Origin of the sequence: Paraburkholderia sp. BR10872, from assembly GCF_040965835.1 — a bacterium.
Classification (GTDB): domain Bacteria; phylum Pseudomonadota; class Gammaproteobacteria; order Burkholderiales; family Burkholderiaceae; genus Paraburkholderia; species Paraburkholderia nodosa_A.
The window spans coordinates 56,460-99,045 of record NZ_JBFRCN010000032.1 but is presented as its reverse complement, the minus strand read 5'-3'; the positions used below and the strand labels follow the sequence as shown (position 1 = coordinate 99,045).

At 66.8% G+C, this 42,586-nt stretch carries 36 protein-coding genes and 2 pseudogenes (1 of these 38 running past the window's edge); 20 read left to right on the top strand and 18 right to left on the bottom strand.

All coding sequences use genetic code 11. The features are described from left to right. Window positions 1-3,782 (bottom strand): DEAD/DEAH box helicase (locus AB4Y43_RS23870; RefSeq protein ID WP_368728935.1); only part of this gene is annotated, 3,782 nt, incomplete at its 3' end. Window positions 3,783-4,024: 242 nt separating this feature from the next. Between AB4Y43_RS23870 and AB4Y43_RS23865 the strand changes: the two genes are divergently transcribed. Further along, window positions 4,025-5,077: an aldo/keto reductase gene (locus AB4Y43_RS23865; RefSeq protein WP_368728934.1), complete on the top strand. Its 1,053-nt coding sequence runs from the start codon at window positions 4,025-4,027 to the stop codon at window positions 5,075-5,077. 106 nt (window positions 5,078-5,183) lie between these two features. Here AB4Y43_RS23865 and AB4Y43_RS23860 read toward each other — a convergent pair whose 3' ends face one another. Further along, on the bottom strand, window positions 5,184-5,531 hold the full coding sequence (locus AB4Y43_RS23860) for a BON domain-containing protein (protein WP_069261966.1): 348 nt from the start codon (window positions 5,529-5,531) through the stop codon (window positions 5,184-5,186). A 336-nt stretch (window positions 5,532-5,867) separates the two neighbouring features. Between AB4Y43_RS23860 and AB4Y43_RS23855 the strand changes: the two genes are divergently transcribed. After that, window positions 5,868-7,400 carry an RNA polymerase factor sigma-54 gene (locus tag AB4Y43_RS23855; protein WP_368728933.1) on the top strand — a complete coding sequence of 511 codons (1,533 nt, stop codon included), beginning with the start codon at window positions 5,868-5,870 and terminating at the stop codon, window positions 7,398-7,400. Window positions 7,401-7,557: 157 nt separating this feature from the next. On the opposite strand, the gene AB4Y43_RS23850 is transcribed toward AB4Y43_RS23855, so the two are convergent. Continuing rightward, window positions 7,558-8,844, bottom strand: coding sequence for a cation:proton antiporter (locus AB4Y43_RS23850; RefSeq protein WP_368728932.1), 1,287 nt, complete (start codon window positions 8,842-8,844; stop codon window positions 7,558-7,560). Window positions 8,845-9,021: 177 nt separating this feature from the next. Next, on the bottom strand, window positions 9,022-9,849 hold the full coding sequence (locus AB4Y43_RS23845; RefSeq protein ID WP_368728931.1) for a DUF72 domain-containing protein: 828 nt from the start codon (window positions 9,847-9,849) through the stop codon (window positions 9,022-9,024). 183 nt (window positions 9,850-10,032) lie between these two features. Here AB4Y43_RS23845 and AB4Y43_RS23840 point away from each other — a divergent pair, with 183 nt between their 5' ends. Beyond that, window positions 10,033-10,437, top strand: a complete 405-nt coding sequence (locus AB4Y43_RS23840) for a transposase (RefSeq protein WP_083245038.1) — start codon at window positions 10,033-10,035, stop codon at window positions 10,435-10,437. A gap of 49 nt (window positions 10,438-10,486) precedes the next feature. Here AB4Y43_RS23840 and AB4Y43_RS23835 read toward each other — a convergent pair whose 3' ends face one another. Next, window positions 10,487-12,160 (bottom strand): AAA family ATPase, encoded by a 1,674-nt coding sequence (locus AB4Y43_RS23835; RefSeq protein WP_368728930.1) that lies wholly within the window; start codon window positions 12,158-12,160, stop codon window positions 10,487-10,489. A 205-nt stretch (window positions 12,161-12,365) separates the two neighbouring features. Between AB4Y43_RS23835 and AB4Y43_RS23830 the strand changes: the two genes are divergently transcribed. Beyond that, a complete protein-coding gene (locus AB4Y43_RS23830; RefSeq protein WP_368728929.1) occupies window positions 12,366-13,343 on the top strand; it encodes an acetyltransferase in 978 nt (325 codons plus the stop codon). A 16-nt stretch (window positions 13,344-13,359) separates the two neighbouring features. Here AB4Y43_RS23830 and AB4Y43_RS23825 read toward each other — a convergent pair whose 3' ends face one another. After that, the gene (locus AB4Y43_RS23825) at window positions 13,360-15,795 is read right to left on the bottom strand and encodes a phosphoketolase (RefSeq protein WP_069261960.1); all 2,436 of its coding nucleotides are present in this window, start codon (window positions 15,793-15,795) and stop codon (window positions 13,360-13,362) included. A 327-nt stretch (window positions 15,796-16,122) separates the two neighbouring features. Here AB4Y43_RS23825 and AB4Y43_RS23820 point away from each other — a divergent pair, with 327 nt between their 5' ends. The 8 genes from AB4Y43_RS23820 (at window position 16,123) to AB4Y43_RS23785 (ending at window position 22,089) form a co-directional block, all read left to right on the top strand. Then, a complete protein-coding gene (locus AB4Y43_RS23820) occupies window positions 16,123-17,109 on the top strand; it encodes a zinc-dependent alcohol dehydrogenase family protein (RefSeq protein WP_368728928.1) in 987 nt (328 codons plus the stop codon). 155 nt (window positions 17,110-17,264) lie between these two features. Continuing rightward, on the top strand, window positions 17,265-17,726 hold the full coding sequence (locus AB4Y43_RS23815; RefSeq protein WP_368728927.1) for a universal stress protein: 462 nt from the start codon (window positions 17,265-17,267) through the stop codon (window positions 17,724-17,726). A gap of 389 nt (window positions 17,727-18,115) precedes the next feature. Then, window positions 18,116-18,667: a hypothetical protein gene (locus AB4Y43_RS23810; protein ID WP_368728926.1), complete on the top strand. Its 552-nt coding sequence runs from the start codon at window positions 18,116-18,118 to the stop codon at window positions 18,665-18,667. Next, window positions 18,657-19,403 carry an acetoacetyl-CoA reductase gene (gene phbB, locus AB4Y43_RS23805; protein ID WP_368617932.1) on the top strand — a complete coding sequence of 249 codons (747 nt, stop codon included), beginning with the start codon at window positions 18,657-18,659 and terminating at the stop codon, window positions 19,401-19,403. Before AB4Y43_RS23810 ends, phbB begins: the two co-directional genes overlap by 11 nt. 252 nt (window positions 19,404-19,655) lie before the next feature. Further along, on the top strand, window positions 19,656-20,087 hold the full coding sequence (locus tag AB4Y43_RS23800) for an Hsp20/alpha crystallin family protein (protein WP_368684187.1): 432 nt from the start codon (window positions 19,656-19,658) through the stop codon (window positions 20,085-20,087). 236 nt (window positions 20,088-20,323) lie between these two features. After that, window positions 20,324-20,536, top strand: coding sequence for a hypothetical protein (locus AB4Y43_RS23795; RefSeq protein WP_069261954.1), 213 nt, complete (start codon window positions 20,324-20,326; stop codon window positions 20,534-20,536). 158 nt (window positions 20,537-20,694) lie between these two features. After that, on the top strand, window positions 20,695-20,856 hold the full coding sequence (locus tag AB4Y43_RS23790; protein ID WP_176732820.1) for a hypothetical protein: 162 nt from the start codon (window positions 20,695-20,697) through the stop codon (window positions 20,854-20,856). 243 nt (window positions 20,857-21,099) lie between these two features. Then, window positions 21,100-22,089, top strand: coding sequence for a hypothetical protein (locus tag AB4Y43_RS23785; RefSeq protein WP_368728925.1), 990 nt, complete (start codon window positions 21,100-21,102; stop codon window positions 22,087-22,089). A gap of 68 nt (window positions 22,090-22,157) precedes the next feature. On the opposite strand, the gene AB4Y43_RS23780 is transcribed toward AB4Y43_RS23785, so the two are convergent. Continuing rightward, on the bottom strand, window positions 22,158-22,988 hold the full coding sequence (locus AB4Y43_RS23780) for an SH3 domain-containing protein (protein ID WP_368728924.1): 831 nt from the start codon (window positions 22,986-22,988) through the stop codon (window positions 22,158-22,160). A gap of 272 nt (window positions 22,989-23,260) precedes the next feature. On the opposite strand from AB4Y43_RS23780, the gene AB4Y43_RS23775 reads away from it, so the two are divergent. Continuing rightward, the gene (locus AB4Y43_RS23775; protein ID WP_368728923.1) at window positions 23,261-24,583 is read left to right on the top strand and encodes a TIGR00366 family protein; all 1,323 of its coding nucleotides are present in this window, start codon (window positions 23,261-23,263) and stop codon (window positions 24,581-24,583) included. A 33-nt stretch (window positions 24,584-24,616) separates the two neighbouring features. Here the strand turns inward: AB4Y43_RS23775 and AB4Y43_RS23770 are convergent, their stop codons facing one another. Together AB4Y43_RS23770 and AB4Y43_RS23765 are read right to left on the bottom strand one after the other, a co-directional pair. After that, complete coding sequence (locus AB4Y43_RS23770; protein WP_368728938.1) at window positions 24,617-24,985, bottom strand: DUF488 domain-containing protein; 369 nt, start codon at window positions 24,983-24,985, stop codon at window positions 24,617-24,619. Window positions 24,986-25,027: 42 nt separating this feature from the next. Continuing rightward, a pseudogene (locus tag AB4Y43_RS23765) lies at window positions 25,028-25,645 on the bottom strand (uracil-DNA glycosylase family protein); the annotation flags it as partial. 193 nt (window positions 25,646-25,838) lie between these two features. On the opposite strand from AB4Y43_RS23765, the gene AB4Y43_RS23760 reads away from it, so the two are divergent. The 4 genes and pseudogenes from AB4Y43_RS23760 to AB4Y43_RS23745 all read left to right on the top strand — a co-directional run. Next, a complete protein-coding gene (locus AB4Y43_RS23760) occupies window positions 25,839-26,897 on the top strand; it encodes a patatin-like phospholipase family protein (protein WP_368684192.1) in 1,059 nt (352 codons plus the stop codon). Then, on the top strand, window positions 26,894-28,381 hold the full coding sequence (locus AB4Y43_RS23755) for a GntP family permease (RefSeq protein ID WP_368728922.1): 1,488 nt from the start codon (window positions 26,894-26,896) through the stop codon (window positions 28,379-28,381). The genes AB4Y43_RS23760 and AB4Y43_RS23755 overlap by 4 nt, the downstream gene beginning before the upstream one ends. A gap of 91 nt (window positions 28,382-28,472) precedes the next feature. Beyond that, complete coding sequence (gene hpnR / locus AB4Y43_RS23750; protein WP_368728921.1) at window positions 28,473-30,017, top strand: hopanoid C-3 methylase HpnR; 1,545 nt, start codon at window positions 28,473-28,475, stop codon at window positions 30,015-30,017. Window positions 30,018-30,078: 61 nt separating this feature from the next. Continuing rightward, window positions 30,079-30,264, top strand: a pseudogene (locus tag AB4Y43_RS23745) (hypothetical protein); the annotation flags it as partial. A 78-nt stretch (window positions 30,265-30,342) separates the two neighbouring features. Here the strand turns inward: AB4Y43_RS23745 and AB4Y43_RS23740 are convergent. The 5 genes from AB4Y43_RS23740 to AB4Y43_RS23720 form a co-directional block, all read right to left on the bottom strand. Next, window positions 30,343-31,110, bottom strand: a complete 768-nt coding sequence (locus tag AB4Y43_RS23740) for a DUF4410 domain-containing protein (protein WP_368728920.1) — start codon at window positions 31,108-31,110, stop codon at window positions 30,343-30,345. Window positions 31,111-31,299: 189 nt separating this feature from the next. Continuing rightward, window positions 31,300-32,697: an ATP-binding protein gene (locus tag AB4Y43_RS23735; protein WP_368728919.1), complete on the bottom strand. Its 1,398-nt coding sequence runs from the start codon at window positions 32,695-32,697 to the stop codon at window positions 31,300-31,302. Next, a complete protein-coding gene (locus AB4Y43_RS23730) occupies window positions 32,697-33,410 on the bottom strand; it encodes a response regulator (RefSeq protein ID WP_342946085.1) in 714 nt (237 codons plus the stop codon). Before AB4Y43_RS23730 ends, AB4Y43_RS23735 begins: the two co-directional genes overlap by 1 nt. Before the next feature lie 16 nt (window positions 33,411-33,426). Next, window positions 33,427-33,732: a hypothetical protein gene (locus AB4Y43_RS23725; protein WP_069262388.1), complete on the bottom strand. Its 306-nt coding sequence runs from the start codon at window positions 33,730-33,732 to the stop codon at window positions 33,427-33,429. Between the two features lie 102 nt (window positions 33,733-33,834). Further along, a complete protein-coding gene (locus AB4Y43_RS23720; protein ID WP_368728918.1) occupies window positions 33,835-34,818 on the bottom strand; it encodes a hypothetical protein in 984 nt (327 codons plus the stop codon). Window positions 34,819-35,150: 332 nt separating this feature from the next. Here AB4Y43_RS23720 and AB4Y43_RS23715 point away from each other — a divergent pair, with 332 nt between their 5' ends. Together AB4Y43_RS23715 and AB4Y43_RS23710 are read left to right on the top strand one after the other, a co-directional pair. Further along, the gene (locus AB4Y43_RS23715) at window positions 35,151-36,092 is read left to right on the top strand and encodes a sterol desaturase family protein (protein ID WP_342946087.1); all 942 of its coding nucleotides are present in this window, start codon (window positions 35,151-35,153) and stop codon (window positions 36,090-36,092) included. Window positions 36,093-36,182: 90 nt separating this feature from the next. Then, window positions 36,183-36,893, top strand: coding sequence for an SDR family NAD(P)-dependent oxidoreductase (locus AB4Y43_RS23710; protein ID WP_368728917.1), 711 nt, complete (start codon window positions 36,183-36,185; stop codon window positions 36,891-36,893). 77 nt (window positions 36,894-36,970) lie between these two features. On the opposite strand, the gene AB4Y43_RS23705 is transcribed toward AB4Y43_RS23710, so the two are convergent. The 4 genes from AB4Y43_RS23705 to AB4Y43_RS23690 all read right to left on the bottom strand — a co-directional run bounded on the left by AB4Y43_RS23705 (window position 36,971) and on the right by AB4Y43_RS23690 (window position 41,884). Further along, window positions 36,971-37,327 carry a hypothetical protein gene (locus tag AB4Y43_RS23705; protein ID WP_368606860.1) on the bottom strand — a complete coding sequence of 119 codons (357 nt, stop codon included), beginning with the start codon at window positions 37,325-37,327 and terminating at the stop codon, window positions 36,971-36,973. Window positions 37,328-37,444: 117 nt separating this feature from the next. Further along, window positions 37,445-38,950, bottom strand: a complete 1,506-nt coding sequence (locus AB4Y43_RS23700) for a PepSY-associated TM helix domain-containing protein (protein WP_368728916.1) — start codon at window positions 38,948-38,950, stop codon at window positions 37,445-37,447. 64 nt (window positions 38,951-39,014) lie between these two features. Then, a complete protein-coding gene (locus tag AB4Y43_RS23695) occupies window positions 39,015-41,411 on the bottom strand; it encodes a TonB-dependent receptor (RefSeq protein ID WP_368728915.1) in 2,397 nt (798 codons plus the stop codon). A gap of 101 nt (window positions 41,412-41,512) precedes the next feature. Then, window positions 41,513-41,884, bottom strand: a complete 372-nt coding sequence (locus AB4Y43_RS23690; RefSeq protein WP_368728914.1) for a DUF2946 domain-containing protein — start codon at window positions 41,882-41,884, stop codon at window positions 41,513-41,515. 373 nt (window positions 41,885-42,257) lie between these two features. On the opposite strand from AB4Y43_RS23690, the gene AB4Y43_RS23685 reads away from it, so the two are divergent. Then, on the top strand, window positions 42,258-42,586 hold the 5' portion of the coding sequence (locus AB4Y43_RS23685) for a YSC84-related protein (RefSeq protein ID WP_069261939.1). Its footprint extends 262 nt past the window's final position; the window shows 329 of its 591 coding nt (coding positions 1-329); its start codon is at window positions 42,258-42,260; its stop codon lies beyond the right edge, outside the window.

Sequence of the window (42,586 nt, the reverse complement as noted above, 5' to 3'; positions counted from 1 at the left end):
AGTTCGCCGAGCGCGTTCTCCAGTTCGACGCCGAGCAGGTGCGCATCGGCGGCCAGTTCGTCGAAGAACATCGCGCCGTGCCGTATCAGCGCCTCGTAGACGCGCTGCGCGCGCGCCGATAGTCCCGCGGTGTCGGTCGTTTCGACGAGCGCCATCCAGCGCGCCAGCTCACGGCGCGTAAGCAGCACCACCGGCGTGCTGCGTACCGTCGAAGCGGCCGCCGCACGCGCGGGCAGCCGCGCCCAGGCAAGCCGACCTGAGCGGCACAGCTCGTCGAGCAGCATGGGCGTGTAATCGTCGATACGCGCCGGCAGGATATCGTCCTCCCACGCGAGCGCCGAGGCTTCCCAGCCTTCGAGCTGGTCGAGTACGGCGGCCAGCGCGTCGCGGCCAGAGCCGCGCGAGCCGGGGGCCACGCGTTGCCATTCGAACAGGAAGCGCATGAAGTCGTGACGCTCGACCGGCTCGATTTCGCGCCGCAGCTTGCGCACCGTGTAGCGGTGGATACGCGCGAGCAGATGGCGTTCGCACCATTCCTCCTGGCCGCCGCCCATCGCTTGCGGCGTGAAGCGTCCGCGCATCACGGTGCCTTCGGTTTCGAGGCGCGTGAGCGCGAGCGCCGCCACGCTCGCCTCCAGCGCGAGCGGCCGCGCCACGTGCGCGATCGTGAGCGGTCCGAAGCCCGACAGTCGGGCGCGAATGATCTCGACCAGCGCCGCGTCCTCGGTCCACGTATCCGCGTATTCAGGCGGCGGCGTGAGCGGCGGCTCGCACTGCGCCTGGGGATAGATGGCCTGCACACACGCAAGCCGCTCGATGCCCACCCACAGCGCGTCGTGATCCGAGACCGGTAGCCGCGTTGCGCGGCCCGCCGCCGCCAGATCGGCGAGCCATGCGAGCCACTGCGGCGCCTGCTGCGCCTCGCTTTCGGCGAGAACGCCGAGGCTCGTGAGAGCGTCGTGCATTTCGTCGGCGTCTCGCACTTGCGGCCAGGCTTCTTCGCGCACGCTCGCAATCGCTTCGGGGTCGAGCGCGCCGAGATCGTCGGTGGATTCTGGGTCGCTCCACCGGCGCGACAGCACGGCCTGAGTACGCCGCTCTTCGATCGGGGCGTCGTCGAGGAACGCATAGGGGCGCGCGGTGAGGATTTCGGCCGCGAGCGCAGAGGGCGCGGGCAGTTCGCGCACCACGAGCTTCAGGTCGCCCGCCTCGATGCGCCGCAGCAGCGCGATCCATGCTTCAGTATCCATAGCGTCATGGAGGCAGTCGTCGAGCGTCTGGTCGACGAGCGGATGGCGCGGCACTTCACGCTCGCCTGCGATGTTTTCGACGCACGCCACCTGGTCGGGAAACACGGCCGCGAGCAAGTCTTCGCTGCGCATGCGCTGGATCTGCGGCGGCGTCTTGCGTCCGCTGGTCTGACGCGGCAGCGCGAGCGACGTGGTCGCATTCCAGCGCCAGCGCACGCCGAACAGCGGCGCCTCGAGCAGCGCCTGCACGAGCAGATGTTCTGCGGAATTCGAATGGAGATAGCGCCATACCTCGTCCAGCGCGAAGCTGTGCGCACCGGTGAGCGAGAGGATGATGGCGTCCTCGGTCGCGGCGGCCTGCAGCTCGAAGTTGAACTGGCGGCAAAAACGCTTGCGCAGCGCGAGACCCCACGCGCGGTTCAGGCGGCTGCCGAACGGGGTATGAATCACGAGCTGCGTGCCGCCCGCCTCGTCGAAGAAGCGCTCCATGACGAGCGTGTCCTGGGTGGGCAACACCGTGAGCGCGGCGCGGGCGCGCGCGAGATATTCGACGATCTGGCGCGCGGCGGCATCGTCGATCTCGAGCGATGTGGCGAGCGCCGCCGTGGCGCGATCGACCACGGCGGGCGACGCGGCGTCGTCCGTCGCGCCAGCGCTCGCGCTCGCATCGATCAGCGCGACTTCCACCTGCTTGCGCAGCCGCGAAATCGCGAACGAAAGCTCGTCGCTGCGTCCTGGCGCCTCGCCTAGCCAGAACGGAATGCTGGGCGGCTGCCCCTGGGCGTCTTCCACGCGCACGCGGCCCGCCTCGATGCGCAGGATCCGGTACGACGCGTTGCCGAGCTGGAACACGTCGCCCGCGAGGCTTTCGACGGCGAAGTCCTCGTTGACGGTGCCGATCTGCACGCCCTGCGGTTCGAGCAGCACCGAGTAGTCGGCGTTGTCGGGAATCGTGCCGCCCGACGTGAGCGCGACGAGCCGCGCACCGCGCCGCGCACGCAGTGTGTGGCTCACCACGTCGCGATGCAGGTAGGCGGCGCGCGGCCCGTGGCGGCTCGTGTAACCTTCGGCGAGCATGCGCAGCACGGCGTCGAACTGCGCGCGCTCGAGCGCCGCCCATGGCGTGGCGCGCCGCACGAGCGCATAGAGCGCGTCTTCTTCCCAGGCCTCGCAGGCCACTTCGGCGACGATCTGCTGCGCGAGCACATCGAGCGGCGCTTGCGGCAGCGCGAGGCGGTCGAGTTCGCCGCGCCTCACGCTATCCAGCAGCGCCGCACATTCGATCAGGTCGTCGCGCGACGTGGGGAAGATCCGTCCCTTCGGCACGCCGCCGACCTGGTGGCCCGAGCGCCCGACGCGCTGCAGGAAGCCCGCGATCGAGCGCGGCGAGCCGATCTGGCACACGAGATCGACGTCGCCGATATCGATGCCCAGTTCGAGCGACGCCGTCGCCACAAGCACGCGCAGATCGCCGCTCTTGAGCCGCTGCTCGGCGAGAAACCGATGCTCGCGCGCGAGGCTGCCGTGGTGCGCGGCCACGGCTTCGGCGCCCAGACGGTCGGTGAGATGGCGCGCCACGCGCTCGGCCATGCGGCGCGTGTTGACGAACACGAGCGTCGTGCGGTGCATGGCGACGAGTTCGGCCATGCGGTCGTACACGCGCTCCCACACGTCGTTTGCCATCACGGCTTCGAGCGGCACGGGTGGCATTTCTATCGCAAGATCGCGTTTGCGCGTATGGCCCACATCGACGATCTCGCACGCGGGCGGGTTTGCATTCGGATCTTGCGCCGCGTCGCCCATGCCCACCAGAAAGCGCGCGACGGTTTCGATCGGCTTTTGCGTGGCCGACAGCCCGATGCGCAGCAGACGCGCGCCGCACAACGCATCGAGCCGCTCGAGGCTCAGCGCGAGATGGCAGCCGCGCTTGTTGCCCGCGAGCGCGTGAATCTCGTCGACGATCACGCTGCGCGTGCTCGCCAGCATGCGGCGGCCCGATTCGGAGCCGAGCAGCACGTAGAGCGATTCGGGCGTCGTGACGAGGATGTGCGGCGCGCGTTTGCGCAGCGCCGCACGCTCGGGCTGCGGCGTATCGCCGGTGCGTACCGCGGTACGGATGTCGACCGGGGGCAAGCCAAGCCGCGCGAGTTCCTCGCCGATACCTTCGAGCGGCCGTTCCAGATTGAGCCGGATGTCGTTGGAGAGCGCCTTGAGCGGCGAGACGTAGACGACAAGCGTCGTGTCGGGCAGTGCGCCACCGTTCGCGAGGCCATCGCGCACGAGTTCGTCGAGCGCGGCGAGAAAGGCGGTGAGCGTCTTGCCCGAGCCGGTCGGGGCGGCCACCAGCGTCGCGCGCTGGCTCGCAATTAACGGCCATGCGGCGCGTTGCGCGGCAGTGGGCGCGTCGAAGCTGCGCCGGAACCAGCCGGCCACAGCCGGATGAAAGCGCGCGAGCACGTCGCTTTGCTCGCCGTCTTGACTGGCGGCGGCTGCCGGGGCGTGCGGATCGGATACGGGCGAAGGCGTAGTCATGCGGGCGGTGTGCGGCAAGAAAAGCGGCAGAGGTGGCGGCATTGCACGTCTGCCAGTCTCGCAGCTTTCGTGCGCGTCTGCCTGGCGCGGGGCGATGCGGCTGCTGGCGTTGCAGGGTGCAGGCAGGAATGTACGGCCGCCTTGCTGCGTTTCAAGCCGTGACGGCCATCCGGCAGGCGCGGCCCGAACGCAGTATCCTCGCCGCGTTGGACTTTCCCTCGAACCCACGACGGAGTCACACCATGCGTTACAACCCCCTGGGCCGCACCGGCCTGTTCGTTTCGGAACTCTGCCTCGGCACGATGACCTTCGGCGGTGGCACCGGCATCTGGAACCAGATCGGCGATCTCCAGCAGTCCGACGCCGAACGGCTCGTTGGCCGCGCGCTGGACGCGGGCGTCAATTTCATCGATACCGCCGACGTCTACTCGCAAGGCGTTTCCGAGCAGATCACCGGCCAGGCGCTCAAGAACCTCAAGATCCCGCGCGAGCAGGTGGTGATCGCGACCAAGGTGTTCGGCGAAATGGGCTCGTCGCCGAACGAGCGCGGCGCCACGCGCTATCACATCATGGACGGCGTGAAGGCGAGCCTGAAGCGACTGCAGCTCGACCACATCGACCTGTATCAGATTCACGCCTTCGACCCCGTCACCCCGATCGAGGAAACGGTGCGCGCGCTCGATACGCTCGTGCAGCAGGGGCACGTGCGCTACGCCGGCGTTTCGAACTGGGCCGCCTGGCAGATCGTGAAGGCGCTCGGCATTGCGCAGCGCGAAGGGCTCGCGCGCTTCGAGTCGCTGCAGGCTTACTACACGATCGCAGGGCGCGATCTCGAACGCGAACTCGTGCCGATGCTGGAAAGCGAGGGGCTCGGACTGATGGTCTGGAGTCCGCTCGCGGGCGGGCTCCTGAGCGGCAAGTACGGGCGCGACCAGCAAGGCGAGGCGGGCAGCCGCCGCACGACCTTCGATTTTCCGCCGGTGAACCGCGAGCGCGCATGGGACTGCGTGGACGCGATGCGGCCTATCGCGCAGGCCAAAGGCGTGTCGGTCGCGCAGATCGCGCTTGCGTGGCTGCTGCATCAGAAGGTGGTGACATCGGTGATCATCGGCGCGAAACGCGTGGACCAGCTCGACGACAACATCGCGGCCACGAAAGTGAAGCTCAGTGTCGAGGAGCTAGGCGTGCTGGGCGAGGCGAGCGGACTGCCCGCCGAGTATCCGGGCTGGATGCTCGCGCGTCAGGGCGAGCAGCGGCGCGCGCAGCTGCGGCAATCGCGGCAGGAAGAGGAATGACGCGGGAATGACGCGGGAACGAAGCTGGAATGAAAAGCGCCGGCGGTGGAAGCCGCCGGCGCGGTCTGGCCTGAAACTGGGTCGATCCGGTTGCCCGGCCGATCCGTCAGCTCGCCGCCGAGACCTTCAGATGGTTCTTCACCGAGGTCACGCCCGAGACGCCTTCCACGACCTGCCTGGCGTTATCGCGGTCCTCGGCGCTCGGCACGGTGCCGGTGAGCGACACCACACCCTTACGCGTCTTCACATGGATGTGCTCGGACTTCACGTTCTTCGCGCCGAGCAGTTCGGCCTTGACCTTGGTCGTGATGGTTGCATCGTCGACGTGCTGGCCCATGGACTCCGAACTGGCCGCGGGCGCGGAGCTGTTCGTCGTGGTCTGCGCACCGGCGAGAAGTGCGAACGTCATGCAAGCGGCGCCAGCCGCGGTCTTGAGGATCAGGATGCGCTTCATGGCTACTCCCTTTCTGGTTGTGGTCGCAGCTTCCCTCCGCAAGGTGCGTGCCTCGCCGCGCCGGTGCTCGCTGCGCACGCCGTTGAAAGCCTGCTGGAAGCCGTCTGCGCAGCCCACTATGCGGGATTGCGGCCGATTCACGCTGCCCGGTTTCCCCGACCGGCGCGCGCACAAATTTTTCCGCACCGTTGTAAAAATCTCCACGGTGGGGTCGGAAAAAGGCTCGCGTCGTAGGCGTTGCAAGTGCCGATCCCGTTTCAAAACAGTGCGTTGTAAAAACTGGCATGGCTGTTGCATGAGCGGTGTTACCACTCAATTCAACAAAACGGGATTGCCATGCCTTCCATCGCGTTACACGCGCGCCAGCATCTGGCGCTCACGCCGCGTCTTCAGCAGGCGGTGAGGCTGCTGCAACTGTCATCGCTCGAATTCCAGCAGGAGCTGCGCGAGGCGCTCGACACCAATCCGTTCCTCGAATATGTCCCGCCCGCCTCGGAGACCGGCGAGGCTGCCGAAGCGGCCGACGGCGCAGCGGGCATCGGCTCCGCGGCGGCGCCCGCGGCCGAAGTTCCCGCCATGGCGACCGAAGGCGCCGGCGAGTCCGGCCTCGACGCCGGCATGGCGCAGGAAGCGTCCCCCTACGCCGAGACCTCGTACGCCGAGGCCAGCTACGGCGACGAAGGCTCGGGCTACACCGCCGAGATGCCAACGCCCGGCGCGTTGCGCACGTCGAGCTATCGCGGCGGCGAGGATGGCGATTCCGAGGCCTCCGACTGGGTGCGCGTGCCGGTTACGCTGCGCGAGCAGTTGCACGAGGCGCTGCGCCTCTCGCCGCTCGACGACCTTGACCGGATCGCAACGCAGATCGTGATCGAGGCACTCGACGACGACGGCTACCTGCGTCAGGACCTCGCCGATCTCGCCGATGTGGAGGGCGCTGGCGACGCGCTCGACGAGGACCGTCTGCGCGTGGCGCTGCGGGTGGTGCAGACGCTCGATCGCCCCGGCATCGGTGCGCGCTCGCTCTCCGAATGCCTCGTGCTTCAGCTCGAGGCGATGCCGCACGACACCCCGCATCGCGAACTGGCCTTGCAGATCGTCTCGCAGCATCTCGAACGCCTCGCGCGCCGCGAGCACGGGGAGCTGCAGCGCCAGCTCGGCTGCGACGCCGCCTCGCTGCAGGCCGCGAGTGCGCTCGTGCGCCGCCTCGATCCGAAACCGGGCAACCACTATGGCCGCGCGGACGGCGGCTACGTCATTCCTGACGTGATCGTGCGCCAGGTGCGCGGCAAGTGGGTGGTGAGCGTGAACCCGGCCATCGAGCCGCGGGCGCGCATCCACAAGCTCTATGCGGAAATGTTCGCGCGCTCGGATCAGACGAGCCGCTCGCCGCTCGCTCAGCAGCTGCAGGAAGCGCGCTGGCTGATCCGCAACGCGCACAAGCGCTGCGAGACGATCCTGCGCGTGGGCGAGTGCATCGTCGCGCGTCAGAAGGCGTTCTTCCAGTACGGCGAAATCGCGCTGCGGCCTATGCTGCTGCGCGACGTCGCCGACGAATTAGGTCTGCACGAGTCGACCGTCTCGCGCGCCACGGGCAACAAGTACATGGCCACGCCGCGCGGCATCTTCGAGTTCAAGCGCTTCTTCCCGCGCGAGCTGGAGACGCGCACGGGTGGCACGTGCTCGGCGGCTGCGGTGCGCGCGCTCATCAAGGAAATGATCGACGCCGAAGATCCGCGCGACCCGCTTTCCGACGTCATCCTCACGCAGGAACTCGAAAAGCAGGGCGTGCAGGTGGCGCGCCGCACGGTCACGAAGTATCGGCAGATGATGAAGCTGCCAGCGGCCGAGATGCGCCGGCAGATTTGAGGCATGCGGTTTCTTCTGCGTGCCGGAAGACGGGGGGAGGTCAGCGGCGCGTGACCGGCGTAACGACACGTGTGGTAGCGCGTGGACCGCATGTGACGTTACGCGCGCCGCGATCGGCTATTTGTGGCGCACCCAGCGCAGGGCGAAGCGCCGCGCGTCAGCCGGAAGTGCGTGGCGCAATGCCGAGCCATCGCGCCACACGTCCTAGCGTGAGGCCGTTGCAGAGCAGATTCAGCAGGACGAAGGCAGCGGCCATCGCGGCCGCGAACGCGCGCGTGTCGGGCGAAAGCGCGTCGTTGCGCGCGACGCAAATCGCGAGCGTGAGCGTGACGGGCCCGCGCACGCCGCCCCATGCGATCAGCCATTGATGCGCGCGCGGCAACGGCTTGCAGATGCCAAAGCGGCTCAGCAGCGGCACGAAGATCGTGAGGATGCCGAATCGGCTCAGGGTGGCGGCCACCAGCGCCAGCCCGAGCGGGAGGGCGTCGCGCAGATGCAGCGTGTGCACCAGACCGGGCACGTGCGCTGAAGCGAGCAGAAAGACAGCGGCGGAGGCGATGCCAGCCTGGTACGCCCAAAGCTGGCGAAACAGCCCCTGGCTCGCGGCGCGCGGGCGTGTCCGCATGAGCTGGCTGGCCGCGAGACCCGCGCACACCACTGCGGCCACGCCGGAAACGTGAAGCCCGTGTTCCGCGGTCGGATAGAGCAGCGTGGGCAGCGCGAGCGACAGCGCGTACTCGGAAAAAGGCAGGCGGCGCAGCGCGCTCGACGTCGCCACGAAAAGCGCTCCCGCGAGCGCCCCAAACGTGCAGCCGCCGACGAGCGAAACGAGGAACGATGCGAGCGGATAGCCGTGGTTGTGCGCAGCGGTCGGCGCCAGCACCAGTGCACTCGTGAGGAGCGTGGAGATGGTGATAGCGGCGGCATCGTTGAGCAGGCTTTCGCCCTCAATCAGCCGGATCAGGCGTTCGGGCGCGCCGCTATTGCGAAAGAGCGCGATCACGGTGGAAGGATCCGTCGTGCTGACGATTGCGCCGAGCAGCAGGCAGACGATCAGGCTCTCGCCGCTACTGATCCACGTGGCGAGGCCAACGCCTGCCGCAGCGGCCACCACCGCGCCGATCGCGAGCAGAAGAATGGGCGCGAGATCGGCGAAAAGACCGCGCGTATCGACCTGCAACGCCGCTTCGAAGAGGATGGGCGGCAGAAATATCCAGAGATACGCCTCGGGCGGAAGCGATGTCGTGAGCAAGGGTACGACAGTCGAAGCGGTGAAGTCTGGGGCGAACTGTTGCAAGGCGAGGTAGCCCGCGCCGAGCAGCACGCCGGCGCTGGTCAGGCCGAACGAATCGGAGAGACGAAAACGCTGTGCAGCGGCGTGGCAGAGCGCAATGATGAGTAGCAGGATACCGGCGCGGATGGTGAATTCGATTGCAGTTTGCAAAGGCAGGACACTCCGTGGTGCGGTTGGGCGCCGGGAGCGGCAGTGCCCGCAACGCATCGATTCAGTATCTCGCTGCGTTGCAACTTTGCATGTTGACCCATATCAACTCGCTGCTGACCAGGTCATGACGGCGGCATTACGGTCTTTTACGTGTCAGATGAGATTCGCCGTGCGCGGCTAGCTCGCACCGACGCGCTCGATCAGCGCCACCGCTGCCGCCGGGTTGCGCTCCTTGAAGCCGCTGATGACGTATAGATACACGTCGCGGCCGGCCTTCGCGGCGAGCGGCTTCGCGTAGGTGGCGAGGTCGTCGGGTGTTTCGCCGCGCGACCAGGCGAGCGCGCGCTTCGCCCAGAGGTCGAGATCGGCGGGAGCATAGCCCTGCGGGTGATCCTGCGCGGTTCCCATGATGCGGGCATAGACGAACGGCGCGCTCGTATCGCCGATCAGCGGATAGTCCGAATCGCCGCTGATGACGATCGCCGCCTTGTGTTTGCGCGCGAGTGCGACGAATTCCGGCGTGCAAAAACTCTCGTCACGCACTTCGAGCGCGTGGCGCAGCGGGCGGCCTTCGGCCTCGTCCGGCAGCAGTTCGAGAAATCGTGCGTAGTCCTCGGGATCGAAGCGCTTGCCCGGCGTGATCTGCCAGTTGATCGGCCCGAGTTTGTCGCGCAGGTTCAGCACGCCGCCGCTCAGGAAGCGCTCGATCGTGGCCCCGGCTTCGGCCAGCACACGGCGATTCATCGCGAAGCGCGGGGCTTTCAGCGAAAACACGAAGTCTTCCGGAGTTTCATCGTGCCAGCGCGTGAAGCTTTCGGGGCGCTGCGCGCCGTAATACGTGCTGTTGATTTCCAGCGTCGAGAGATGACGGCTCGCATATTCCAGCTCGCGGCGCTGCGCAAGGCCGTCGGGATAGAACGTGCCACGCCACGGGGCATAGATCCAGCCGCCCACGCCGACGCGAATCCGGCCGTGCCGGGCTTTTGAAGTGGATGAAGGCGCCATTGGAAATCCGTCAGCGAAGCCGGGATGGCGCAGTGTAGCGCAGCACTGGCCGCGGCCGCTGGTTAGCGTGCCGATCTGAACCGCCGAGTTCATCCCGATTTTTAGGCATAGTCCGATATTTTCCTGTCCGCTGTGAGGCTACTTTAGTCCAGTTGTGTCAGATAACTTCACAGGGGCCATCAGATGTCTTCCCGTATATCTCCGGAACTTACCGATGTGCAGTGGCGCAGCATCGCGCCCATGTTTCACGAAATCCGTGTTGAAGGTCGCCGCCGCGGGCGCCCGGCGCACAATCCTCGTCGCGTTTTCGCGGGCATCCTTTGGGTACTGGCCACCGGCTCGGTCTGGTCGAAGCTGCCCGAGCAGTATCCCGATTTCCGCACCTGCCATCGCCGCTTCAAGCTGTGGTTCGACGCCGGTCTCGTGCATCACGCCATGGAGCGTCTGCACGGCGAGGAAGGCCTCGCCCTGTGCGCGGCCATGGCCGCACGCATGCAGCCGTGGCGCTCGCCGGCCGGCCGCAAGCCGCGCTTTCCGGTGGCGTCCTCGCTGCGCTGGCCACTCTCGCGGCCTTTCGTGGAGCGATGAGCGGGCAGCGCGCAGGTCTTCTGCGGCGGATCATCAGTCCGCCGCAGCATCAATTTCCCCCATCCTCCGCTCGCATGCGTGCGAACAGCGGCGCCCACCAGGGCTCGCGCGAGAATGCCGCGATTTCCACGTCGGTATTGAGATCAACGGTGCGCTCCCGTTCGCGCGCATCGAGTGGGTCCGCTTGCGCCAATTGTGCGGCGAGCACCTCGGCGCCGGCGTCGGAAGCGTCGCGCGGCCCATGCGCGCGTGCGTTCACACGCTCGGCGAGCCGCGCTTGCGGCGCGTGGAAGTTCAGGATCAGCATTGGCCGGTTCAGCTCACGCGCGAGCGCCGCAAAACGTGCGCGATGCGTTGCCTTGAGAAACGTTGCATCGACTAGCGCCGTGTAGCCCGCGTTGAGCACGTCGCGCACATGGGCGACGAGGCGCTCGTAAAGCGCATCGAGCGCGGCATGCGTGTAGGCGCTTGCCGGCAGCGCCTCGAGCGAGGGCGGGGCGAAGGGTTCGAGCCGCTTGCGTTCGAGATCGCTCGACACACGGATCGCCCCGCTCAATTCGGCGAGCGCGCGGCTCGCGACCGACTTTCCCGACCCCGAAAAGCCGTGGCAGAGCAAAAGCCAGGGCGCGGGCTCGCGCATGGCGCGCGCTTCGCTGGCCGCGAGCGCCAGGTAGCGCGAGGCGACGCCTGCGCGCGCTCGCGCATCGGACCGCGCGGGCGATCCCGCCTTGAGCGTCGCTACCAATGCCCGTACCAGCGCGCGATAAACGATATGCAGCCGCAACGCCGCGAGCCCCGCGAAATCGCCTGTCGCTTCGAGGTAGCGATTGAGCAGACGGTGGGCATAGGCGGAGCGGCCATGCGCGCGCAGATCCATCAGCAGGAACGCAAGATCGCAGGTCACGTCGATCCAGCGCAGTTCGTCGCTGAACTCGATGCAATCGAACATCAGCGCGTGCCGCCCGTACCGCACGATGTTGTCGAGATGCAGATCGCCGTGGCAGGCGCGCACGAATCCGTTCGTGCGGCGGCCGTCCAGGTGCTGCGCGAGACGTGCGAGTTCGCTTTCGCACGTCTCGCGCAACCCGGCGCGTGTCACTGCATGCGCGGTGCGCGGATCCGCTTCGAGGGGCGCGAGCGCCGCGAGCACCTGTTCGCGCAGCAGTGCTGCCGAGCCGAGGCGCGCTGCGGGCGCCATCGGCCCGCGTCCGGCCCGGTGCGCATGCCGATGGCTCGCGGCGAGGCTGGTTGCGGCTGCATCGATATCGTCCGTGCCCAGTTCACCGTGCGCGAGCAGGTTCGAAAACAGCAGACGCTGATCGAAGCGGCGCATACGTACCGCATAGTCGATGACTTTTACGTTGCCGCGCACGCCGCGTCTGGACCTGAGCCTGCAACGCCGACCGTCGAGAAATAGCTCGCCTGTGTCGCGATAAATCGGTCCGGCGAAGGGCGCATTCAGACGAATCTCAGCTTCGCAGCAGCGGAGCCGGGCATCGAGCCGCACAAAATTGACGAAGCCGAAATCGACGGGCTTCATGATCTTGTACGCGTACCGCCCGGCGAGATACACCACGGAAATATGCGTTTCGATGCGCACGATGCGCCCGGCCGGGTGCGCATACGTGGAGGCGCGCGAGAGCGCGGCGTCCACGAGGCGGCTGTGGCGCCGCGCTACGCGCTGGCGATTGGGGACATGGCGTGAGATAGGCGTGTCGGACATCGGCGTGGCTGTCGTGGGAAAAGAGGGCAACGGGGCGACAAGCGTCGGAACCAGCATAGCGCGAGCCAGCTCGGGAAGGCCGTTGCGCGGCATGTCAATGCCTTGGTCGAAACGGTCTGCATGGGCATCGGCGTCTTGTACCTTTTGTGCAATCGGGGGAGGCTGCGCGATACTGTCTAGTTCAACCCAACGGAATTCCGGATACATGGCGCATTTCGACGTATTCAACGGCGACGCAGACGGCATCTGCGCGCTGCATCAACTGCGGCTCGCAAGGCCGCGCGAGGCGACGCTCATCACCGGCGCGAAGCGCGACATCGCACTCGTCGAGCGCGTGCCCGCCAAGCCGGGCGACTCGCTAACGGTTCTCGACATTTCGTTCGATGTGAATCGCAAGGCGCTCACCGCGCTACTTGCGAAAGACGTCGTGATCGAATATTTCGATCATCACCACGCGGGCGACCTGCCTGTGAACAGGAATCTCGTCGCGCATATCGACACGACGGCGCAGGTCTGCACGAGCGTGCTCGTGGACCGCCATCTCGCCGGCCGCTACCGGCCGTGGGCGATCGCGGCGGCCTGGGGCGACAACCTGCCCGACACGGCGCAGGCGCTTGCCCAGCAGGCCGGGCTCGATGTCGGGCAGGCCGTGCAGCTGCGCGAGCTTGGCGAGTCGATCAACTACAACGCTTACGGCGACTGCGTCGAAGATCTCATGATCGCGCCGCTCGATCTGTACGCGGCGCTGAAGCCTTATGCCGATCCGTTCGATTTCATCGCCTCGGAGCCCATCGTCGGACAGCTCGCCCGTTGCCGTCACGGCGATCTCGAATTGGCCCAGGCCATCGCGCCGCTCGTCGCGCTCCAGTACGGCAGCGTTTGCGTGTTGCCCGACGAGCCGTGGGCGCGCCGCGTGCGCGGCGTGTTCGCCAACGTGCTCGCGAACGAGGAGCCCTCGCGCGCGCACGCGGTGCTGAGCGTGAACGCGGACGGCAACTATGCGGTGAGCGTGCGCGCGCCGCTCACGGAACCGCGCGGCGCGGATGAACTCTGCCGCGCGTTCCCCGGCGGAAACGGCCGGGTCGGCGCGGCGGGCATCGATTGTCTCGAATCGAACCGGCTCGACGCCTTCGTCACCGCGTTCGCGCGCGTGTTCGGGCGCACGAAGCCGGCTTCGGCCTGAGCGGCGCAAGGCGCAACTAAGCCGTGTCACCTGAGCCCTGCGCGGCGCGCGCCGCCGGCCAGCGCCAGTCGCGGATTTCGGGCATGTCGTCGCCGTACTCGTCCACGTAGCGGCGGTGCGCGGCCAGCTTGTCATGCAGGGTCTGGCGCAGATGCGCCGCGCGTTGCGCGAGGCCGTCCACGCGGTCGATCACGGCTTCGCACAGGTGGTAGCGGTCGAGCCGGTTGAGCACCGTCATGTCGAATGGCGTGGTCGTCGTGCCTTCCTCGATGAAGCCGTGCACGTGAATGTTCGCGTGATTGGCGCGCCGGTACGTGAGCTTGTGGATCAGCGTCGGATAGCTATGGTGCGCGAAGATCACGGGCTTGTCGGTCGTGAACAGCGCGTTGAAATCGGCGTCGGGCAGACCGTGCGGGTGACGGTCGGCGGGTTGGAGTGTCATCAGGTCCACCACGTTCACCACGCGGATCTTCAGGTCGGGCAGGCAGGTGCGCAGCAGATCCACGGCGGCTAGCGTCTCCATGGTCGGCACGTCGCCGGCGCAGGCCATCACGACGTCGGGCTCGCCGTCGTCGTCGTTGCTTGCCCATTGCCAGATGCCAATGCCGTCCGCGCAGTGGCGAATGGCTGCGTCCATGTCGAGCCATTGCGCCTGCGGCTGCTTGCCCGCCACGATGATATTGATACGGTTCCAGGTGCGCAGCACATGGTCCGTCACGGCGAGCAGCGTATTGGCGTCGGGCGGCAGATACACGCGCACCGTGTCCGCCTTCTTGTTCACCGCATAATCGATGAAGCCCGGGTCCTGATGGCTGAATCCGTTATGGTCCTGGCGCCACACGTGCGAGGTGAGCAGATAGTTGAGCGAGGGCAGTGGCCGCCGCCACGGAATCTCGCGGATCACCTGCAGCCACTTCGCATGCTGGTTGAACATCGAATCGATGATGTGGATGAACGCCTCGTAGCACGACATGAAACCGTGGCGGCCCGTGAGCAGATAGCCTTCCAGCCAGCCCTGGCAGGTGTGCTCGGAGAGGATTTCCATCACGCGGCCGTTGGTGGCGAGCTGGACGTCGTCGGGCGTGACCTCCGCGAGCCAGGTGCGCGACGTCACGTCAAATACATCGCCCCAGCGGTTCGACGCAGTTTCGTCGGGCCCGAAGATGCGGAAGTTGCGCGTGGCGTCGTTCACGCGCATCACTTCGCGCAGGAACGCGCCCATCACGCGCGTGGCTTCGGCGTCCACCTGGCCCGGTGCGGGCACAGCCACGGCGTGGTGCTCGAAGGGTGGCACGCGCAGTTCGCGCACGCGGCCGCCGCCGTTCGAACGCGGGTTCGCGCTCATGCGCTTTTCGCCTTGCGGCGCGAGCGCGGCGATGTCGGGCACGAGGCGGCCTTGCGCGTCGAACAGTTCCTCGGGCTTGTAGCTGCGCATCCAGCCTTCCAGCAGCGCGAGGTGCCCCGGCTTCGAAATGTTGGCGAGCGGCACCTGGTGCGAGCGCCACGAGCCTTCGGTTTTCTGGCCATCCACGGTCTTCGGGCCCGTCCAGCCTTTGGGCGTGCGCATGACGATCATCGGCCAGCGCGGGCGCACATAGCCGGACGGCAGGTTGCCGTGTTCGTCCGCGAGTTCGCGCGCAGTCTTCTGGATGCGGGCGATTTCGTCGAATGCCGTGTCGAGCGCGGCGGCCATCAAGCGATGCGCCACGTCCGGTTCCTCGGCCTCCACGAAGATCGGCTCGTGGCCATAACCCTTCATCAGCGAGGCGAGTTCGTCGTCGCCTATGCGCGCGAGCACGGTCGGTCCCGCGATCTTGTAGCCGTTCAGATGGAGGATGGGCAGCACCGCGCCGTCGGTGGCGGGATTGAGAAACTTGTTCGAGTGCCAGGCGGTGGCGAGCGGGCCCGTTTCGGCTTCGCCGTCGCCCACCACGCAGGCGACGACCAGATCCGGGTTGTCGAACACCGCGCCGTAGGCGTGCGAGAGCGCGTAGCCGAGTTCGCCGCCTTCGTGGATCGATCCCGGCGTTTGCGGCGCGACATGGCTCGGAATGCCGCCCGGAAAGCTGAACTGCTTGAAGAGCACGGCCATGCCTTCGACATCCAGCGGCACGTTCGGCCAGGTCTCGCTGTAGGTGCCTTCGAGCCAGGTGTTCGCGACGACGGCGGGGCCGCCGTGGCCCGGCCCCGCGAGAAACAGCACGTCGAGATCGCGCGCGTTGATGATGCGATTCAGGTGCGTGTAGAGGAAGTTCAGGCCCGGCGTCGTGCCCCAGTGGCCGAGCAGGCGCGGCTTCACGTGCGCGAGTTGCAGCGGCTCGCGCAAGAGCGGATTGGCGAGCAGATAGATCTGGCCAACCGAGAGGTAGTTGGCCGCGCGCCACCAGGCGTCCATGCGGCGCAGCAGGTCGTCGGAGAGCGGCGGGTAGGCAGGGGTGTCGGTGGCGTTCATGCGGGGCTCCGGTTGCGCGGCGGCGGAAGGCGGACCGAGGCGGACTGCGTGCGCGGCGCGGCGGCGTGCGTGGCGCGAGCCGGTGGCCCGCACGGCGGACGGACTCCGCGCGCCAGGCCGGGCTGCGGCCCTCGTGGTCCTGTGGGATTCGTCGTATGGTGCCACGATCGCGCGGCGCGCCACGCGTGGATGTCCTGTGGCGGCGAGTCGCATCGGGGTAGCTGCGCCGCAGCGCGCAATGCACGACAGCGCGCGGTCCGATTGCATAACATGGTTTTATGGTGATCGATGCGGCGCGTCTGCCGCGTTCTGGCGAGGAGGATAGCGATGCGGGCGATGCTGTTCGACGGCGAGAATCCGCGGCTGCGCGAAGCCGATCTACCCGACCCGGCACCGGGCGCGGGCGAACTGCTGATCGACGTGCGTGCGTGCGGCGTATGCCGCACCGACCTGCACGTCGTGGACGGCGATCTCGCTCACCCGAAAAGACCGCTCATTCCCGGTCACGAGATCGTCGGCACGGTCGCGGCGCTCGGGGCCGGCGTGACGGGTTTCGCGCCCGGCGACCGCGTGGGCGTGCCGTGGCTCGGCCATACCTGCGGCCATTGCCGTTTCTGCGCCGACGGGCGCGAGAACCTCTGCGACGCACCCGGCTTCACGGGCTACACGATCGACGGCGGCTACGCCACGCGCACCGTCGCCGACGCCCGCTATTGCTTTCATCTGCCGCGCCAGTACAGCGACCTCGAGGCCGCGCCGCTCCTCTGCGCGGGACTCATCGGCTATCGCTCGCTCGCGATGGCGGGCGATGCACGGCGCATCGGCATCTACGGCTTCGGCGCGGCGGCGCATATCGTCGCGCAGGTCGCGCGCCACCAGGGGCGCACCGTCTACGCGTTCACGCGTCCGGGCGATGTCGCGGCGCAGCAGTTCGCGCGGCGCCTCGGAGCGACGTGGGCCGGCGGCAGCGACGAGCGCGCGCCCGAGGAACTCGACGCGGCACTGCTGTTCGCACCGGTCGGCGCGCTCGTGCCCGCTGCGCTGCGGGCGCTGACGAAGGGCGGCACGGTCGTGTGCGGCGGCATCCACATGAGCGACATTCCCTCGTTTCCTTACGCATGGCTGTGGGAAGAGCGGCGCATCGTTTCGGTGGCGAATCTCACGCGCGAGGACGGTGCGACGTTCATGGCGATCGCTGCGCGGCACAAGCTCGAAATCGAAATCACGCCGTACCCGCTCGCGCGCGCGAACGAGGCGCTGGCCGATTTGCGCGAGGGACGGCTCACGGGCGCGGCGGTGTTGACGATGCGCTGAGCCGGTCAGGTGGATCACGATGGTGACGCAGTAGAGACAACGGGTCGCACTGGCCGGGGCGCGCATCCGTACCTGAATGCGCTACAACGATCTTTATCTAGATAGCGCGCGCCGGGAGCCGGTGCGCAACATGGGCGACGCCCGGGAGGTCCATGATGTACAAGCAGATTCTGGTAGCGGTCGATGGCAGCCGCAGCGGCCGGCGCGCGCTCGAGGAGGCCGTGAAGGTCGCAAAAGCGACTGGCGCCGCCGTTCAGGCGCTGTATGTCGTGCGGCATCCGGCGCGGCTCGTGGACGTCAGTACGGGCTTCGCCGAGGAACAGGCGCGCCACTCGGCGGAAAACGACGCGGCAACGGCGGCGCTCGAAGAGGCGAAACTGGTGTTCGCGCAGGCTCAGGTGCCGGGCTCCACGCGCGCGGCCGACGCAAGCGGCGAGGAGATCGCCGCAGTGATCTCGCGCATCGCCGCCGAGGACGGCGCGGACCTCGTCGTGATGGGTACGCGTGGCTTGTCGGGCATGAAGCGCCTGTTGCTCGGCAGCGTGGCCGAGTCGTTCCTGCGCATGGCGGACCGGCCGGTGATGCTGGTGCGCGACGAAGAGGTGCCGGCCAACTGACCGGTGTGCCCGGTTCCACCGGCCGGTTCGGGTCGAGGGCGCGATCGGCCGGGCAGCGTTCCCGCCCTTACAGTCCGTCGCGAAATACCCGCGATGACAAGCCTGGTGTTGACTCGCTGCGCATCAGGTATCTCGAAATGTGACGTCGATCAAGCGACAAATCGCCCATTCGTCGCGCGGGACGCCGTCTTCCTGCCTATGATGTTGGCTTGAGTCGGCCGTCTTGCGAACATACGGCACTCCGAAGCATCCCGTTCCCCATCGTCGCGCGTGAAGCGCTTTCATTTCGCTCGCCGCAGCCCGCGTCCCGTCGCGGTCCACCGCGGTCTCTTTGGCAGCAAACGCATCCGGCCGCGCCGGGCGAAAGCTACATAAGGAGGAGATTGACCATGGCAACCGCTTCCCATCCTTCATTCGACGCCGCCTCGCCCGGCAACGCGATGGGCGTCTCATTCGACACGTACCGTGCCAACACGTCGGCCGCGTTGCGCCTGCTCGTCGGGCAGCAGCAATGGCGCGAGCAGTTGCTGAAGCTGGAGCAGCGCCGCATCGCGCGCGACCGCGAGGCGGTCGAGGGCCTGCTCGAATCGCTGAGCACCGCGCGCGACTGGACCGATTTCGCGGTCGCCACGCAATCGGTCTGGCGCGACTATCTCGGCGCGAGCACCATGCTCTGGCAAGAGGGCGTCGCGGCGGCGATGCAGAGCGCGAGCACGTGGTCCGACAGTGCGCGCGACTTCACGCAGCAGTGGCAGGAGGCCTGTGCGGGCGCGCAAGCCAGCGCAGCCAAGGTGCCGGGTGCGCTGCCGATGCGCGAGTGGATGAACGCCTTCGAGCGCGCAATGAGCAGTGCCGCCAATGGTGCAGTGCATCCGGGCAAGGCGGCGGGCGCAGGCCGTGCGCAGGGCGCCAGCGCGGGCGGAGGCCAGCATGGCCACTAAGCGCGTTGCTTTCGTCACGGGCGGCATGGGCGGACTCGGCGAGGCGATCAGCCGGCGCCTGCACGATGCGGGCATGACCGTCGCCGTCTCTTGCTCGGCGGCGAACACGCGCGCCGATGCCTGGATTGCCGCCGAACGCGCGGCGGGCCGTGAATTCGGCTGCCACCAGATGAACGTCGCCGACTACGAGGCCTGCGAGCGCGCGGCGCAGCAAGCGCTCGACGATCTCGGCCAGGTGGACGTGCTCATCAACAATGCGGGCATTACGTGCGACCGCAGCTTCGTGAAGATGTCGAAATCCGATTGGGACTCCGTGCTGCGCACCGATCTCGACGCGCTCTTCAACGTGACGAAGCCGTTCCTGCCCGGCATGATCGAGCGCGGCTTCGGGCGCATCATCAATATCGGCTCGGTCAACGGCTCGCGCGGCGCTTTCGGGCAGACCAACTATTCGGCGGCGAAAGCGGGCATGCATGGCTTCACGAAGGCGCTCGCACTGGAAGTGGCGAAGAAAGGCGTGACGGTGAACACCGTGTCGCCGGGCTACCTCGCCACGCAAATGGTGGAAGCCGTACCGAAAGATGTGCTGGATGCGCGCATCCTCCCGCAGATTCCAGTAGGCCGTCTCGGGCAACCGAACGAGGTCGCGGCACTCGTGGCATTCCTCTGTTCGGACGATGCGGCGTTCATCACCGGCGCCGATATCGCGATCAACGGCGGCATGCACATGCAATGACGCGCCGCGCGGCGACACAAAAATTTCGCGCGCGGCAAAAAACGGGTCTTGCAAACGCGCGAGGCGCCTTCATGTTGGAACGGTAAGCGGCGGCGACCGCGCCGCGCGAGCGGCGCGCTTCGTTGCAGGCGATTCCCGGACGTCGGCCGCAGAGGTGTCATGCGCCTGTGCGAGTTGATGGGGGAACTTAGGAATCCGACGCAACGCCGTCGTTGTGTGGACACGAAAAACGTTCTGCCCATGGAGGCATCAATGAGCACTATCTCGCGTTACGATCCGTTTTCGATGGAAGGTGTGCCCGATCTGTTTCACGGGCTGTTCCGGCCGTTGCGTGCTACGAGCGGCGCGGAAGGGCAAGCGGCCAGTATCCGGATCGACGTGACGGAAGACGAGGCCGGTTTCACGGTGAAGGCTGAAATGCCCGGCGTCGACCGGAAAGACATCGACGTGAAGATCGATGGCAATCTCGTTTCGATTGCCGCGAAAGTCGAGCGCGGCAGCGAACTGAAGGAAGGTGAGCGCGTGGTGCGTCGCGAGCGTTATGCGGGCAGCGTGAGCCGCGCGTTCACGCTCGCCGCGGAAATCGACGATGCAAAGGCGGCCGCGCAATACAAGGATGGCGTGCTGACGCTGACGCTACCGAAGCGGGCCGCAAGCGCCAGTAAGCGCCTCGAAATCAACTAAGGGCGAGAGGCTGTAAGCGGGCGGCGCGCAGACTGCATATCGTGCAGCTGCGCGCCGCTTTCTTGCTTCAGACACCGGCGCGTAACACAGCGAAACATGGCTGTAGCGAAACTGTACGATTGACTCGCTATGCTGGGGTGACTCAAGCCCACGGCCCTTCGGTCGATTGCTTTTTCGGGCATGTGGCTGGAATCGGCGCTTGCGCCTCGACTCCGGCCAACAACTGGAGAGACCTGATGCTCAGTCACCACGAACTAGCGACCCTGCTGCTGATCCGTGATGCGGACGCGCCGATTCAAATGATCGATTCCGATTTCCTTGCGCTGCAGCGCTATCGTCTCGTCGAAATGGACGAGGCGGGCGGCGACCCCACGCTGCGCCTCACCACCCGCGGTCGCGAACTGCTGCGGCGACTCACCCACGACGAGGGCGGCGAGCCCACTATTTGAGCGGCCGCCGCGAGCCGCTCTTGCGTAGCAAGGCGTGTCAAGAGCGTTTCATCGAGCGCTACGCCCGTTACAACCGTGTAATACGTCGCGGAACGCTCTGGGATACAGTGCTGGCTTTTGATTCCCACCACGCTGTTTTCATACGCAAGAGCCGAGTCATGAACGCCGTTACCAAGCCCGCTGTCCGCCTGTTTGCCCTGATTTCCTGCGCCGCGCTTTTCGCGCCGCTCGCTGCTGTCGCCCAACCGTATCACCACGAGGTGTGTCACGTCGAGCACGTCCACCATCACGCTGAGCGCGTCTGTCATCACGTGCGCTGATATTGCACCGCTTGCAAAGCTGAATGCAGGAAGACGCCGCGCTTTTTGTGCGGCGTTTCTTTTTTATTCATGTAATTAGGATGGCAAAATAAATAGCACAAATTTGTGCTACGTCATGTCGTAATTAATTGAAAGAGTGGGTTTGCACAAAAAATGTCGCGTCGCGGTATGCTCCGCGTTCCGTTGCATACGTTTTCCTTGCAGCGAGTCACGTTATCCCAACCGCAAGGCCAAACGCACGCAATGAAAAACATCACGTCGCTAGCCGCAGCCGGTGTTGTCGGCAGCGCGCTCGCCTTGGCTTCGGGGTCAGTTTGCGCGCAGGAATTCACGCTCTACACAGGGCCGCTCAAAAGCGGCGCCGATCATACCTATTCGTGGCAAATGGATTACACGGAGGGTTTCGGCCAGTATTTTGCCGGCAGCATTGCCTGGCTCAACGAAGGCCATATTCCGGATCATCACCGCGACGGCCAGGCCATCCAGGCGTGGGCGCGTTTGCCGCTCGCGCAGCGCCGCTTCGTATTCGCACTGGGTGTCGGGCCGTATCGCTATTTCGATACCGAGGCCGCGTCACAGGGTCAGGGCTGGTCCGATACGCACGGCTGGGGCGTGCTCTACAGTGCGCGCGCCACGTGGTACTCCACGCATCGCTGGACAGCGAACCTGCAGCTCAACCGCGTGCAAGTGTCGCGCGGGCCATCGACGACATCGCTCATGCTGGGCGTGGGCTATCAGCTCGACGCGCCCGGCACGCCAGGGCCGCGCGATTTCGCGCTGCCGCGCACGCAGAAAGTGACGAACAACGAGATCACGCTGATGGCGGGCGAGACGATCCTCAACAGCCTCGAATCGCAGACATCTGCGGCCGAGGCAATCGAGTACCGGCGCGGCATTAGTTCCTTTCTCGACGCCACAGTGGGATATCTGCACGAGGGCAATGGCATCTCGGCGCGGCGCGATGGCGCGACGGCGCAAATCTGGCTCACGCGCGCGTTCTTCGACGAGCGTCTCACGCTCGGGTTCGGCGCTGGCCTCTACGCGGCGATCCATCACGGCGAGCATCCCGACGAGCGTGATACCGGCGACGGGATTCTCTCGGGGCTCGTCTCCGTTTCGGCTTCCTATCGCTTGACGCAGCACTGGGCGGCGCGCGTCACCTGGAACCGCGTGGTCACGCGCTATAGCCGCGATACGGACGTGATCCTGGGCGGTATCGGCTACCGGTTCTGAGCGATGGTGAAGTAGCCAGCGCGGGCACGCCTTGCGTCGGCATGGACTTTTGCCCGCTAGTCGCGACGTTAGCTACCCTGAGGCGGACGGCCACCGCCGCCGCCAGGTCCGCCACCGCCTCCCGGTCCGCCACCACCACCGCCGCCACCAGTCCCGCCACCACCGCCACCTCCCTGCGGTCGATTATTCCCGCCGCCGGACGGCCGCCCACCGCCTTGCCCCTGAGGCCGGCCGCCGCCCTGGCCGGGCGGACGGGCATTCCCTTGACCAGGCGGACGGGCATTTCCTTGTCCCGGCGGCCGCGCGTGCCCTTGTCCGGGCGGCCGCGCGTTGTTATTGCCGGGGCCCGCGCCGGGTGGCCGGTTTCCCTGTCCCGCGTTGTTGTTGGGCGGCCGATTCCCGCCGCCCTGGTTGGGCGGCCGTGTGCCGCCCGGCGGACGACCGACGGGCGGACGCGGCCGCACGGGCGGCGGCGGCAGAGGTCGTGGCCCTGGATGGCGCGCCCAGCGCGATTGATTGGAGTACCACGGCCGGTCGCGGTAGTGCATGCCCCAGTACGCGCCGAGCGAGAACGTCACGATAGGCAGACCGATGCGCGGGCCATAGTTCATCACCGGCACGCGTTGTCCTTGCCACGGATAGCTGATGAAGGTGCCGTAGACCCAGCCTCGCAGGCCCGGAAAACCGATGTCGCACCAGCTAAAGCCCGCGATGCAGCCCCATACCGTCACTGCCACGCCACCCGGAATCTGCGCGACGATAGGAAAGTCGGCTGCGGGTCCTGCGTAGATGTTGACGGTCTGATTCGTGAATGCCTGCGACTGGGCGTGCGCGGGCGGAGTAGCCACGAATAAGCCGGCTAGCGCGGCGAGCACGACACCGAGAAACTGCTTGCGCATTGCTGCCTCCCGCTGGGTGGAATCACCCGGACATTTATTGAGATAGCAACCATAACGGTAGCAGATAAGGCTTTTAGGGCGCGCCGAGGCATGTAACGGCTTATTTCGTGCGGGTGCGCGCGCACCGGTCAGGCGCAGCGTTCAGCACGCATCCGGACAATTGCCGGCGTGGCGCACGCAGTATGCCGCGCTGTGCAAAAATCGCGGCCTCGGTTCGCAAAGAAGAAAACAGGCGGCCGATTCCGTATCAGCAGACGAGGAGCAGACCCACCGTGATTCAGCGTATTTCCCACTTCTTTACCGGCGTAGTGCATCGGATCCTGCCGGACCCGCTCATCTTCGCCATTCTCCTCACCGTCGTGACCTTCGTGCTGGCGTTCGCGCTCACGCCGCAGCCGCCTGAAGCGCTCGTCTTGATGTGGGGTTCGGGCTTCTGGAACCTGCTCGCGTTCGCGATGCAGATGGTCCTGATTCTCGTCACCGGCCACGCGCTTGCCAGCTCCGGCCCGGTCAAGCGCATGCTGGTCGCGCTGGCGAGTTGCGCGCGCACGCCGGGCCAGGGCGTGATGCTGGTGGCATTCGTGGGCGCAATTGCCTGCGCGATCAACTGGGGCTTCGGGCTCGTGCTCGGCGCGATGTTCTCGCGCGAAGTGGCCCGGCGAGTGCGCGGCGCGGATTATCGGTTGCTCGTTGCCGCCGCGTACATGGGCTTTCTCACGTGGCACGGCGGCCTTTCCGGCTCGGTGCCGCTCGTCGCGGCCACGAAGGGCAATCCGATGGAAAAGGCCGTCGGCCTGATCCCGGTCTCGCAGACCATCTTCACGGGCTATAACGCGTTCATCACGATCGGACTGATCGTGCTGCTGCCGATTCTCGTGCGTCTCATGATGCCGAAGCCCGAAGATGTCGTCTCGGTCGACCCCGCGCTGCTCGAAGACCCGCCGAGCGTCGAGCGCAAGCTCGGCCCGGATGCGACTTTCGCCGAGCGCATCGAGGAAAGCCGCGCGCTCGCGCTGCTGATGGCGGCACTGTGCTTCGTGTTCCTCGGCTTCCGCTTTCACACGAAGGGCTTTGCGCTCGACATCGACACCGTGAACCTCGTGTTTCTCGCGGCGGGCCTCGTGCTGCACAAAACGCCGATGGCCTACGCGCGCGCCGTGGCCGGCGCCGCAAAGGGCGCCTCGGGCATCATGATCCAGTTCCCGTTCTACGCGGGCATTCAGGCGCTCATGGACCACTCGGGTCTCGCGGGCGTCATTACGAAGTGGTTCGTCGATATCGCGAACGTGCACACGTTTCCGCTGCTCGTGTTTCTCAGCTCGGCGGTGATCAACTTCGCGGTGCCTTCGGGCGGCGGCCACTGGGTCGTGCAGGGGCCGTTCGTGATGCCGGCGGCGCAGGCGCTGGGCGCGGACCTCGGCAAGTCGGCGATGGCGATCGCTTACGGCGAGGCATGGACCAACATGGCGCAGCCGTTCTGGGCGCTGCCCGCGCTCGCGATCGCCGGCCTCGGCGTGCGTGACATCATGGGTTACTGCGTGACCACGTTGCTGTTCTCGGGCGTCGTATTCGTCGCGGGGATGTATCTCTTCTGAGCGTGAAACGGGCTGGGCGCGAGCACCGTCCGGTCATTTGTGCTTCACGTGCTTCGCCAGATAGTCGCGCAGCACGATTGCGTGATTGCGCTGCGTATCGTGGGAGCCATAGAGCAGGGTGATGTGCCCGTTCCCGGCCGCTTCGGCGAGCGGCCGCCAGGCGTCCGGATTGGCGTTCAGCTCGGCCAGATAGCGCTTCCTGAATTCGGTCCACTGCTCCGGGTCCTTGTGGAACCATTGGCGCAGTTCGGTGCTCGGCGCCACCTCCTTGAGCCACTCCACGTTCGCGAGCTTTTCCTTGCTCAGGCCGCGCGGCCACAGCCGATCCACCAGATAGCAGTGGTGTCCCTGCTCGGGCAGCGGTTCGTAGACACGCTGGATATCGATTGCCGGGTTCGTCATCGTCGGCTCCTTTTTAGTGGTGTGCGCGTGGCGGCCTTCAGGTGCCAGCAATGCTTTTACGCGCGCCTGCAGCGCGGGCAGGACGTCGAGTTCGAACCACGGGTGGCGCTTGAACCACGCCTGATTGCGTGGCGACGGATGCGGCAGCGGCACGAAATTGGGTGCATAGTCGCGCCAGGCCGCCACCGTCTCGGTGAGCGAGCCGCGGCGCTCGCTGCCGAGAAAATAGCGCTGGGCATACTGGCCGACGAGCAGGGTCAGGCGCACGCCGCGCAACTGCTCGATGAGCCGCGCGTGCCACAGTGGGGCGCATTCCGGGCGCGGCGGGTTGTCTCCGCCGCCGCCGCGGCCGGGGTAACAAAAGCCCATCGGCACGAGCGCGACCTGGGCGGCGTCGTAGAACGTTTCGCTGTCGATGCCGAGCCACGCGCGCAGCCGTTTACCGCTCGCGTCGTCCCACGGCACGCCCGAGGCGTGGACCTTCGCGCCCGGCGCCTGGCCGACGATCAGCAGGCTTGCCGTATCGCTTGCCTGCAGCACAGGGCGCGGCCCGAGCGGCAGCGCGTCGGCGCAGGCATGGCAGGCGCGGATTTCAGCGAGCAGCGCGGGAAGCGGGCCCGATAGCGAATCCGGCCCGCGAAGCGGATGGGCATTCGACACGGCAAGGCAGGAAGGCGTGGCGGGAGATCCAGTCTACCAAACGCCCTGGTGCGCCGCTGCGACCGGCCCGCCGCGCGCTGATCGCAGCGCGACTCCAGCGCGTTCGAGCCAGATTGCGCGCTGCGTCATTCTCGTGCGGCCATTTGCGCTTTTCCTGTAATCTCGCCCGTGGTCTGTCTGGAACGGAGCCGCAATGCCTGCCGAAGCCGAGACGTCAACCCGCACGACCCGCACCGAGCCCTTGCTCGTCGATCTCGCACTGCAAGGCGGCGGCTCCCATGGCGCATACACATGGGGTGTGCTGGACCGCCTGCTCGAAGAGTCGTGGCTGCAGATCGAAGGCATTTCGGGCACCTCGGCGGGCGCGATGAACGCCGCCGTGCTCGCGAGCGGCCATGCGTTGGGCGGCGCGGCCGGCGCGCGCGAGGCGCTCGAACGCTTCTGGCGCCGCGTGGCCGACGCCGCGCGCTTCAGCCCGTTCCGGCGCGGCCCCGTCGACATCCTGCTCGGGCGCTGGACGCTCGATCATTCACCCGTGTTCGTCGCGCTCGACATGATGGCGCGCGTCGTCTCTCCGTATGACCTGAATCCGGGGCGCGTGAACCCGTTGCGCACGATCCTCGCCGACACCATCGACTTCGACGCGTTGCGCCGCTCGCGCATCAAGCTCTTCGTCACGGCCACGCGCGTTTCCAACGGGCAGGCGCGCGTGTTCCGCAATGCCGATGTCACGCCCGACGCGCTGCTCGCCTCGGCCTGTCTGCCTACGCTCTTTCAGGCCGTCGAGATAGACGGTGAGGCCTACTGGGACGGCGGTTATGCGGGCAATCCGACGATTACGCCGCTGATTCGCGAGACCGATTCGATCGACACGATCCTCGTGCAGGTGAACCCCGTGGAACGCGCGGGCACGCCGCGCTCGGCGCGCGACATCATCAACCGCGTGAACGAGATCGCGTTCAACTCGCCGCTAATCAAGGAGCTGCGCATGATGGCGCTGCTGCACAAGGTCGCCGACGCAGGCAGCGAGGAGGGCCGCCGCTGGGCGCATATGCGCCTGCATCGCGTGCATAGCGCGAAGCTCGTCACGCTGGGCGCGTCGTCGAAGCTCAACGCAGAGTGGTCGTTCATCACGATGCTGCGCGACGAAGGCCGCCACACCGCCGATGAATTCCTGGCGCAACACGGTGCGCAGCTCGGCGTGGCATCCACGTTCAATTTCGAAGCGCTGCTCGAAGGGGTGCTGCAATGAGCGCGGGCACGCTCGTTATCGGCCTCGGGGGCATGCTCGCGAGTCTCGCGCTGCTGATCTGGCTCGCGTATCGCGGCTGGAGCGTGCTGCTGCTCGCGCCGCTGTGCGCCATGCTGGCCGCGCTCATTTCCGGCGAGCCGGTGCTCGCGCATTGGACGCAAACATTCATGTCGAGCACGGGCCGATTTCTCGCCCAGTTCTTTCCGCTCTTCCTGCTCGGCTCGCTGTTCGGCAAGCTGATGGAAGACAGCGGCTCGGTGGACGCCGTGGCGCGCCTCATGATCGACAAGTTAGGCACGCGTCACGCACTCGTGGCCGTGGTGCTGGGCGGCGCGCTCGTCACCTATGGCGGCGTGAGCCTGTTCGTCGCGTTCTTCGTGCTCGCCCCCATGGCGCAGGCGCTGTTTCGCTCTGCCGATATCCCGCGCCGCCTGATGCCCGCTGCGATCATGCTCGGCACGGCGACCTTCACGATGTCGGCGCTGCCCGGCACGCCCGCGCTGCAAAACGCCATTCCGATGCCGTTCTTCGGCACGACGCCGTTCGCGGCGCCGGGCCTTGGCGTGATCGCGAGCCTCGTGATGGCGGGCTTCGGCCTCTGGTGGCTCGGGCGCGCGGCGGCGGCGGCGCGGCGCAACGGCGAGGGCTTTGTCGAGCCCGTCAACGGCGGCGCCGATGACGAAGAGCGCGGCAAGTCCTCGCTCGTGCGCGAGCGCGCGAGTCTCGCCCAAGCCTTCGATCCCGCCGAGATCGGCGGCGCGGCTGTACCGGACCATGCGGGGCCGCCGTCGCCCTTCGTCGCGCTCGCGCCGCTCGTGGTCGTCGTGGCGATGAACTTCGTGATGAACGTCGTGGTGTTCCCGCGCATCGACGCGTCGTATCTCGCCGAACCGCGCTGGGGTTCGACCACGCTTTCGGCGGTGGCGGGCGTGTGGGGTGTCTCGGTTGCGCTCGCACTCGGCATCATCGTGCTGGTGGCGCTCAATCGCGGGCGGCTCGGCGCGCTACGCGAGAGCGTCGATGCGGGCGCCAACGCGTCGGTGTTGCCGGTGCTGAGCGTGGGCAGCCTCGTGGGCTACGGCGCCGTGATTGCCGCATTGCCCGCGTTCGAGGCCGTGCGCGACTGGGTGCTCGGCATCGGCGGCGGCCCGCTCGTCTCGCTCGCCGTGGCCACGAACCTGCTCGCCGGGCTCACGGGCTCGGCCTCGGGCGGGTTGACCATCGCGCTCGACGCGCTCGGTGGCACCTACATGGAGCTCGCTGCCCAGCATGGCATCGATCCCGCTTTGCTGCACCGCGTCGCCGTGATGTCGTCGGGCACGCTCGACAGCCTGCCGCACAACGGCGCCGTCGTCACGCTGCTGGCCGTGTGCGGCTCGACGCATCGCGAAAGCTACCGCGACCTCGTGGTGGTGAGCATCGTCGGTGCGCTGATCGCGCTCGCCGTCGTGATCGTGCTCGGTTCGCTGTTCGGCAGTTTCTGACTGGCGTTCCTGCGCGAAACACGCCGCGGGGCAGCGATCCGCCAACGCGCGTAGACTCTCGCGAAGCGGCGGCCCTTCGCAAGGAGGCTTCATGAAATTGCTTGCTGTCCACCCGAGCGGACTGATGTACACGCGCGTATTCCTGCGGCTCGAGCCGCTGGGTCTCGAATCCGTAGCCGGTACGGCGCGCGATGCGGGCCATGACGTGCGCCTGCTCGATCTGCAGGTCGAGACACACCGTGACCTCATGCGCATGGTGCGTGACTGGCAGCCCGAGGCGCTCTGCTTCTCGGGCAACTATCTGGCCAACATTCCCGAGATCATCGATCTCTCGAAGGCCGTGAAGGCCGCGCTTCCCTCGTGTTTCGTCTTCGTCGGGGGCCACAGCGTGTCGTTCACCGCACACGATCTGCTGCGCCATGCCGAAGGCGCGATCGATTGCGTGCTGCGCGGCGAGGGTGAAGCTTCGGTGAACGAACTGCTCGCAGCAGTGTCACGCCGCACCGACCTGCTCGCGGTGCCCGGCGTCCTCACGAGCCACGGATCGGGTCCGCCGCCAGGCTTCGTCGAGAATCTCGATCCGGTGCGGCCCGCGCGCGACCTGCTACGCCATCGCCGCAAGTATTTCATCGGTACGCTCGATCCTTGCGCCTCCATCGAGTTCGCGCGTGGCTGCCCGTGGGACTGCACGTTCTGCAGCGCATGGACGTTCTACGGACGCAGCTACCGCACGCGCAGCCCCGAAGTCGTCGTGGACGAACTGGCGGCGTTGCGCGAGCCGGGCGTATTCATCGTCGACGACGTGGCGTTCGTGCATGCCGAACACGGCATGGCGATCGGCGAGGCGATCAAGCGGCGCGGCATCGACAAGCGCTACTACCTGGAAACGCGTGGCGACGTGCTTCTGCGCAACAAGGACGTGTTCCGTCTGTGGCAGTCCATTGGCCTGAAGTACATGTTCCTCGGTCTGGAGGCGATCGACGAGGCGGGGCTCAAGGCGTTTCGCAAACGGATCAGCCTTGACAAGAATTTCGAGGCGCTCGAATTCGCGCGTTCGTTGGGGATTACCGTCGCGATCAACCTGATTGCCGATCCGGACTGGGACCGCGAACGCTTCGAGACGATCCGCCAGTGGTGCCTGGAGATTCCCGAGATCGTCAATATCAGCGTGAATACGCCATATCCGGGCACGGAGAACTGGCAGCGCGAGGCGCGGCGCCTCACGAGCCTCGACTATCGCCTTTATGACATCCAGCACGCCGTCGTGCCGACGCAGCTTCCGCTGCCCGAGTTCTACGCGGAACTCGTGAGCACGCAGCAGGTGCTCAATCGCAAGCACATGGGCTGGACCGCGCTGCGCGGCGCGGCGGGGCAGGCCACGCATCTGCTATTGCACGGCCAGACCAATTTCGTGCGCATGCTGTGGCGTTTCAACTCGGTGTTCGATCCGCGCCTGCAAATGGCCGACCACGCGCGCGAAGTCCACTACGAGATGACGCCGCCCCCCGGCACGAGCGGCGCGCCGCAGGTCGATATGAAGACCGTCTACATTCACGGCCCCTCCGGCCGCAAGGGCCGCAAGATCGACGACGCCACGGAGAAGTTCGTCGACGAGACACGCATGGGTCTAGGCTGATTGTTCGGCCGGCGCCGTCTTGACGCACACCGGTTGCGCGCGCGTCCTGCCGTCGAGGTTCGACGCGCGCGGCGCCGAATAGCCCGCTGAGCACAACGTCGGCCGTCTCTGCGATGCGAAGCCTGCGCTGAAGTCGTTTTACGAAACGCTCGATCCATGCAACTGCTTCAATCCCGGCATCGGCCATACATCGAAGTTCGCGCGATATCATGAGCCGCAGGCGCAGCGCGAACCGCAGGCGCATTAAACAAAAAGACGGCGGCGGTATCGAACCGTCGCCGTAAAGGGCACGTACCCTCGCGCTGCGCAGCGCGCTTCCTCCGTATCAGCTCTTCGTCGTCGTTGCCATCCAGCCGTTCTGCATGCTGATCTGCGTGATTTCCTTCGCAATCGAGCGGGCCAGCTTGCCGGCATCCGACGAGAGCGTGTCGCGCTTCGCCTCCGAGGCGCCGTGCAGACCGCCGCCCACCACCGCGGCCGTCGCCACATGGCCAGCCGCCGCGCCCACGCCCGCCGTCTCGGCCATGCCAGGCATATGGCCGCTATCCGCCTCCGTCTGGAAGCTCAGGAGCGGTTGCGGTTCTCCGCCGTTGGCGGGCTGGAACAGCACCGCGATCGTCGCGCCCACTTCGCTCTTGCCCGCGCCGAGACCAATCAGCATGCGGCGGCGGCTGCTGCCCGCGTCCATCGTGTCGATGCGGCCTTCCACGATCAACGCGTTGTGGCCAGCGGGTGCGGGACCGTCCATGCGCACGGCGGGCAGGCCCATTTTCTGAAGTTCGCTCACGAGCTGATCGGCGAGATGCTCGCGCGTTTGCAGCGCGGCCTGCTGTTGCTGCTGCGCCGACGACTCGCCGCTCGTCATCGTCTTGAGCTTGTGCAGCATGCCGGTGCTGTCGAGCTTCACCTGGTCGGCGGCGGCGTCGAACGTATAGACGTAGACGACGTCGGCGTGCAGTTGCGGGAGCGGGCCGTTCGTCTGCACGACCGGCGCGGCCGACGCGCAGCCGCTCGCGAACAGCGCGCCGGCGAGGAACGTGGTGCCCGCGATGCGCTTGGCCTTGTTGACGAGGAAGTTGATGATCGTTTGCATGTCGATGTCCTTTTACCTGAAAGAGTGTCTCGTTTCTGCCGATACTCGCAATTTATTCAGGATGGCGAACTATCGACCAGGGTGCTTCGGCGTCTGGGCTTCGGTTTGTTCTGCTCCGTTGCTCAGGCTCAGGCGCAAGTATGGGGGGAAGGGCGCACGAAATCCACGCGCAAATTATGTCGAGTCATGTCATGGGCGCACGGCCGGCGGCGCGCCGTTCCGACTCGACGAGGGACGGTTCAGCGGCAGGCGCACGACGGCTTCGAGGCCGCCGCCTTCGCGGTCGCGGAAGGTGAGCGAGCCGCCGTGCAGCCGCGCGATCCGCTCGACGATGGCAAGCCCGAGGCCCGATCCGCCCGAATGAGTACGGGCGTTCGCGCCGCGGCTGAAGGGCGATTTGAGGCGCTCCAGCTCCTCGGCGCGGATGCCGTTGCCACGGTCGGCAACGATCACGCAGGCGGTGTCGTCGTCGCGCCACGTGCGAATCGTCAGACCTGTGCGGCCATAGTTCACGGCGTTCTGCATGAGATTCATCAGCAGACGCATAACCGCGATGGGCCGGAACGCGAAAACCGGCAATTCACCCTCGTCGAAATCGAATTCATGCCCGAGCCCCGCGAAGTCGGCAACGAGTTGGCCTGCGAGCGCGTTGAGGTCGCCTGGTTGCGGCGCTTCGCGCTCGCCGCTGCCTGCGTAGTCCATGAACTGCTGGAGGATCGTGTCGATCTGGTCCAGATAGCTCTCGGACGAGGCCACGAGCGCATCGTTGCTGCCGCGCGGCAGGGCCATCGCGATCGCGAGGCGCAGTTTCGTGAGTGGCGTGCGGATGTCGTGCGAGACGCCGGCCAGCATCAGCGCGCGCGTGGCCTCAGCCTGCTTCAGCGCTTCGGTCATCTGGTTGAAGGCGCGGCTCACCTGGGCGATTTCGGTCGGGCCGTTGGTCGGCAGTGGCGGCGGCGTTTCGCCTGCGCTCACGCGCCGCGCCGCGCGCGCGAGTTTGCGCAGCGGGCGGTTGATGTGGCGCTGCAACAGGTAGCCGGTGAGCGCGGCGAGCAGCGCGAGCGCGGCGGAGAGGATCAACGCCGTAGTGATGCCGCTCGCTCGCGCGTCGGCGGTCACCGGCAGGGCGATCCAGACCGGTTCGCCCGCTGCGTGAAGGCGGATCCACAGGCGCTCCTGCGCGGCTTCGCCAGCCTCGGCGGGTGCGATCTCGTCGTGACTCGCGTCCCAGCGCACCAGCAACTCGGGTGGCAGATGGCTTTGCAGCGCTTCGACGAACACGTCGCGCTGCCAGGTGCGGAAAAAGTCGACGAGACTCGGCTGCGCCTCGCTCGACGCTTGTGGCGGCGCCGCACGGCGCGCATCGAACCGCGCGGCCGCCGCGCGCCCTTCGTCGGGTGGCATGGACGCGAGCGTGGTGTCGAGCAGCTTGACGTAATCGGCGAAGATGATCGAGGCGCGTTCGATGCGTGGGCGCTGCACGAAGTGCAGCAGGACGACGAGCGAGCAGATCTGCGAGAGCGCGACGAGCGCCACCAGCAGCGCGATGTTGCGCGAGAGCAGCGAGCGCGGCAGCCGCAAGCGCATTACGATTCGACGCCGGCCACCAGCATGTAGCCGATGCCCCAGACGGTCTTGATGAAGCGCGGCTTGGCGGGATCGTCCTCGACGATCTGGCGCAGGCGCAGGATCTGCACGTCCACGCTGCGGTCGAGCGCGCTGTGGTCGCGTCCGCGCGCGCGGGCGAGCAGGTTCTCGCGGCTCACAGCGCGATTCGGCGACGAGCCGAGCGCGTGAAGCAGCAGCATCTGCGCCGAGTGGACTTCGATGGGCGTGCCGTCGCGGTAGAGCGTTTGTTTGCCAACGTCGAACTGAAAGTCGCCGAAGCGCAGCATTTGCGAGGTGACCGTGGGCTCGCCCGAGGCCATCTTCTGGCGACGCAACAGGGCGCGAATGCGCGCGACCAGTTCGTCTGGGAGAAACGGCTTGGCGAGATAGTCGTCGGCGCCGGTTTCGAGGCCGATCACCTTGTCGGCGGCATCGCCTTTCGCGGTGAGCATGAGGATCGGCAGCGTCTGGCCTTCGGCGCGCAGGCGTCGGCATACGGTGAGGCCGTCTTCGGGCTCCATCATGAGATCGAGCACCAGCAGGTCGTAGGGCTCACGCTGGAGCAGGCGGTCGAGGCGCTTGCCGTCGGCGACGGCGCGTACCTCGAAACCCTGGCTCGTGAGAAAGCGCTGCAGCATGTTGCGCAGTTCGGCTTCGTCGTCGAGCACGATGATCCTGTTTGCCTGCTCCATGTGACGCCTCCGGCGTTCATCGGGCTGCTGCGCGCGCTCGCATGAAGTCCTCGATCTGCGCGAGGGTGACGAAGCCGGCTTTTTGCGTGTCGATTTCGTCGAAGTGCTGCGCGACCTTCGGCATACCCGCCTGCGCCTGCTCGCGCGTGAGCTTGCCGTCGTGCGTCGTGTTCGCGGCGGCGAAACGCCCTTGCAGCTGCGCCATCATGCGTTCGACGCGCGCGCTGTCGCCTGAGCCGTCCGGCAAGGCCTGAGCCGATGCCGGCACGCAAACCGCTGCTGAAACGATACACAAAACGAGGGCAGCGATCATCTTCTTCATGGTGTTCTCCGTGAGGTGGCCGACGAAGCTCGCCGGCCGGTTGATCAAGCGAATGAGGCGGGCGGCTGCGGGTCATGCGAATCCACAGCCGCCGGTGATGGTTCAGGCCCAGTGAGCAGGGACCCACACGCGGCCGACCCAGTGGCCGGGAATCCACACGGCGGGGCGCGGGGCGATGTACACGGCGCGCGGCAGCGGCTGGCCCACATAGACGACCTTGGGTGCCGGCGGCGCCACGTAGACGACCTTCGGTGCGGGAGGCGCGACATAGACGGTCTTCGGTGCAGGAGTCGCGACATAAACCGTCTGCGGTGCAGGTGCAGGTGCGGGCGCGACGACGACCGTCTTGGGGGCGGGCGGCGGCGGGGCGACATACACCGTGGTGCTGGGCGGCGGCGGCGTGACGACGACCGGCGCGGGCACGGGGACCGGGGCGCCGACGACGGCGACCGTCGTGCCCGAGGTCGTTACCGTGCCGGTGGTCACGGTGCCGCCATGGACAACGGTCGTGCCGCCGCCCGTGGTCAACACGCCGGTTCCGACGCCCGTGGCGCTGCCCGAGTGGTAGACGCTGCCGCCCTGCGTGCCGGTGACGGTGCCCGCGCGATTGCACGTGTTGCCCGCGCAGCTCGTGGACGCCGAGTGCCCGTAGGTGTTGCCGTTGCCCGTCGTGACCGTGCCCGTCGACGAGTACTGGCCCGGCGCCGTGCGCGTCACGCTGCCCGCGGTGCTCGCGCTGCGGCCATCCGAGCCGTTGAGCGAGCCGGTGTGCGAGCAGGTGCCGCCCGCGCAGTTCGTATCGCCTGAATGCTGGACCGAGCGGCCGTTCGGGCCGTAGGCCATGCCGCTGTTGCTGAACTGGCCCGGCGCGGTGCGGGTGACGGAGCCGCTGTTGGTGGCGACGCCGCCCCAGGGACCGGCCACGCCGCCCGCATGCGAGCAGGTGCCGCCGCTGCAGGAACCGTAGTGCGCGCCGTTGTACGTGCCGTGCGGCGTGTATGCCGTGCCGTGGCCGGACCAGCCGGCGAAAGCGGGGGCGCTGGCGAAGCCGATAAGCGCGGCGACGACGAGGGGGAGCGTTTTCATCAGAGGTCCTTGCGGTTCGTTTCGGGAGGCACGCTGCGGCGTGTCAGCGGAACGAACTATAGGGCTGGGCCCGGCGCAAGTCGCGTCATAAACCATGTCACGGTGTTACACGTCGCGAGGCCGCTGGCGCGACCTCCCCGCGCACGCGGCGCGGCGGGCGTATCGACGTATTTCGCGCGTGTGGCGCGTGACATATCCCGACATACTTTGCGCGTGGTTTTTCCCGTTGGGCGCCACTACAGTGCCCTTCATCCGACGCAACGCCGCGACTCCTGCGTGCAACACGCGTCTTTCTTCACCGCGCAAGACGCGCTCAATGCACACGATCCATCATGCTCACTACAGGAAAACTCGCGTTCTATGTCACGCTGTTCGTCGTTGCCGTCTCGCTGATCGAGGCGTGCGTGCTCACGTTCAGGAAGCGCCGCGAAGCGGCGGGCGAGGCCGCATTCGATTGGTCTGAGGTTGGGCTTTCGCTCGCCGACCTCGCGGGCCGCAAGCTCCTCGCGTTCCTGCCGCTTTCTCTCGCCGCGCCGATCCTGGATTTCGCGTGGGAGCATCGGCTCTTCACACTGAATATCGACACGGTTGCGCTCGTGCTGCTGGTCTTCATCGGTCAGGAGTTCTGCTATTACTGGTATCACCGCGCTTCGCACCGCATCCGCTTCTTCTGGGCCACGCATGCCGTGCACCATTCGCCGAACCAGTTGACGCTTTCGTCTGCCTACCGGCTGGGCTGGACCGGCAAGCTGACCGGCCCGGCCATGTTCTTCGGTCCGCTCGTGTGGCTCGGCGTGCGGCCCGAAGTCGTGCTCGCCATCCTCTCGCTCAACCTGCTCTATCAGTTCTGGCTGCACAACACGTGGATTCCGAAACTCGGCTGGCTCGAGTACGTGTTCAACACGCCGTCCAACCACCGCGTGCACCACGCTTCGAACGTCGACTATCTCGATGCCAACTATGGCGGAGTCCTGATCATTTTCGACCGCCTGTTCGGTACCTACGTGCCGGAACGTGCCGAAGAGCCTTGCCGCTACGGGCTCGTGACGCCCGTGCGCTCGCGCAATCCGTTCGTCGTCGAACTGGAACACTGGGAGACGCTCGCACGCGACGTCGTGATGGCGAAGGACATCTGGACTGCCGTGCGCTATGTTTTCCTGCCGCCGGGCTGGCGCGCGGACGGCGGCGGCGACACCACGGAGAACCTGCGCAAGCAGCACGCGCTCGCCACGGTACGCGCGGAGGTTTCACGCGGACGCCCGCGCGCCGGTTGATGGAAGGCCGCGGCTCGCGTAACGTGGCGCCAGCGGCGCCCGCATCGATCGCGGGCCGCATCGAATTCAGGTTAGCAAAGGAATAAGAGCATGGAAAATGGTTTGAACGGCAAAGTGGTCGCGGTGACGGGCGGCTTCGGCAGCCTGGGTCTGGCGACGGCGCAATTGCTGGCCGAACGCGGCGCCCGCGTGGCGCTGATCGGCCGCGGCGCGGCCCCCGAAGTGGCGGCGCTGCCCGCCGCGCTCGCGAACGCGCTGCGCATGGGCGGCGTCGATCTCGTCGACGCGAAGTCGGCCCAGACTGCCTTCGGCGCATTGCAGGAGAGACTCGGCGGGCTCGACGCGGTCGTCAACGTGGCGGGCGCGTTCCGGTGGGAGACTATCGGCGACGGCGACGCGCGCACGTGGGATTTGATGTTCGATTTGAACGTGAAGACGGCGCTCAATGCCTCGAAGGCCGCGCTGCCTCATCTCGTGAAGAGCGGCGCGGGGCGTGTGGTCAACATCGGCGCAGGCGCGGGACTCAAGGCGGGGCCCGGCATGGGCGCGTATTCGGCGTCGAAGGCGGGCGTGGCGCGTTTGACGGAAGCGCTCGCGGAAGAGCTGAAGGACAAGGGTGTGACGGTGAACGCGATCTTGCCGAGCATCATCGACACGCCGCAAAACCGCGCCGACATGCCGGACGCCGATTTCACGCGCTGGCTGCAGCCGCGCGAGATCGCTACGGTGATCGCGTTCTTGCTGAGCGAGGACGCGCAGGCGATTACGGGAGCGCTGATTCCGGTGAACGGGCGCGTATAAGCGCGGCGCCGCGCTGACACGCACGGTATACGGACCGCTTCAACAGAGTGGTCCCGCTGTGGTCGCGCTGTGACGGGTTAGTGGCCGTGGCCGCCGCCGGCCCCCCTGCCACCGCCGCCGCCTTGCCACGTGCCGCCACCGCCTCCATGCCAGCCGCCGCCGTGTCCACCGCCACCGTGCCAGCCGCCGCCATGGCCACCGCCGTGCCAGCCGTGGTGATAGCAGCATCCGCCGCCACCGCCCCAAATTGCGATGCCGCCATAGCCGCCGCCGAAATAGCCGGGGTAGTAGTCGTAACCGTAGGCGTACGGATAGCCCGAGTCGTACGGGTAGCCGTAGTCATAGCCGTAGTACCCGGGGTAACCGGGATAGGGCGCGACCGCGCAGCCCGCAAGCACCGCGGCCGCGCCGAGCGCTGAAATTCGCCGCAACACGATAATCTCCGCATATCTACGTTTGAAACCATTTGGCGCAGCCAGGTTCAGACGTATTTGTGTCCGCAGATTACCGCAGGGCCGCCGCTGCCGCCGACGCCGGCACGACGGCAGCTTCTAGGCGCGTCGGAAGGCTGCGCGGTCGAACAGCCAGACCGCCACGAGCGTCGCGCCCATCAGCGGAAACACGATGCCGAGCAGCACGAGACCGGTCTTCCAGGCGCGCAGCGGGGGCGCGGCGCGCTCGCGTGAGGGCGCCGCCAACATCGATGCGCCCTTCGCGCGGGCGGGGCGGCGTAGCCACCACATCACGAAGCCCGTCACCGCGAGCGCGCCGAGGCCCAGCGAAATCGCCGCGCAGATCAACTGGTTGGCGAGGCCAAAGTAGCGGCCCATGTGCAGCGATGTGCCATATGTAATGGCCTTCGAAACTGCGCCGTAATCGTCATAGCGAATGTCCTTGAGCACGGCGCCGCTGTATTGGTCGATATACACGGTGCGTTCCGCTTTCGGATCGGGCGGAAAATACGAGACCGTGTAGACGCCATCGGGCGTGGCGGGCAGCACGATGTCGTAACCGTCGCGCAAGCCGAGATCGCGCATCTGGGCGACGACCTGGGCGAGCGTCCAGTGTCGCGATGCGCCGGACGCGTCGGGCGAGTGCGGCACGGGAGCCGCGCCGACGGCCCAGGGCACGAGCGGCAGCGGCATGTCGTCCATCACCATGCCTGGCATCGACGCCATATCGTGCCCCGCGTGCTCTCCGCTGTGTTCTTGTCGATCGGCGTGGCTTGCGGGAGGATTCGCCGCTGCGCCGCTAGCTGCTGCTGCCGGCGCACCCGGCAAGGCCGACTTCAGCGCGAGACCGCCGCCCCACGCGCCGCGCGGCGCGCCGAGGCTCGCGCGCGTGGCGAGCGCCTTGAACTGCTTGCCCCACGAGCCGGTCCACGGCAAGCCGCTCAACACGAACGCGAGCGCGCCCACGGCGAGCCAGATGCCGACGCTCGCGTGCACGCTCTTCCAGAACGGCCGCCCGCGCGCGGCGAAGCGAGGCAGCAGCGCGGCGCGCCACGACGCACCCGCGCGCGGCCACCAGAGCGCAATGCCGGTGGCGATCATCACCAGCGTCCAGCAGGCGGCCAGTTCCATCAGCAGCTCGCCGGGCTTGCCGAGCAAGAGCTTGCGATGCAGCATGCGGTCGACCTGCATGAAGCGGCGATCGACGTCGAGCGTGCCGAGCACCGCGCCATCATAGGGATTCACGTAGACGCTCTCTTTGGTCCCGCCGGGCAGCGCGAAAACGAATTCGGCGCTGCGTGCGGGATTCGACTCGACGTGCGCGCGCAGCGCCCGCGCGTCGGGCGGCAGCGCGGCTCGCGCGCGGGCCAGCAGCGTATCCACGGGCAGGCGCGGTGTCGCCGCCGGCGCGACCACCAGCCGATGCGGGTAAAGCAGCGGTTCGATCTGCGGCTGGAAACAGTAGATCGTGCCCGTAATGGCGAGCACGAGCAGCAAGGGCATGACGAAGAGGCCGGCGTAAAAATGCCAGCGCCACAGCGTGCGGTAGCCGGACTGCGCCGCGTGGGCAGGCGGTGCGCTGACCGGGTCGGATATCGTGGACATCGGGGACTCCCTGTCGAGCCGGCACGGCTCGAATGCATGGATGATTCAAACGAAAACGAGCCGCTCAAATGCCGAGCTTCGCTTCGAGGTAGTAGGTACGGCCGGGATACGGGTGATAGACGAAGTAGCGCGCGTCGAACAGGTTGTCGATGCCCACGCCTATCTCGCTCTTCTTCGTCGGCCGGAAGGTGTACTTCACGTCGGCGACCGTGTAGGTGCTCGTGCCGCCGAATACGTTCGGGTTCGTGTCCGTGTTCGTGAGCGTGTTGTACTGGCGCCCCGAGTAGCGCGCGGCGAGCGTGAGCGCGGAGCGCGCGTCGAACCGGTAGGTCGCGACGAGATTCGCGCGCCACAGCGGAATGCGATAGAAGTACTTGCCGACGCTCGCCGGATTCTGCGCGTTCTCCAGGATCTTCGACTGCGTATAGGCCACGCTCGCCGCGAGATCGAGCCCGCGCACGATGACGTCTTCTCCCTGATAGCTCGTTTCCACGCCGCGCGAGCGCACCTTGCCAATGTTCTGGAAGTTCGTGACGTTCGGAATGACCGTCGTATCGGTCTGGCTAAAGATCGTGTTCTTTACGTCGTCCTGAAAGAGCGTCAGGCGGAACAGGCCGTTCCAGTGCGCCCATTCGGCGCTCAGTTCCTTCGAGAGATCGTCCTCGGGGCGCAGGTTCGGATTGTTGTTGACGATGGACGAGCCGTTCACCTGCCCCTGGAACAACTCGCTCACAGTCGGGAAGCGGTAGGCGCGCGCAATCGATGCACGCAGCGTGAGGTCGTCGGTCACGTCGAACGAGAGCGAAGCTTTCGGCGACAAGTGATGGTCGCCCACGTTCGCATAAGGCACGTTCACACTGCCGAGCGCCTGATAGCCGTCGAAGGCGCGCCAGTTCTCGTAGCGCACGCCGTACACGAGCTTCCAGCGTGGCAGGAAGCGCCAGGCGTCCTGTGCATAGAGCGCCTGGGTTTCGGTCTTGCCCGCGAAGGCGTTGGCGAAACTGTTCGCACCGCCGTCGCGCCACGCGAGCGTGTTGTACGTGCGGTTGTCGAGCGCGTAATCGTCGTAGTGATAGCCGAAGGTGAGCCAGTGGGCGGCGAGTCCGGCGTCGGGTGTGGCCGGCGTCCACGTCGTCTTGAGGTCGAGCGTCTTCCAGCCGGTGCCGTCGCCCAGCGTCATGACGCCGGGACCGTTGCCGGGTCCGCCCGCATTCGCCGTGCGCGCCACGCTGTTGCTTACCTCGTAGTACGAAGCAATGGCTTCAGCGTTCCAGCCGGTCGCCTGATGGGTGCGCAGCGTCGCGCCATACAGCCAGTTTTCGCTCCAGCCGCGGCTCGGTGCGAACGCGGCCGCGGGAATGGTGTACTCGTAGCCGTTGATCGACACCTTGCCGCTGTACACGGGGTTGCCGTTCGCGTCGTAAAGGAAGGTCGAGGTGGCGTTGTTGTAGGTCTGGTGCCAGTAGCCGAGCGTCACGCCGCCTTGCACGGTGGGCGTGAAGTCGTACTGCATGCGCAGCTTGAACTGGTCCTGCACCGTGTGCTGCATGCCTTCGCCGTTCACGCCGAGCACGACCGTGGGCGTGTTGGTCTGGTTGTTGTAGAAGTACGCGCCACGCACGGGCACGTCGCCCGGTTGCGCGGGCTTCGTCGACTGCGCAAGCGTGGCGAACTGCAGGGGCTGGCTCGTGTTCTCCAGGTGGTTCACGCCAAGCAGATACGAGAACTTGCCGATGCGGTCGCCGATCGAAGCGCTCATCTCGCTGCCGTTGAAGTTCTGGTTTACGCCGAAGAGGCTGAAATGCTGGGTGAACGCCTTTACGTCCGCGGTCGCTTCGAACGCCTTCGGCATGCGCGTGGTGATGAGCACAGTGGCGCCGAGCGAGTTGCCGGGATAGAGCGCGGAATACGGCCCGTAGATCACATCCACTTGCTGGATCTGGTCGGGGAACACCATCGACCAGCGTGGCGGAAAACTGTAACTGTTGCCGAGCAGGTTCGAGAGCAGCAGGCCGTCGGCATAGACGAGACCGCGCGCGCTTTGCGTATTGCTCGTGCCGCGCACGGCGATGATCGAGTTCAGATCGCCCACGTAGCGCTTGCGTACGGCGAGATTGGGCAGGTACTTGAGCACGTCCTCCGTGTTGACGACGTTCCAGTTCGCGAATTGCGCGGGCGTGACGGTTTCCACCGTCGCGGGCAGGTTGGGATCGACGGCGGGCGCCGCGGCGCTGCCAGCGGCGGCGCTGACCGTGACGGTGGGCAGCGTGGTGGCCGAGGCGGCATCGGCGGCTTGCGCCTCGGCAGCATGGGCTGCATGAAAGACGATGGGTGCAACGAGAGGCAGCGGCAAGACGCGCGGCAGCATGGCGAGCGCGAGGCGCCCGGCATGCTGCAGCGCGCGCGGCGTTGCGCGTTCGCGCGAGCGAACGCCAGCGCCACGCGTGGTGAGCGTGGACATGAAATGCTTTCCTGGAAACGGGAATCGAGCAGTCGCGCGTGTCGTGCGTGCTCGTTGGGCACGCGATCAGATCGCGGTCGACCGGCTGGTAAAGGCGTAACTCAGGAAAGGACGGGTGGGGCGCGCGGCCTGCCCGAAGGGAAGGCGCCTAAGGGGAGGTCGTGGGTGACGGGCGGCGCGATCGTCTCGCGGGCGAGCACGAGGGCGGCAAGCGGAGCGGGCGCGGCGACCGAAGCCATCGCCACATGATGCTCGAGCAGATGGCAGTAGCCGCAGGCGCTGAATGCGTCGTCGTGCGAAAGATGCGGCGCGCTACCGGACTGCACCGGCTGCACGGCCGAGCAGAGCGTGGCGTCCGGCTCATGCGCGTGCTGCGCGGCGACGAGCTGGCTCACGAGCGGCGCAAGCACGATGAGCCACATGGCGACGAGGCCAAGCCATGCGGTCAGCAGTGAATGCTTGCGTGAATTCATGAGAATGAGAATGATTGCGCGGCGGAGTCTAACACGGCCTTTCGCGTTTGCGCACGCGCGCCCGCGGCCCTGAGGATGGCAATAAGCGCGGTGCGATGTCGCGCCCGTCGACGCCGTTGCGTGGCATCGAAACGCCCGCGGCTGGGGATTTCCTTACCTCTTCGCGCGAACTCGATGCCCGCTGCATGGTCCTATACCCCCAAGGATGAGCGGTCATGGCCGCCGCGGGCGGCCGGTGCCCACGCGCCGGATTGCGGGTTTGCCCCGGCGACGGCCATGCGCGCTATCCTGTAGCGCTTTGCGCACGGCCCGGATGTCCACGAGCGGGCCGGCGCGGGCACCCGAAGCCCCATTTGCACAGGAAAACCACGTAATGCGCCGACGTCAATTTCTTCTCAGCTCCAGTGCCGCTCTGGCCGCCAGCGGCCTCGCGCTTGCCGGCTGCACGACCACGCCGCTCGGCACGCAGAACAGCGCCTCGCAAAACACGGCGAAGCGCAATTCGATCGACGCGGGCGTCGACGCCACGCTCTCGCGCCTCTTCAGCACGGTGAGCGGGTCGCAGGAGCTGGTCTCGAAGGCGAGCGGCGTGCTCGTCTTTCCGCAGGTGCTTTCGGCAGGTTTCTGGATCGGCGGTCAGTACGGCACCGGCGCGCTGCGCGTGGATGGCCGCACGACGGGCTACTACAGCACCATTGCGGG

Bases quoted from the DNA above. Each gene is read 5' to 3' on its own strand.
- AB4Y43_RS23770 (WP_368728938.1), bottom strand. From the start codon at position 24,985: ATGACGAACCCGGCAATCGATATCCAGCGTGTCTACGAACCGCTGCCC.
- AB4Y43_RS23825 (WP_069261960.1), bottom strand. From the start codon at position 15,795: ATGAACGCCACCGACACCCCTGCCTACCCGCCGCTCTCCGACGACCTG.
- AB4Y43_RS23830 (WP_368728929.1), top strand. From the start codon at position 12,366: ATGGCGCATTTCGACGTATTCAACGGCGACGCAGACGGCATCTGCGCG.
- AB4Y43_RS23780 (WP_368728924.1), bottom strand. From the start codon at position 22,988: ATGCGCAAGCAGTTTCTCGGTGTCGTGCTCGCCGCGCTAGCCGGCTTA.
- AB4Y43_RS23740 (WP_368728920.1), bottom strand. From the start codon at position 31,110: ATGCAAACGATCATCAACTTCCTCGTCAACAAGGCCAAGCGCATCGCG.
- AB4Y43_RS23840 (WP_083245038.1), top strand. From the start codon at position 10,033: ATGTCTTCCCGTATATCTCCGGAACTTACCGATGTGCAGTGGCGCAGC.
- AB4Y43_RS23790 (WP_176732820.1), top strand. From the start codon at position 20,695: ATGAACGCCGTTACCAAGCCCGCTGTCCGCCTGTTTGCCCTGATTTCC.
- AB4Y43_RS23755 (WP_368728922.1), top strand. From the start codon at position 26,894: ATGAGCGCGGGCACGCTCGTTATCGGCCTCGGGGGCATGCTCGCGAGT.
- AB4Y43_RS23760 (WP_368684192.1), top strand. From the start codon at position 25,839: ATGCCTGCCGAAGCCGAGACGTCAACCCGCACGACCCGCACCGAGCCC.
- hpnR (WP_368728921.1), top strand. From the start codon at position 28,473: ATGAAATTGCTTGCTGTCCACCCGAGCGGACTGATGTACACGCGCGTA.
- AB4Y43_RS23795 (WP_069261954.1), top strand. From the start codon at position 20,324: ATGCTCAGTCACCACGAACTAGCGACCCTGCTGCTGATCCGTGATGCG.
- AB4Y43_RS23690 (WP_368728914.1), bottom strand. From the start codon at position 41,884: ATGAATTCACGCAAGCATTCACTGCTGACCGCATGGCTTGGCCTCGTC.
- AB4Y43_RS23855 (WP_368728933.1), top strand. From the start codon at position 5,868: ATGCCTTCCATCGCGTTACACGCGCGCCAGCATCTGGCGCTCACGCCG.
- AB4Y43_RS23815 (WP_368728927.1), top strand. From the start codon at position 17,265: ATGTACAAGCAGATTCTGGTAGCGGTCGATGGCAGCCGCAGCGGCCGG.
- AB4Y43_RS23785 (WP_368728925.1), top strand. From the start codon at position 21,100: ATGAAAAACATCACGTCGCTAGCCGCAGCCGGTGTTGTCGGCAGCGCG.
- AB4Y43_RS23735 (WP_368728919.1), bottom strand. From the start codon at position 32,697: ATGCGCTTGCGGCTGCCGCGCTCGCTGCTCTCGCGCAACATCGCGCTG.
- AB4Y43_RS23865 (WP_368728934.1), top strand. From the start codon at position 4,025: ATGCGTTACAACCCCCTGGGCCGCACCGGCCTGTTCGTTTCGGAACTC.
- AB4Y43_RS23845 (WP_368728931.1), bottom strand. From the start codon at position 9,849: ATGGCGCCTTCATCCACTTCAAAAGCCCGGCACGGCCGGATTCGCGTC.
- phbB (WP_368617932.1), top strand. From the start codon at position 18,657: ATGGCCACTAAGCGCGTTGCTTTCGTCACGGGCGGCATGGGCGGACTC.
- AB4Y43_RS23710 (WP_368728917.1), top strand. From the start codon at position 36,183: ATGGAAAATGGTTTGAACGGCAAAGTGGTCGCGGTGACGGGCGGCTTC.
- AB4Y43_RS23860 (WP_069261966.1), bottom strand. From the start codon at position 5,531: ATGAAGCGCATCCTGATCCTCAAGACCGCGGCTGGCGCCGCTTGCATG.
- AB4Y43_RS23820 (WP_368728928.1), top strand. From the start codon at position 16,123: ATGCGGGCGATGCTGTTCGACGGCGAGAATCCGCGGCTGCGCGAAGCC.
- AB4Y43_RS23725 (WP_069262388.1), bottom strand. From the start codon at position 33,732: ATGAAGAAGATGATCGCTGCCCTCGTTTTGTGTATCGTTTCAGCAGCG.
- AB4Y43_RS23700 (WP_368728916.1), bottom strand. From the start codon at position 38,950: ATGTCCACGATATCCGACCCGGTCAGCGCACCGCCTGCCCACGCGGCG.
- AB4Y43_RS23835 (WP_368728930.1), bottom strand. From the start codon at position 12,160: ATGTCCGACACGCCTATCTCACGCCATGTCCCCAATCGCCAGCGCGTA.
- AB4Y43_RS23695 (WP_368728915.1), bottom strand. From the start codon at position 41,411: ATGTCCACGCTCACCACGCGTGGCGCTGGCGTTCGCTCGCGCGAACGC.
- AB4Y43_RS23730 (WP_342946085.1), bottom strand. From the start codon at position 33,410: ATGGAGCAGGCAAACAGGATCATCGTGCTCGACGACGAAGCCGAACTG.
- AB4Y43_RS23720 (WP_368728918.1), bottom strand. From the start codon at position 34,818: ATGAAAACGCTCCCCCTCGTCGTCGCCGCGCTTATCGGCTTCGCCAGC.
- AB4Y43_RS23800 (WP_368684187.1), top strand. From the start codon at position 19,656: ATGAGCACTATCTCGCGTTACGATCCGTTTTCGATGGAAGGTGTGCCC.
- AB4Y43_RS23715 (WP_342946087.1), top strand. From the start codon at position 35,151: ATGCTCACTACAGGAAAACTCGCGTTCTATGTCACGCTGTTCGTCGTT.
- AB4Y43_RS23810 (WP_368728926.1), top strand. From the start codon at position 18,116: ATGGCAACCGCTTCCCATCCTTCATTCGACGCCGCCTCGCCCGGCAAC.